A 45213-nucleotide genomic window follows, 5' to 3' on the forward strand; every position below is an offset into this window, starting at 1 on the left:
ATCTCAGTCGGGATCGTCCTTCTGTATATAACTACAACAATCCACTGTGCAAGGCGTGCCTACTTTATCTCCGCCCAAACTGACTACGCACAAGCAGTTGAGGCCATCATACGCAGTCAACCCTCGATGAAATTGCAGCTCATCAACGCGCGTGTTCACGTGACTAGCCAGCGTCCCTTACCAGATAGTTTGATTACCGACTACATCGGCGACCTCCTGCGCAAGGTCAGCGGCACACGACGGTCTAGTGATGCGGAAGCATTCAAATCTGAACTGACAGAACTTTATGCAGGCAAGCTCAAAGGGCCCCATGAAATTGGCTGGTTTATAGCTGACATTACTTTGAAATTGGGCCTGCTTGGCACAATCATCGGGTTCATCCTCATGCTTGGCTCTGTTGCAGGAACCTCAGACTTTGACGTCAGTACAATGCAAAAGATTCTCACGGACATGAGTAGTGGCATGGGAACAGCTTTGTACACGACGCTCGCCGGCTTGGTGGCTAGCATGTTACTGGCGGCTCAATACCATATGATGGATCGTGGTGCTGACGAGTTAATCGATAGGACTACCCGCCTTACTGAAGTCTTCATATTGCCCACTCTGATACGAGCTCGGTAGGCACTCCGTTATACTACGGAAAATTCTGATCACATGAACGCACGAAGTCGTTATTCATCGGATCCCTTCACCGATCTCTTGTTCAATGCATTGTTGGGTTTTACCTTCCTCTTTTTGATTGCCATCATGTTCATGAACCCGAAGGCCAAGTCGGGCATCATTGATCCGAAGGCAGAATATATGATCACTGTGAGCTGGCCCGACAACAATCCAGATGATATAGATACTTGGGTTGAGGATCCCAGCGGAGACATCATCTGGTTCCGTAACCCTGAAGCTGGCCTGTTGCACCTGGATCGCGATGATCGTGGCACAATTAATGACACACTTATGATCAATGGCATAGAGATACAAAATCCACTAAACCAAGAAGTGGTTACAATACGCGGGGTGGTTACCGGGGAGTACATCGTAAATCTACACTACTACGCGTCTGAGACGCTTCAACCTGTCACGGCCACCATTAAGGTCGCTAAAGTAAATCCCACGCTGGAAATTGTATACTACGGCACTGTCATACTTGATAAAAAGGGTGACGAAAAGACAGCCGTCCGATTTACGATTGGCCCGGATCACCAGGTTAAGGACATCAACTTCGTGCCAAAAAAGCTCGTGATACTCGGGTAGTTACAGGAGTACGCAAATGGTAACGCTCGGAATAGGCGGACTAATTGCAGCATACGTGCTCATCGCGCTTTTGTTACTCAGCTTGCTGCTCTACTCAAGCTGGTCATGGAAGATGAAGGCCGGCACAATTGTGGCAACGTCACTCTTTTATATTATTACTTACCTTTCATTTCCGCCCCTTTTAGGTTGGCCGACCGCTGCCCAATTGCCAAAGCGGTTTCAGCTAATCTCTGCATACGCCGAACAACCTAGCAAGGTAACCGGCGCACCGGGTAAGATTTTCCTCTGGTTAACCGATATGGAGAACCTGGTTAATCCCATGCCTCCCCGCGCCTACCGGCTGCAATACTCTTTGGAATTACATGAAAAGATTGTTTCAGCGCAGACGAAGATCAGTAAAGGTATGCCGCAGCTTGGCGAAGTTGAGAACCCCGGGGATGGGCCACTAGTAACCCCTCTAGATGCGCAACGGGCTGGACAAAAAAGTATAAACGTACAGTTTTACGATCTACCAGATCCGCTCTTTCCCGAGAAATGACGTAATGGGATGATACGTTCCGTTACCTCGCTCATACTTACGCTAAACCTACTGTTGTTAGCATACGCTCCAACTGTTTCACCAGGGACGATGCTGAGCACTGATGTCACGGTGCCGGCCTTGCCATTGGCTGAGTTTCGTCTTCCCGGCTACGACAGTGTGGCCAATGCTAAGCAAGTTCCAACAATTGTAACGGTGTCCAAAGATCCGTCAGCACCTGGCCACCAAACAATTCAGGTGGCGAATCAAACACCTTCAAGCAAGCGATGGCTCTGGTACAGCATCCCCATAGCGGTGATCATTCTGGTCCTTCTGACAATCGGGGCTCTGGGATTTCTTTGGCACCGCCGTGAGGTGGAACGCATTCACCAGGCGGCAAAGCCTTCTGCCCATCTCGTCCTGCAAGGTCATGATGAGACCCGATATCCTATTATGGCTTCAACCTGGCGCATCGGGCGCAGCAAGCATAACGAAGTGGTGCTTAAACATCACTCCATATCAAGCCGACACGCGGAGATCCACCAAACGCACCACGGAGGCTATAGAATTGTTGATCTCGATTCACTGAATGGCATTTATGTAAACGATAAAAAGGTAAAGAGCTGCAGTCTTGCCGAGGGAGATATCATTGATATGGGCGACGTGCGTCTTCGCTTTACGTTCGATGCAGGCGACTATCCAGTTGAAGAGGCTACATTGAGGCTACACACTAAGGGGCCATAACCGTATGCGATTTATGGTGTTTGGACTGAACACGCTAATGACATAGCTTTCTGACGCCACGCTTAACGAGCAATGTCCGTAGCCAGGGTCTCGATGAGGTTCTCCAGCTCGTTCTGTGTCATCGGGCCGTACCGGATATGAACCAGTCTTCCTTGAGGCGAAAATATGAACGTCGTAGGAATCCCTCTTAATGGCTTTCCACCAATCCGAGAGGCAATCTGCCTGTCTCCCAGTAGCACAGGAAAACTCACAAAATAGTCGTCAACAAAGACGGCCACGTCCTCAGCATTGGCATTGTCAAAACTGGGAAAATCGAGCGCTAGGCCAATTACGACTGCGTCAGTATCATGATGATCATCATGGAATGCGGTGAGCTCTGGCATCTCATCAATACACGGTGGACATTTAGGTCCCCAAACATTGAATATGACCCACTTGCCATGACCAATATACTCACCCAGTTGATGATCCAAACCATCCAGGTCTTTCAGTTTCGTGTCTAAGGGCGCCGCCCACAGAGCCATTTCCCACCACATGCCAAGTAAAAGACAGCTGACAAAAAACTTGCTGTTGTGCACCACCGACGACGTTACCCACATAGTCCGTTAGTATCTATTTTATGCTGCGGATCCCGCATACAGCACAAATGCGAATGCCGCCACTGAAAGTTGCCATTCAAAAATTCTATCCGCGCGTACGCTTTCCCGGTGCCCCAACTGGATCGAGTACGGCATCGATTGCACCCCAGTTAATTTTCCAGGCCTCTTCCTGGTCATCGGCTTTAAAAGTGTCACCGATCCAAAGCCCTGCGACAGCTGCCAAGTCATCCTCCAGATAAACGAGCGGGATCCGATCCCGTTGCCAGGGCGGAATCCCCGCTTCTTGAAATAACTTATTCAGGGGGCGTGTATGCAAACGTCCAGCGGGACGAATGCGTTCTCCGCCCCTGCGAAAACGAACACTGACCTTACCATCCCGGCAATAAGTCATCTTAATACCTGATCCCTTTACGCGCTTTGCTTCCAGGGTGCCGGTGGAAAGTTTCAGTGGCTTGACTAAATTCCATGACAGCGCAAGGGAAGGATCAATTTTCGGGAGTGGTCGCATCCCATAGATCGCATCCCTATATCTCCGTACCTCAGCCCCAGCCCAAGCGACGCAAGGCATACCATCCCACGAAGATTCCACGATATCTGTAAGGATATGCCGTACATGATCCGCGGACGGCGTCGGCAATCTGAGCAAACGCGTCCACGCTCGCACGACGAGCTCTCTGCGAACCTTATTCAGCTGACGAAGACCTTTTGCCGACAGCGTACGGCGCTCCGCGTCATACACCGAATCCAGGTCACGTTCCCCGAGCTGCTCTATGAGCACCGCTACATCTGACTGGTAGCGAGCCGCACGTGTAAGGGTATTCCCCATTCCTGGCCAGCGCTCCCGCAAAATGGGCATGACATTGCGCCGCAGGTAATTGCGCCCAAATCGCATATCGACGTTGCTCTCATCCTCGATCCACTGAAGCTGTTCCGCATGAGCATAAAGCGTGAGCTGCTCTCGCGAGAACGCGAGCAGAGGACGGATCAGCCACCCTTTCCCAAACTCGATGCAGGCTGGCATTGCTGAAAGCCCGCGCGGGCCGGCACCACGCAACAGTTGCAATAAAACGGTCTCCGCCTGGTCATCCTGATGATGGGCCGTTAAAAGCACGTGGCCTTGGTCCATTACGGATGCAAGCGCTCGATAACGCAGTTCTCTGGCCTTGGCCTCGATGTTTTGACCAACAGGCCGTTCACCGCCTAGGGTGATAATCTCACACGGTATCGCTAGCCCTCGACATACTTGCTCGCAGTGCCGGCTCCAGCTACCAGCTTTGTCGCTCAGGCCATGATTAATATGGACTGCTTTTACCTCCGATGCACCGAGGTGCGGTGACAGTACATGCATCGCATGAAGCAGGACATGGGAGTCCATCCCGCCGCTGTAGGCAATCCAGTAACAGGCCGTTGGCGGCAGACCCTTTAGGATCTTAAGGAGCGACAGAGGGGAAAAAGACGATTGAGCCACCCTGAACTACCATTCTATAGACGCGATTAGCCACCTTATCAGCCTTATTCAGTGTAGTGCCCATACTGCATCAATCGTGCTCGACGCGCCGCAAGCAGATGTTCAGGATCTGGATTGTCCAGTTCTGCTAGCCTTTCCAGAGCCTGAATGAGAGACGCTTTAACCGTTTCAACCATACTATCAACATCACGATGGGCGCCCCCTAAGGGTTCGCTGATTATCTGATCAATAAGCCCTAACTTTAGCAGCCGTTTCGCAGTAATTCCCATCACCTCGGCGGCCTCAGCAGCCTTTTCCGCGCTCTTCCATAGGATCGAGGCACAGCCCTCTGGAGAGATAACCGAATACGTACTGTATTCCAACATCATTAACCAATCCGCGACACCTATTGCTAACGCTCCGCCCGATCCGCCTTCGCCGATAACCGTTGCAATGATAGGGGTATTTAAACCGGGTATGACGAATAGATTCCTAGCAATAGCTTCGCTCTGTCCTCGCTCTTCTGCACCGATTCCCGGATAGGCTCCAGGCGTATCAATAAAAGTTAAAATCGGAAGGTGGAAGCGCTCGGCTAACTGCATTACCCTTAGCGCCTTCCGATAACCTTCCGGACGCGGCATTCCAAAGTTACGGTGGATTTTCTCCTTAGTATCCCTTCCTTTTTGATGCCCCACGATGGCGACGGATCGGTTTTCGAGACGCGCAAGGCCACAGACAATGGCCGGATCATCCGCGTAACTCCGATCGCCGTGTAACTCATTAAAGTCCGAGAAGATCCGCTCAATATAATCAAGTGTATTCGGGCGTTGCGGGTGGCGAGCAATTTGCGAGATCTGCCAGGCAGTTAACGATGAAAAAATGGCTTCCGTGAGCTCTCTGCTGCGCTTCTGTAACCGAGCAATCTCCTCATTGATATTGATCCCCTTGTCGTTACCAACATAGCGGAGCTCTTCAATCTTCGCCTCTAGCTCAGCAATCGGCTGCTCGAAGTCGAGAAAATTCAATTTCAGGTTCATGGTATAATATGAGTTCTAACAGCGTGATTTTAATAAACTTACAGCCAAATTACCCGCCTGACAAGCAGAAAACGCACGCCTATGAGTTTAGTACTCAATCTGAACACTCCGTTCACCAAAGGTGGCCTTAAGTGTATCCAGCAAGCTATCAGTAAGAGTAACCCGCCACTGCTCGCCCAACCGCAGATGGGCTTCAGCGCGGGCATTTAGATAATGGACTGCGACTGGACATCGACCCTCCCTAAACGGATTTAGAATCTCCTTCAGTTCCCTGACGAATCCATTACCGGTAGAGTTGGTTTCGATATGTATTAGCAAGCATTTCGCAAAGGTCGCCCGAGCTTGGTCAATATCGTAGATTTTGGCAGCTGTAATAGTGTTCCGCCCACTATCATCATTTACGCCCACGCTACCCTCCACCACGATGAGTCGATCCTTGACCACTAAACTACCGTAGCGCCGAAAGACATCGGAATACAGCGTAAGTTCCGCCTGCGCTGTTCGATCATCCAATGAAACAAATGCAATTCGACCTCGACGACTGTTCCTTGTTCGTATGGTCATTACCAGGCCAGCAATAATAACGCTTTGCTTGGGCGCTCCCTTCAGATCGATTAAACAACCGGTGGTCATTGCAGAAAGCTCAGTCTCATAACGATCGATGGGATGTCCGGTTAGATACAAACCTAGGGTTTCCTTTTCACCTGCAAGCCGCTGTGTGTCGGACCACTCTGGAACCATCACAAACGGTGGAGACAGGGGTTTTTTAGCCCTTCCCGTTTGTGTGACGCCGCCATCCGCATTTAGCCCAAATAGATCATTCTGGCCACTAACATGATCCTTTAAGTGCTGTTCGGCGATCTGAAAGGCATTATCTAGAGATGCCATCATGACGCTACGGCCAGGTCCCAAGCCGTCAACAGCACCTGCTCTGATCATGGCCTCGACCGCGCGTCGATTGGCCTTTTTAGGATCAATGCGGCGGCAAATGTCAAAGAGATCTCTATACGGGCCATTGCTTTTTCGCTCTTGTACAACAGCGTCAATCGCCGCCTCACCCACACCTTTAATGGCTCCAAGTCCATATGCGATACTTGACGCATCATTAACCATAAAAGCATATCCGCAGAGATTGACATCCGGGGGGAAAACCTTTATCTGCATACGCCTACATTCGTCAATCAGTGTTACTACTTTGTCTGTATGATCCATATCTGCGGACAGTACAGCGGCCATAAACGCAGCCGGATAATGTGCCTTAAGCCACGCCGTCTGATAAGCGATTAGCGCATAGGCGACGGAATGGGATTTATTGAAACCGTAGCCTGCAAATTTTTCCATCAGATCAAATATCCAGCTCGCCTTGTGTTGATCTATCCCGCGAGCCATTGAACCTTCGATAAATACTTCACGTTGTTTTGCCATCTCCTCCGGCTTCTTCTTCCCCATGGCACGACGCAACAGGTCAGCAGCACCTAACGTATAGCCAGCCAGCACTTGGGCAATCTGCATTACCTGTTCCTGATACAGTATGACGCCATACGTCGGTTTCAATATGGATGCGATTCGGGGATGAAGATATTCCACCTGTGCGCGTCCGTGCTTGCGATCAACAAAGTCATCAACCATGCCAGATTGCAAAGGTCCCGGCCGAAACAGCGCTACAAGGGCAATGAGATCTTCGAACACATCAGGCTGAAGACGTTTGATAAGCTCCTTCATTCCGCGGGATTCTAGTTGAAAGACGGCTGTCGTCTCGCCCCGCATGATCAGTTCGAAAGTTTTCGGATCATCCAACGGAACACGTGCGATATCTAACCTAGCTTCACCTACTTCATTCCGCCTGCGATTTATGTCACGCACGGCCCAATCGATGATCGTGAGCGTCCTCAATCCAAGGAAATCAAACTTGACCAGTCCTATAGCTTCTACATCCCCCATATCAAATTGGGTAACTGCACTGCTAGATCCTTGTTCGCAATAAAGTGGCATGTAGTCAGTCAGTGTGGAAGGAGCAATAACCACTCCACCTGCATGTTTACCTGCGTTTCTCGTCAGCCCTTCAAGATTGCGCGCGAGATCAATAAGAACCCGTACTTCCTCATCTTCCACGTAACGGCGCTGGAGCGCTTCCTCCTCATCCAAAGCCCGATCCAAAGTCATATTGAGGTCAAAAGGAATAAGCTTTGCGATTTGATCGACAAAACCATAGGGATAGCCAAGCACACGTCCGACGTCACGTACAACGGCCTTTGCCGCCATAGTCCCGAATGTAATGATTTGAGACACTCGTTCACGCCCGTAACGTTGTCCCACGTACTCGATGACTTCGTCGCGCCGATCCATACAAAAATCAACATCAAAATCAGGCAGTGACACGCGCTCTGGATTAAGGAACCGCTCAAACAGGAGGTCATACTGAATAGGATCCAACTCTGTAATTCCAAGCGCATAAGCGGCAAGTGATCCGGCTCCTGAACCACGTCCAGGACCTACGGGAATGCCGTGATCCTTAGCCCACTGAACGAAGTCCTCGACGATCAGAAAGTATCCCGAAAAACCCATACTCGTAACGACATCAAGTTCTGATTCAAGGCGCGAAAAGTAAGTTTCTCGGGTCTGTGCAGATTCAGGCGCACCTATTTGAATCTGTGCGGCCAAGCGCTGTTCCATGCCCTTAAGTGCTTCATGCCGCAACCACTCTTCCTGGCTGTAACCCTCCGGCACTGGAAAATCTGGAAGGTGGTAATCACCAAGACTCAAGTCGACATTACAGCGTTGTGCAACGGCGAGTGTGTTCTGAATTGCCTCAGGGATATCAGCAAAGAGCTCTACCATCTCCTCTGGGCTACGGAGATATTGCTGCCGCGTGTAAAGGCGAGGCCGACGAGGATCCGCCAACGTACGCCCTTCCTGGATACATACGCGCGCCTCATGGGCCTCGAAATCCTCGGCATTTAAGAAGCGGACATTATTAGTCGCCAATACTGGTACATCCTCGGCTAGGGCAAGTTCAATGGCAGCATGGATATAGTCTTCTTCTCCTGGCTGACCGATTCGCTCCAACTCGATATAATACCGATCCGGAAATAATTCCTTCCATTCAGATAGTAATTGCCTCGCTCTCTTTACGTTGCCGCTTGCTAGTGCGTGAGCAATATCGCCTTCACTCCCACCCGACAACACAATCAGTCCGTCACCATGCTTTCTTAACCAGTGCTGACACACTAAGGGCCTGCCACTGACCTGACTTTCCGTATAGCTTCGAGTCAGAAGCTTCGTTAGGTTGCGATAACCGGTGAGCTCCTGGCAAAGGACAACGATGCAGCTTGGGTGCTCGGCATTTTTCTCATTGAAAACTCTCAGCTCCGCACCGATGATGGGTTTCACGCCGAGCTCTTGGGCTGCCCGATAGACCTTTACCGTTGAAAACAGATTACTTTGTTCAGTAACGGCTATGGCCGGCATCCCCGCTTCAACGACAGCCCCGACTAAGGGCCTGATCGGCGCCAGTCCATCGACAATGGAAAATTCTGTGTGCACACGCAGGTGAACGAAGCTCGCATCCATATTGCTAGTCTCAGCAGTCAGCCACGCATTTGCAAGTAGCGCTTGACGGGTGCATACGAGCGTCGATGTATCGGGGATATACCCAGTTCAGCCAAGGCTGCAAGATGCGCACGGGTGGGATATCCCTTGTGTCGTGCAAAGCCATAGCCGGGATAAAGTTCATCCATTGCGGCCATTTCCCGGTCACGGGCCACCTTGGCAATGATGGAGGCGGCACTGATGGCAGGTATCCGGAGATCACCCTTAATGATGGCCTCTGCCTTACATGGTAGCTGTGGGCAGTAACCTCCATCCACCAAAACGCGGTGGGGCTTGATAGCCAATGCTTGCACCGCACGACTCATGGCTAAAAGACTTGCCTGAAGAACGTTTAGCGCATCAACTTCTTCCACCTCGGCACGGCCCAGTGCCCAAGCAAGTGAGGTCTCTGAGATTTCTTGCGCGAGCGCTGCCCGGCGTTTGGCACTGAGTAACTTCGAGTCGGCGAGCCCATCGACCGGTGCCAAAGGATCCAGTATGACGGCTGCCGCGACGACGGGCCCGGCAAGCGGGCCACGCCCGGCCTCATCTACACCTGCGGTAAGCAACTGATCCGCATTATTTTGGAGTCTGCGGTGCCCTGTCATCACCTCAGACGCTTTGAAACGGTATTCGTGCCAGCTCGAGTGGCCAGCCTTCGCAGAGCCCTATGATGGTACATGGGTTTAGGAATCCACTCAGCCACTAACACATGCCCTGCCCGATACAAGAATTCGAACCCCCGGGAAAACTCAGGGTAAACCCGCCTAACCAGGACAAGAGATGCCTGACAATGCGTGGTTCACTGACGGCATATCAGAGCGGGTAAAAATGCCACATTACTGGTTAGTAGGCGCTTGCGTCGCGCAGGCGGCTCCTAACGTACTATCCCACGCTTGGACTGTCTCACGAATTGAACCAGCTGATCGACCTCTGGACATGCTTCACTGAGATCTTCCAACTCCCCAAGCGCCTTTGCAAGGGTCAACTTCTGTCGATAAAGCACTTGGTAGGCCCTTCGCAAATTATTGATTGTTTCCGTACTGAAACCGTTGCGTCTAAGTCCTTCTCGATTGAGTCCACGTGCTTTTGCGGTGTTGCCGGATACCATCATAAAGGGGGGTAAATCCTTGACTACGACCGATGTAATTGCAGAAAAACTATGGGCGCCAATTCGACAAAATTGGTGTACGCCGGTAAACCCTCCGAGGATCGCATAATCTTCTACTATTACGTGGCCAGCCAACGTTGCATTATTAGCAAATACAGCATGATTGCCAACGTGACAGTCGTGCGCGATATGGACATATGCCATTATCCAATTGTCGTTGCCCACCTTCGTTTGACCGCCACCCTGAACCGTTCCCCGGTTCAGGGTGCAATACTCACGAATTAGGTTGCGGTCGCCGATTTCAAGTGTTGTCCAAGGTTCGCCCCCGTACTTCTTATCCTGGGGATCACCGCCGATCGAGCAAAATTGGAAGATCTTATTATCGGCCCCGATACGGGTTGGCCCTTGGATTATTACGTGAGGTCCAATCCAAGTGCCCTTTCCGACATCAACATCTGCACCAATGATCGTGTAGGGGCCGATCTGCACGCCTTCGGCGATCCTAGCGCTCGGATCAACGATAGCGCGCGGATCGATCAAGAACTATTATCCGTCTTTGCTGTCATCAATTCGCAACTTGCAACAAGCTGATCATCCACTCGTGCGGTGCCCGTAAATCTCCAAATTCCTCTGAGCTCTCGCATGAGTCTGACGTCAATGACAAGCTGGTCGCCAGGTTCTACAGGGCGCTTAAACCGCGCCTTGTCAATACCAACTAGATAGTACATGGAGTCTTCGTCAGGCGGTTCCTCCAACGTGATGTAGGCGAGGAGCCCGGTCGCTTGCGCCATGGATTCAAGGATCAATACACCCGGCATTACCGGTCGAGGGGGGAAATGGCCCTGGAAAAATGCTTCATTAATCGTAACGTTTTTGACTGCGACGAGGGACATGCCCGGCTCGCAGTCCAATACCTTGTCAATCAACAAAAATGGATAGCGATGGGGGAGGCGCTCCAGGATCTGGTGAATATCCATCGTGCGCATGCGACTCAGTTTGTTTTTCCGAATCACCATTGCAATCTACAGCTCACAAACAATAAACCAACATCGCTTTCAGTCCTTTACGTCTTTCTCCAACGCTATAAGCCGTCGCGCCATATCATCTAAGTGGAGAAAACGGGCAATGTTTTTCCGCCAAATGCGATGCTCCGCCACTGGAATGCTTGAGGCGTAACCGCCCGGTTTCTTGATTGAGTTCCCTACGGCGGACATCCCGGTGATAACAACATCATCGGCAATATCAATGTGCCCCCCGATACCCGCACCCCCGCCAATCGTGCATCGCTTCCCAACCGTGGTGCTACCGGCAATGCCGACACACCCTGCGATGGCGCTATGGGCGCCAATACGCACATTGTGGCCGATCTGAATCTGATTATCGAGTTTTACGCCATCTTCAATGATTGTGTCTCCCAAAGCGCCTCTGTCAATCGTTGTATTAGCACCGATCTCGACATCATTGCCGATCATCACATTGCCAATCTGAGGAATCTTTACCCATATACCGTCATCATTTGCCATCCCAAATCCATCAGCACCGATTACCACCCCCGGATGAATAATGTTTCGTCTTCCAATGACAGTCCCATCCAACACCGTCACATTTGCAACCAACCGAGTATCTTCGCCGATGCGCACGTTCTCACCGATGACACAGCCGGGACCAACGAACACACGAGCAGAGATCTGCGCCCCTTCGCCAATCACCGCCTGTGGGCCGATCGATACGCTCGTATCCAATTCAGCGTCTGGGCTCACCGAGGCGCTTGGATGAATACCCGGCTGGACCGCCTTTGTTGGGTTTAATAGTTCTATCGCGCGGGCGTAGGCCAAATACGGATTGCTCGTGACCAACGCATTTGTTGGACAAGCGGCCTGATTTTCACTTGACAAAATTACTGCAGAGGCACCGGTCCCATTGAGGTATTTCTGGTAGCGGCGGTTACATAAGAAAGTCACATCACCCTCGCGGGCGGCCTCGAGCGTTGCAATCCGCTTAATGCGGCATTCGGGATCGCCGTGCAACTCCGCCTTGATAAAGTCCGCAAGCTCAGCCAGCGTGCAGGTAATCACCCGTCTTCCTCAATATTACTTACCGCCCATCTTCCCTTCGTTCCCAACCTTCGCCTGGTAGTCTTGCTTGAGTCGCTGGATGACCTGATCGGTAATATCAACTTTATTGCTCGCAAAGATGACACCCTCACCCAGTATCAGATCAAATTGCCCCTGTTGTGCTACCGCCTGAATCGCCTCGACGACAAGCTTTTGTATCTTGCTGAACTCCTCATTCCGGCGCAGATTCAGATCGTCACGAAATTCGTCCTGGCTTCGTTTCAGTTCCCTCTTCTTACTAAGGGCATCACGCTCAACCTTCGTGCGCTCCGCATCACCCATAATCGCCCCATCCTTGGCCAAGCGGTCTTCCAATTGCTTGAGCTGCTTTTGCGCTGCGACAAGTTCACGATCTCTTGAAGCAAACTCCTTTTCAAGCTTTGTCCTCGCATGTTCTGCTTGAGGCGCTGCCTCCAGGACCCTTACGGCATTAACAACACCTAATTTATAGTTCTCCGCATAACCACCGGGGGAAAAGACCAAAAGACAAACCACGAATATCAGCGATAATGTAGAGATGGTATTTTTCAAAGCTCTACTCCAATCAACTAGAATGTGGTCCCAAAAGTAAACTGAAATTGCTGAATCTCATCACCTGGTTGATCATTAATCGGCTGGGCAATACTCAGGGAAAGTACGCCAAAGGGAGAGATCCAGATCCCTCCAAGACCTGCAGCGTAGCGGAGCTCGCCCAGATCGATATTGTCTTGCGAATTGTAGACATTGCCCCCATCTACGAAACCAGACAGCCGAATGGACTTGATATCCCGCAAAAACGGCACCGGTATAATAACCTCGGCATTGCCGACCAGCTTTAGATTACCGCCAATAGGCAGGTCCCTGGAGTCTCGCGGGCCCAAAGTGTTCTCTTCGTAGCCCCGCACTGACCGTGGACCGCCTGCATAAAAGTTCTGAAAAAACGGAAATTCGCTAGTATCCCCATAGGCATCACCCCATCCGAAATCACCCTTCAGCAGCAAGGTATACTCCTCAATCAAGGGATAGAACCATTGGGTCTGATAGGCGAGCTTGTAGTACTCCAAGCTACCAAGGGACGTTGCGATCTCCCCAACAAGACTGTGTAGTGCGCCACGATCCGGCAATAGCGCCGAGTTGCGGGTATCATAAGAAAAGGCCCCAGTGGCAAGTAACGTATCATATTGGCTGCCATTCTGTTCGACAAACTCGATGATCTCATCCGCAGCAGTGAAGGGATCTAAGTCAATCGTGGTGTTCTCATAGTCAAGTCCTAATCTCACGCGATTAAACTCTGTGACAGGGATCCCAAATGTAACACCGCCACCCCAGACTGTTGAATTAAACGCCGTGACGTTTGCCTGCTCGGCATCAGTCTTCCGGAAGAAACCTTGAAATCCCCGCCTTACACCGTCGATCGTCCAGTAGGGATTCCAGAGTCCAAATTGAAACCGCCGGTTCACTTCGCTGTTATCAAATCCAAAGCTAATCCGTTTCCCGCTACCTAGAAAATTATCCTGCGTGATACTCGTGCTGAAGATAATACCCGAGGTCTGCGAGAACCCCACGCCAAGGCCAAGATTGCCCGTAGAGTGTTCTACCACCGAGAAATTCACGTCCACTTGGTCCGTTGAACCGGGTACGGCCGGCGTCTCCACGTTAACCTCCTTGAAGTAACCGAGCTTGTTCAAGCGAACTTTTGATCGTTCTACTTTGCTCGTTGACATCCAAGCGCCTTCTTGCTGTCGCATCTCCCGCCGCAATACTTCGTCCCGCGTCGTTGTATTCCCTGTGAAGCTTATTCGACGCACGTAAACTCGTTTCCCCGGATCAACGAAGAACGTAATCGCAACAGTTTTGTTTTCATTATCTATCGCTGGAATCGCATTGACATTCGCAAATGCATAGCCATCAGTTCCGAGACGTTCTGTAATCTTAGAACTGCTTTTTGTAAGCGTCTTGCGTGAGAAAAGATCCCCTTGTCTGATAACCACGAGCCCATATAAATCTTCGGGTGGAACGATCAGATCGCCTGCAAGTTTGACTTCTGAAATATAATAAGCATCGCCCTCGGTGATATTGACCGTTAAATACACATCCTTCTTGTCCGGTGTAATCGATACCTGCGTAGAGTCAATATTAAAATTAATATAACCATGATCGAGATAGAATGAGCGTAGAGATTCAAGATCTGCAGTAAGTTTCTGCCTTGAATATTGGTCAGATTTTGTAAAGAACGATACAAGCGTCGGAGTAGTCAACTTAAACGTTTTCAATAGTCGCTTTTCGCTAAAGACCGTGTTACCAACGATGTTAATTTGAACGATCTTCGCAACCTGACCTTCAGATATATCAATGCTCACATCGACGCGATTCTCATCTACTGTGGTGACCGACGTTTTAATCCTCACACCGTACTTGCCAAGGGAAAAATATTGCCGTGTCAGCTCCAGTTCAACTTTATCAAGCAACGCCGCATCATAAACTCGACCTGCCGCAAAACCGATCTGTTTAAGCCCCTCCAGCAGATCTTCAGTTTTAAGGTCCTTGTTTCCGGTCACTGTGATATCGCCGATGGCTGGGCGCTCCACAAGAATGACGACTAAAATGTTCCCATCACGCTCCAAGCGAACATCTTTAAACAAGCCAGTCTTGAACAATGCCCGTACGATTTCACTTGAGCGGGACTCATCAAAGGTGTCGCCCGCTTTCACTGGCAGATAATTAAAGACGGTGCCGGGTGTTATACGCTCTAGACCTTCTAGGCGTATGTCCTCAATCTCAAAACTCTCCATGGCGAGTACGCTGGACTGGCATAGATAAAAGACGACAAACAGATAAACTACATTCTTAACAAATCCATGCATCTATCTGTCTTTTAAGTTTTTTGTTATCCATCTGCCCATCAGCCCATGAGACGTGCAATGTCATTATAAAAAGCAAGGACCATCACTCCCAAAAGCACGGCTAGCCCGATTTGCTGGCCAACCAGCTGTGCCGCTTCGGACACTGGGCTCCCTTTGACGAATTCTATAAGGTAATACATTAAATGGCCGCCATCTAGTAAAGGGATGGGCAGGAGGTTCAAGACACCGAGACTGATGCTGACTATCCCTAGGAATCCAAGGAACGCCACGAGACCGATACTGGCGGTTATACCTGCATATTGGGCAATACTGATAGGGCCGCTTAAATTCTCCACGGATGCTTGGCCAAACAATATCTTGGCAAGAATCCGTAATGTGAGCGCTGACATCTCCCACGTCTTCTCCAATGACTTGCCAAGGGCAATCAATGGAGGGTAACGCTCCACGGCCGAGAACGAGCGCTCGAAATCTTCTGGCTGGTGAACGCTGGCACCGATACGGCCAATTTGGCCATGTTCCGTTTCAATCGCATCCGGCCTAAGGTTAAGCATTAGCTGCTCTCCACCACGCAAGACTTCCACGCGCATGGTCTCTCCCGGCCGCGCCTGGACATACTTCACCCAGCCATCCCAAAACTCTATGCTCTGACCGTCCGCTGATAGGATTCGATCACCCGTCTTAAGGCCGGCTGTCTCGGCGGCGCCACCTGAGAGAACTTGCTCGATAACCGCTGGCAACCTGGGTCGAAGAGGCCGTAGACCGATCAGCTCAAACACCCCTCCTCTTGCGAAATCATCAAGGGATAATCCCTCAAGATCGATCACCAATTCGCGCTCCAACCCAGCCTCTTGGCGCACCGCAACGACGATCGTCTCTGCATCGATCAGTTTGCCGACCGTGGCTGACAGTACCGCCCCCCATGTCGGTGTCGGGCGCGAATCCACCGCAACGATTACTTGTCCCGGCTGAAAACCGGCCTGCTCAGCTCTGCTCGACGGGATCACCTCTCCGATAATGGGTTTTATGCCAGCTATGCCGATTGAAAACATCAACCAATAAACCACGATGGCAAATAAGAAGTTAAACAGAGGCCCAGCAAGTACGATGGCCGTGCGCAAGACCAGTGGCTTTCGGTTGAAGGCCCGGCCATACTCCTGCGGGGCGACTTCCCCTTCGCGTTCATCCAACATCTTCACATAGCCCCCTAAAGGCAACGCCGCAACGACGAACTCGGTATTATCGCTACCGAATCGACGTACCCACAGAGGCCTTCCAAAGCCGACAGAAAACCGCAGGATCTTAACTCCAAGCTTTCGCGCCACCCAGAAATGGCCGAACTCATGAATCGTGATCAATACAGCGAGAGCAAGAACAAAAGCGCCTGCTGAATACAAGAAATCAATCACAGTGCATGCTCCTGGACGACACTGGCCGCATAGTCCCTAGCCTTAGCATCATCCGCCAAGATCGCATCCAGGGATGATGCATCGCAGCCATTAACTACAGTGAGTGTCGACTCAATAATGAGTGGAATATCAATGAAGCTTAGCCGGCGGTCCAAGAACGCCTGAACGGCTACCTCGTTCGCCGCGTTAAGCACAGCAGTCGCTGTTCCGCCCGCTTGAGCAGCGTCCCGCGCCAACTTCAGACAGGGAAATCGCTCAAGATCTGGGCGTTCAAAGTCAAGGTGCGCCACATCGAATAGATCCAGGGGATCAACGCCGGAATGCATACGCTTGGGCCACGCCAAGGCATGGGCGATTGGCGTGCGCATGTCGGGGTTGCCGAGTTGGGCAAGTACAGACCCATCGACGTACTCCACCAACGAGTGGATGACGCTCTGGGGGTGCAGAACAACGTGCACGCGCTCGGGTGTGGTATCGAAAAGGCAACAGGCCTCGATCACTTCAAGTCCCTTATTCATCATGCTGGCGGAATCCACCGAGATCTTTCGGCCCATGACCCAATTTGGATGAGCACAGGCCTGCTCTGGAGTAACGTGCTGCAGCTCAGATAAAGGCACCGTTCGAAAGGGTCCGCCTGATGCGGTAAGCAAAATTCGACTCACACCGACTCGCTCAAGGCCATTATGATAGTTGCCGGGCATACACTGAAATACAGCATTATGTTCACTGTCGATCGGCAATAGCTCAGCACCGTTTTCCCGTATGACATCCATAAACAGCTTACCGGCCATTACCAGTGCTTCCTTATTGGCCAGCAACACACGCTTGCCTGCGCGCGCAGCAGCGAGCGTCGGCAACAGACCTGCCGCACCTACAATCCCCGCCATCACGTAATCCGTATCAGGGAGACTCGCTGCGCGCTCTAACCCGCTTATCCCTGAAAGTACTTGCACATCAGGGCACTGATTACGCAGCGTGCGATGCAATTGTTCGGCAGAGTCCGGATTCGCCATAACCGCATACTTAGGGAACCAGGCCAGACATTGCTCAGCGAGGCGTTCTACGTCCTTGTTCGCTGTAAGCGCGACGACCTCAAACTCCGCACGGTGGCGTGCCAATACGTCGAGCGTATTGACGCCTATCGTCCCGGTGGATCCCAGGATGGTAACGCCGATCACAATCTTCCACCGAAAAGCGAGAGACCCAGCGCGAAAACCGGAGCCGCTGCCATGAGGCTGTCTATGCGATCCAACATTCCGCCGTGTCCCGGTAAGAGATCACCACTATCTTTGACACCCGCCCAACGCTTAACGAGGCTCTCGAGCAGGTCGCCGCCGATGGAGAAGAAAACCGTCACAAGGAACAATCCTATCAGCAACAACACGTTACCAAGCTGCAGGTTATTGAACATAGCATACGCTAACGCCAGCAAAGTTGCCGCCAATGCCGCACCAGCTACCCCTTCCCAGGTTTTACCGGGGCTCACCCTGTCTGCTAGGTGCCTCTTTCCCCAGAGACTACCCGTTAAAAAGGCAGCTGAATCCGCACACCAGATCAATATGAGCAAGAGTACGACCCAGTACGGCCCATCAGGGCTGCTGTTATGGATCGTTGCGAGGCCAAGCCATGCAGGGATCATGACCAAGATACCTGCTAAGCCCAATACCACAGGTGAGCGTGGTAACGTGTCTTTGCCCCGCTGGTAGATAACCACCCACAGAAAGGCAGTTAGCCACCAGAATAGCGACAGAATCAGGAAGGAACGCCTAGCCCAGGGCACATTGACCAGCCAGTTCGCACCTAAAACTGCGCTTAAAACGAGCAACAGGTATCCCAGGCGTTGATATCGCTTAGACCAGCCCGAAAGGCCTGCCCACTCCCAAGCCCCCAGTAGAACAATGCCGGCCAGTAATGTGACAAACCCAGGATGAGGTAGCGCAATGACCCCCCATACAACAAGCGGGATAAGGACTGCAGCTGTTAGCAGGCGCGCTCTAAGCACCCTCTGCGTGCTCGGCTTGCTCGACTTGCTCGCTCGTTTGACCAAATCGGCGCTCACGCGTGGAAAACCACGCGAGGGCGGCGTCGAACTGCTGAGGTCCAAAATCAGGCCACAAGCAATCCGTGAAATACAGTTCGGTGTATGCAAGATGCCAAAGCAGGTAATTACTGATGCGCCTCTCACCGCCGGTGCGAATAAATAGATCAGGCTCCGGCAAGTCGTTCAAAGAAATGTATGCGCGAACAACCTCTGGCTTAATCTGCTCAGGCGAAACATCACCCGATACCACATCACGCGTGAGCTTCCTTATTGCCTCCGTGATGTCCCAACGGCCTCCATAATTTGCGGCAATAATCAAGTTCAGCCCGCGATTTGTTGATGTTAGACGTTCAGCTTCGTGAATAGACTGTTGCAACTGAGTGGAAAATGCGCCTCGATCTCCAATAAAACGAAGTCGGATATCGTTGTCACTTAGATCGCGTACCTCCTGCTGAAGGGAAGTCATAAACAATTCCATCAACAGCCCAATCTCTTGTTTAGGCCGCCCCCAATTCTCGCTACTAAATGCAAATAACGTTAGTGCTTCGATCCCCTTTCTAGCACAGGCCTGAACAGTCCGACGAACTACCTCGACACCCGCCCTGTGGCCCGCAATATGCGGCAAGCCCCGCTTTCTTGCCCAACGGCCATTGCCGTCCATGATCATAGCGACATGGCGGGGCAGCGCTACATTGGAACTTTGATGTTTTTCTTTTGCGGTCATAATCCGATCAAATACGTGACATAACTAGCGTACCTAATTGGTGGTGAGGATCACAGCGAAGAAATGATAACTGAGCTTTGGCCCTACACCTCCATCAGATCCTTTTCTTTCGCTGAGAGCAGCATATCTATCTCCTTGATATGAGTGTCGGTTAGCTTTTGGATCTTTTCCTCGCCTCGTCGTTCATTATCCTCCGCGAGTGCCTTATCCTTAATGAGTTTCTTTAGCGAATGATTAGCATCGCGCCGGATATTACGTATGGCGACGCGTGCATGCTCCGCCTCAGCCCTTACTACCCGGGTCATATCCCGTCGCCGCTCTTCGGTTAGCGGTGGTAGTGGTACACGGATTACGTCACCCGAGGTGCTCGGATTAAGTCCAAGGTCGGAGTTTAATATCGCTTTCTCTACCTCGGGGATCATACTCTTATCCCAAGGCGCAACCGCTAATGTGCGGGCGTCCAAGACACTAATAGTGGCAGCCTGATTTAGCGGAGCCTGCGAACCATAATATGAGGTCATGACATGGTCCAACAAGCCCGGGTGGGCCCGACCTGTTCGCAGTTTTGCAAGCTCCTGCTTAAGTGACTCGATACTCTTCTTCATCCGCTCATCAGCGTCACGGATGATCTTATCTATCATTAGTCTTCTCAACCATTGGTTTGCTGCTCACCAAGGTACCCTCGTCCTCACCCATCACCGCGCGCATTAGCGCTCCGGGATTGGTCATGTTGAGTACACGTAGCGGCATGTTGTTATCACGGCATAACACGACGGCTGTGGCATCCATGACTCCAAGCTTGCTTTGCAAGACCTCATCATAGTTAAGATAATCATAACGCGTCGCGTTCTCGACGCGTCTAGGATCAGCGGAATAGATACCATCCACTTTTGTGGCCTTAATCATTAAGTCCGCATTGATTTCAACGGCTCGTAGACTCGCAGCTGAATCGGTCGTAAAGAAAGGATTGCCTGTTCCTGCAGCAAAGATTACAACCCGGCCTTTCTCCAGGTGGCGGACGGCTCGCCGACGGATGTAGTCTTCGCAGATTTCATTAATTGTAATCGCCGACATAACGCGTGCATACATACCTTGGCGCTCCAACGCATCTTGCAAAGCTAATGCGTTGATGAGCGTAGCCAGCATTCCCATCTGATCGGCTGTCACTCGATCCACACCCGCTGCCGCTAGACTCGAACCGCGAAAGAAGTTGCCCCCGCCAATCACCATTGCCACCTCCACACGAGCCTGGGTTAGCTCGCGAACCTCTTTAGCAATGCGCTGTATGACCCCGGGGTCTATGCCGTAGGGTGCTTCCCCCATCAATGCCTCCCCGCTGAGCTTGAGTAATACCCGTTGGTATCGCAGCTGGCCTGACGGGCTAGACAACGTATCAGCCCCCTCGCACTTGCGCCATCACGTCTTCGGCAAAATTTTGTGCCTTTTTCTCTATGCCTTCACCCACTTCGAAGCGCCAAAATGCACGAACTCGGGCACCCGATGCTGCCAATAACTCACCAACCGTAAGTTCCGTGTCCTTCACAAAGGGTTGCCCCAAAAGCGTCACGTCGCCGATAAACTTCTTCAGGCGACCATCCACCATCCTTTCAATGATCTCTCGAGGTTTACCGCTTTCCGCGGCCTGGGCCTTTAAGATGTCTCTCTCCTTATCGAGCAACTCCTGTGGGATATCCTTCTCAGAAACACAGACGGGGCGGCTCGCGGCAATGTGCATTGCGAGGTCCTTCGCAAGCTGCCTATCACCGCCTTCGACATCAACCAACACGCCTATTCGGCCCCCATGCAGATAAACGCCAAGGTGGTCAGCAATGCTAGCTATCGTAGTAAATCGGCGCACATTGATATTTTCGCCAAGCTTGGCCACCAGCTGCTGCCTTTGCATTTCCACCGTCTCACGGGCGCCTTCAGCGAGCCGCATTTCCCCCAAAGCAGCGATGTCTTTGGGTCCGTTTGACAACACGCACGCGGCAACTGCCTCGGCAAACGCAATGAAGTCGTCACTCTTGGCCACAAAATCGGTTTCAGAATTAACCTCCACCATCGCAGCCGCGCTTGAATCAGGCGCCTGACGAATGGCAATGATCCCCTCAGCGGCTATACGTCCGGCCTTCGCCGCGGCTTTCGCAAGCCCTGCTTTGCGCATCGCCTCAATCGCAGCCTCAATATCGCCATTGGCCTCCACTAGGGCTCTCTTACAGTCCATCATTCCGACCCCCGTGCGTTCACGTAACTCCTTAACCATTGCGGCTGTGATCTGCATACCCTCGCTTCCTTTAAAAATTGCTCTCTATTGGCTTGTCTCGCCTCTCTCCTTTATATATATAAAGGTAGCCTATTACGCTACCCCTTAATCCTTGTTAGCAGCCTTCACTTTGGTTTGTGTCTTAGACTTAGCTGCCGTCTTTTTCTTAGCAATGGTCTTTTTCTTTGTCGTGGTTTTTTTCTTTGCCGACGCCGTTATCTTTATAGCTGCGGTCTCATCCTTAGCTTTAGCCTTCTTATCGGATATTGTCTCCTTTACACCAGCCTTTTCCTTGGTCATCGCTTTTTTCTTGATAATTACCTTCTTCGCTGGTGTGGGTTCCTTACGTTGAGGCGCATCAACCACTTTAACTGCTTGCTCGCTCGGCAATTCTGCCACCTCCTTAACGTCCTCTAAAGGTGAAGTGGGTTCGTCTGACGCAATGTGTTTCGGTTCTACTTCCACCTTAAGATCTAAGGTGGCCTGTATTCCCGGCGTCGCATCACCCCCGCCTGTTTCAGCGGTATCCTCCGTTACCTTCTGTTCTTCTGCCTTCTTAGCAACTGATTTCACCGGCTTTGCTGCGTCCGCGGTGATCAATGGTGCGCCAGATTCATCGAGCTCTATAAATTCGTCACCTTCAACGGTCCCCAGCTGAACTGCCGATTGACGGCCGTCAAGGACGGCATCAGCTGCACCTTTTACATAGAGCTGAATCGCACGTATCGCATCATCATTGCCAGGGATGACATAATCAACACCATTCGTGCTGTTATTCGTATCGACAATTCCAACAACGGGAATTCCCAACTTAACGGCCTCACTTACAGCGATCTTCTCGTGGCCAACGTCGATCACAAAAAGTACATCGGGCAACCCTTCCATATCTTTAATCCCGGAGAGGCTCTTTTCGAGCTTTCCCAGCGCACGTGCATACCTGAGCGCCTCCTTCTTACTCATTCGCTCAAAACTACCATCCTCCCTCATCGTCTCAATATCTTTCAGCCGTTGGATAGATTGCTTCACTGTCTTAAAATTGGTAAGCAGCCCCCCTAACCAACGCCGGTTAACGTAGGGCATTCCACAACGTGATGCCTCCTCCCTAATGATTGTCTGTGCGGCTCTTTTTGTACCGACGAAAAGAATCCTGCCTCTTCTGGCAGCCATCTTGGCGATAAAGCTCATCGCTTCAATATATAGCGGGAGCGTCGCTTCAAGATTGATGATGTGTATTTTGTTTCGCTGCCCAAAGATATAAGGGGCCAGCTTTGGGTTCCAATAGCGGGTCTGGTGGCCAAAATGCACGCCGGCCTCCAGCATCTCACGCATGCTAACGTCTGACATATGTAGACTCCAAGTTAGGGTTGATCCTCCACACACCCCAAGTACCGACCCTCTAACACGCTAATTCAAAGCGACCGTGCTAAGCGACTCAGGAACGCAATGTTCCACAGCGGAGTTCGCCGTATCACACCAGCTTCAAGAATGACACTGATTAGGGCCATTCCAGCTGGATCGCCGCACATGCGCTTTACCCAGAACCTGCGCGAGGGCACCCCATACCTGGTTGCAGTGTGTGTGCGTCGTTCAGTTTGCTAATCAAGCCGGCGCTTTATACCATAGATGCCCCACCACAACAATCCGCGCGCTCTGCGTCCCCATGCTCCTTCCCCCATGGCCGTATCGATCAAGACCCCCGACGGGGTAGGCCGCATGCGGGTTGCTGGCCAGCTGGCAGCATCCGTATTGCACATGATTCGGCCCTACGTAAAGCCAGGCGTCACAACGGGTGAACTGGATCGCATCTGCCACCAATACATTACCAACGAGCTTGACGCTATCCCTGCCCCGCTTAACTATCGTGGTTTTCCAAAGTCCATCTGCACCTCAGTTAACCATGTGGTTTGCCACGGCATCCCAGGTGACAAGGTTTTGAAAGATGGCGACATCCTTAACATCGATGTGACGGTCATCAAGGATGGCTTCCACGGTGATACGAGCAAAATGTTTCCCATTGGTGAGTCGTCCATTCGAGCGAAACGGCTCGTTCAAATAAGCTATGAATGCATGCGTATCGGCATTGATATTGTTAAACCAGGCATTCAGCTTGGTGATATCGGTCACGCGATACAGCACCATGCGGAGTCAAACAGTTGTTCAATTGTGCGAGAATACTGTGGGCACGGTATTGGGCGTGAATTTCACGAGGAGCCGCAGGTACTTCACTACGGTACGCCTGGAACAGGTATGGTACTCGAACCAGGGATGACCTTTACCATCGAACCAATGATCAATGCTGGAAAACGGCACGTGAGGTTATTACCGGATAATTGGACGGTTGTAACCAAAGACCACAGTCTCTCTGCGCAATGGGAACATACAGTTCTCGTGACCAAGAATGGTTTTGAGGTCCTGACACAGTTGCCAGAAGACGATATTTAAACTCGATGTTAACCCAAACATTAGAAAATCCGTTGCTCTTTGATCCAGAAACCTTTAACGCGGCACTTAAGGAGCAAGCCTCGCCGATCACAGTATTCAAAGACGCCCTTAATCAAGGAAATGAATACTTAACAAAACGCTTTTGGGGAAATGCCCCTGTCAGGGAGCTCGTCGCTCAGCGAGCCTGGCTAATGGACCAGCTCTTGGGCTGCGTTTGGCGGCGCACGGGGGCTACTGGAAACGGTCTGGCACTGTGCGCTGTCGGCGGCTATGGACGTCGTGAACTCCATCCCGCCTCCGACATCGACATTATGATTCTCCGTAAACCCCGGATTAACGATGGCCTGATGCGAGATATCGAAGATTTCCTCGTTTTCCTTTGGGACATCGGTCTTGAAGTCGCTCACAGCGTACGCACAGTCAAAGAGTGTGTAAAAGAGGCCAAAGCCGACGTCACCGTAGCTACGAACCTCATGGAAGCCCGGCTCATGGATGGCGACGAAAAACTGTTTGCCAGCATGTTGACAGCCACTGGCCCCAATCATCTTTGGCCTACCCGGGCATTCTTCAAAGCCAAATTGCAAGAACAGGCAAAGAGACACCAGAAATTTCATGATGCAGCACACAATCTTGAACCAAATATCAAGGAGGGACCCGGGGGCTTGCGCGATATCCAAACGATCGGATGGGTTGCGAGCCGACACTTTGGTGCAGAAACATTGCGCGATCTTGTCGAGATTGGCTTTCTCACCGAAGAGGAATTTCAGACCCTTGACGAGGGTCAGGCTCTTTTGTGGCGGCTACGGTTTGCACTGCATACGCTAACCAAGCGGCGCGAAGACCGTTTGCTATTCGATCACCAACGCCGTATTGCTGATGCCTTTGGCTATCAAGATGATTCAAATCAACTCGGCGTTGAACGCCTCATGAAAAGCTACTACCGGACAGTGACTGAACTCAGCCGACTTAATGAGATGCTTCTACAGCTTTTTCAGGAAGTCATTCTTTACAATAAGCACGAAAAAAAGGGAAAAGCGCAGATCCTAAACCGCCGTTTCCAAGTACAAAACGACGTTATCGCGGCACGTCATGATAATATTTTCCAGCGTTTCCCATTTGCACTGCTCGAAGTTTTTCTACTAATCCAACAGCACCCTGAGATCAAAGGTGTACGTGCCAGCACCATACGTCTGATCCGCAATCATCGTCACTTGATCGATGATTCTTTCAGAAATGACTTAACAAACCGCAGCCTGTTTCTTGAGATAATTCGTACTCCACACGCTGTTGGCCGAGAACTTCGCCGCATGCACCGTTATGGCATTCTCGGGGCTTATATACCTATTTTTGAAGCGGTCGTCGGGTTGATGCAGTTTGATCTGTTTCACGTCTACACCGTAGATGAACATATCCTCTTCGTCATTCGCAACATGCAACGGTTTCAGGACCCAGAAATCGAACGCACCCTGCCTTTATGTTTTCACGTGATGGAGCAGTTGCCCAAACCGGAGCTCTTATATCTTGCAGGGCTGTTTCACGATATTGCTAAAGGCCGTGGCGAGGATCACTCTAAGCTCGGTGCGAGGGCCGCGCTTGAATTCTCCTTGCGTCACGGTCTAAGCCAATACGATGCGAGACTCGTTACATGGTTGGTTAGCCATCATTTAATTATGTCACTGACGGCACAACGGCAAGATATTTCTGATCCTGAAGTCGTCAACAAATTTGCGCTGCTCGTTGGTGACCGAATCCACCTCGACTACCTCTATCTCCTTACTGTCGCGGATATCCAAGGGACTAACCCAGAAATATGGAACAGGTGGAAGGACGCCCTTCTCGCCGAACTCTATCACAGCACACTCCGCGCGCTTAGAAGGGGCTTAGAAAGCCCCATCGATAAGACAGAGCGTATTAACGAAGTAAAAGGTGAAGCACTTACGATGCTAAATGAGCCCGCATGCTCAAAAAAGGAGATCGCAGACTTGTGGGAACAGTTTGACGAAGATTACTTTCTGCGGCATTCGCCTGATGAGATCGCTTGGCACACGCAGCATATCCTTGCGATCAGTGAAGCCGACCTGCCGCTCGTCCTTGTTCGGCACGAAACTCATCGTGGTGGCACGGAGGTGTTTGTTTACATGCCTGATCAGGATCTGATCTTCGCAGCAACCACCACCGCGTTTGATCAATTGGATCTTACAGTGCATGATGCACGAATCATTACCACCGCAAGTGGCTACACGTTGGACACCTATATTGTCCTAGAGGCAAGCGGTGAAGCAATCCGCGACGTTGGCCGCGAGCAGGAGATCGTAGTCACATTGCGAAAGGCGCTGTCGACCCTAGAGTCCTTTCCGAAACGAATCAACCGACGGGCAGCTCGTGAACTCAAACACTTCCCGATTCCGACAGAAGTCTTATTTAGTTCGGATACAAAGAATGCGAGAAGTGCGATCGAGGTGATCGCTACAGACCGACCTGGGTTCCTATCGTGCGTGGGTATTGCCATGCAGCGCTGCGGGGTGCGCCTGCAAAATGCAAAAATTGCAACGTTTGGGGAGCGGGTTGAAGACGTCTTCTTTATTACGGATCGCAATAATAAACCGATTACCCAGCCAGCCCAACTGGAGCGCCTACGCCAGTCGATTATCGACTCGCTATCCACGCCGTAGGTGGGACACCTTAGTTAACGCATTGGCCATCGGATTATAGTTAAGACGAGTTAGACGTGTCTTGCTGCGCTGCGTCGTGCCACATGCCCGTTGATCCGTAGCGCTCTCCTGTATCATTAAGTAGCGTGACAATTGTACGGTACTTCCCGGTTGCGGCGATTTGCAAGGCGCCGTAAACATAAGCGCCGGAAGACGGTCCAACAAAGAGTCCACGCTGCGTGAGGCGTCTGCATACAGCGATCGCCTGCTCAATGGTGATGGGAATGCGCTGATCAATCAGCGCTTCATCCAAGATTGCAGGGACAATATCATCTGGTTCACCGAGCGGTTTGAGTCCCTCTATCCCTGGGAAGCGCTCGGGGATCACGACGGCAATGTGAACCTCGGGATTCGCTTCGCGCAGGCGTCTCCCAACACCCGTGATCGAGCCACCCGTTCCGACACCCGCGACGAAGGCATCTGGCAGCGAACCGGTTTCTGTTTTCAGCTGTGCGAGGATCTCCCGGCCCGTGCCCTCATAATGGGCCCGCCAATTATCGTCATTGCTGTATTGGTCACAGTACCAGTAGCGATCCGGGAATTCATTCGCAAGTCGATGAGCCTCCAAAAGGGCAAAGTCGTAGCCCTTGATGGGGTCCGTCAGGATCAACTCCGCACCATGGGCTGCAATCCGATCGAGCCGCTCCCTACTCGCATTACCGGGCACCACGATGCTGACTGGGATCCCGAGCGCGGCGCCAAGCATCGCGTAAGAGATCCCGGCGTTTCCCGAAGACGAATCGAGTAGCCTACGACCTCTTTCAAATTTTCCCTCTTGAAGCGCCCGTGTCAGCATCCGCGCCACTGGGCGATCCTTAATGGAACCCCCGGGATTCAACGCCTCAAGCTTCGCGAAGAGACGCACCCCAGGCGCCAGTTCGGCGATGAGATCCAGTTCCAGCAGGGGGGTATTGCCGATGCTCTGGACGAGACCCTCAGCGCCAGTGGTCGTCTCAGAGCGCACCTGAAGCACGGGATGTTCTTTTAGTGCGGGTCCTTTCACGGTCCTGTCAATTCAGGCGGTCGAAGCGGTGCAGAACGCTTCATAGTCCACGTAGCCGGGAAACTCCGCGTGATCGCCGCAGTAGGCGCAGCTTGGATTGCGGATCAGTTTAAGCTCCGAAAAGCGGGCCTGAAGCGCATCGTAATACAGCAACTTACCGATCAGCGGCTCGCCGACTTCCAACAGCAGCTTGATGGTCTCCACCGCCTGCAGCACACCGATCACACCCGGCAGCACCCCCAAGACACCGGCCTCGGCGCAGGAAGGCCCCAATTCCGGCGGAGGTGGCTCAGGATAAACACAGCGATAACATGGCCCACGGTGCTTTGGATAGGCTGGCCAGAAAACAGAGACTTGGCCCTCAAATCGGAATACTGCCCCGTGGACATTGGGGATACCGAGCCGAACACTGGCATCGTTGACCAGATAGCGGGTTGCAAAATTGTCCGACCCGTCCACCACGACGTCGTAGCCGCGAAAGACCGCCTCCACGTTAGTGGAGTCCAGCCGAACGTCATGCTCGTTGATCTTGACGTGGGGGTTCAACGCCTGCAGGGTTGCCCGTGCCGAGGTAACCTTAGGGGTACCGACTCTGTCGTCGGTATGCAGGATCTGCCGCTGTAGATTACTGAGCTCGACCAGATCGTGATCAATGATGCCCAACGTGCCGACCCCTGCCGCTGCCAGATAGAATGCAGCGGGCGAGCCAAGTCCGCCGACCCCAACCAATAAAACCTTAGAGTTCAATAGCCTGAGTTGGCCCGCTTCACCCACTTCGGGCATTAAGAGGTGTCTGCTATAGCGCTCACGGGCATCACTGTCGAGTATCTGCGGGACCTCGAAAGGCAGCCCGTCATTCTTCCAACGGTTGAACCCACCGGTAATGGAACGTACATCAGTGTAGCCCAGGCGCTTCAGATCCTCGGCCGCGAAAAGCGAACGTGTGCCCCCGTTACACATCACCACGACGGTCTGGCCTAGATCGGGCGCCACTTCTTCGATCCTCAACTCAAGATAGCTTCGCCCAAGGGAATGCGCGCCGGCTGGACGACCTTCCGTAATCTCATCGGGCTCGCGCACATCAATTAGCACCGCACCATTTTGCTTCAGTTTCAGCGCCTCACGAGGCGTTACTTGGGGAATGGTGGCCCTGAGCTCCATGAGTTTGCGATCCTTGGCCCGCACGCCGGCCCCACCGGCCACGGCCGGCACAATAGACAAAACGTCACCATCGGACACCGCAGTATCTAATCCGTCAACCGAATTGATATCATCGGTGCCAAGATACACATTGACGAAGCTCCGCAATTGGCCTTCCGGTGTCATCACTCGCTCGGTAATGCCGCTATGGACGGCACCCAAGGCCTTAAGCGCCTCACCGACTGTCGCTCCCTTTACCACGACTTCATCCAGATCGTTTGCAAAGGTCCGTAACGGCATTGGAATGCGAATGGTTACGTCTGGCATATCGCTATTTTCTCCTCAACAAATTGTCTTGCGCCATTTAGCCTCCAAGAACGCGTATCGACCACCTTCTCGCGGGTCACTGACAAGATCACGTAAGACCAACCCTCCCAGGCGGCCATGCGGTCGGTTTCCGAAGGCTGCGCGGGATGGTCCGGGTGGGAATGCCAGATCCCGACAATATCAAGGCCCAGGCGCGCCGCCTCACGATCAGCCGCCAGCATATCGTCGGGCGCCAGTTCATAACGGTCATTGGCCCGCTCCGTGTTCAAGTTACGAGCTGCCATGACGTCGCAGACGTCGACCGCGCTGTTGCGTGCTTTCCCGGCAATGACGCCACAGGTTTCATTCGGATAGTCAGCCATCACCATCGATTCGAGGCGCTCCAGTAGGTCCTTAGATATCCGTAGGCTGACCATAGCTCAATACTATACTAAACTACTAGGTTATTGAATCCCCACGGATACCAATGGATGACAGGCCGGGCCCAGGGCTTGGCATTGTCGCACAAGCATGGAACAACACAAACTGACCTAGTACCTTTACAGGGCTGTGCCGGATCTGACGCTTAGAACCCCACGCACTGAGGGCGAATTGCTTGCCAGAGCGCGATCGATTGCCGGACTGACGCTCGCAGAGGTGGCAAAGCCTTTAGGTCGGCCTGTGCCAAAGACGCTTCGTCGGGCAAAGGGTTGGGTCGGCGAGCTCATTGAAATGTACCTCGGCGCCAGTGCGTCGTCTTTGCCGGAGCCCGATTTTCAAGCGATTGGCGTCGAGTTAAAGACGATCCCGGTAGGTCGGAAGGGTCGCCCTCGGGAATCGACCTACGTGTGTACCGTGCCGCTTACGGGCAATCGAGGGCTTAGGTGGGAAGCCTCGTTAGTGCGGCGCAAGCTTGCACGGGTGCTCTGGGTTCCCATCGAGGCCAACCCAGCCGTCCCGTTGCCTATAAGACGCATCGGCTCGCCAATCTTATGGAGTCCAGACGCAGCAGAAGAATTAGCGCTTCGGACTGACTGGGAAGAACTGATGGATATGGTCCGCATGGGCGAGCTTGAGCAACTGACGCCGCAGCATGGGACCTATCTTCAGATTCGGCCGAAGGCACCCAACGCCCGCGCATTGCGCGCCAGCATCGGAGAGACAGGAATAAGGACGCCGACCCTGCCGCGTGGGTTTTATCTGAGGGCATGCTTTACCAGCAGACTCCTGTCTCGACACTATACACACGCAGGATAGACAATATCAGGCACCAGCTTAGGATTGCAGAGCATACAACACCGATCATACTGACGCCGCTAAAGGATAGACGACGTGCGCCAATTCAAACCGTTTCAGGTTGAGACACACAGCAATTCCCTCCCAACTCGACTCGATCGCCGGTTGTCGGTCGCTCCGATGATGGAGCGGACCGATCGTCACTTCCGCTACTTTCTTCGACTCATGACGCGGCACGTGCTGTTATACACGGAAATGATCACAACCGGGGCGCTGCTGCACGGCAAGTCGGTGCGACTTCTTGCCCACGACGCAAGCGAACACCCGGTAGGCTTGCAGCTTGGCGGTAGCGATCCGGCGGAACTCGCCGAGTGCGCTCGCATGGGCTATGAATCCAAATACGATGAAATCAACCTGAACATTGGCTGTCCCAGCAATCGGGTACAGTCAGGCCGTTTTGGGGCCTGCCTTATGGCCGACCCCGAGTTGGTTGCCAACTGTGTCACGGCGATGACCGAAGCCGTACCCATCCCTATTACGGTGAAAACCCGGCTTGGGATCGACGATCGGGATTCCTATGTGGACTTAAGCCAATTTATTGACTGCATCGCCGCAGTCGGGTGCGAGACGTTCATCCTCCATGCCCGTAAAGCCTGGCTGCATGGCCTTTCCCCAAAGGAAAACCGGAATATTCCACCGCTTCGTTACGACGTAGTCCACAAGATCAAACGGGACTACCCGAATCTGGAGATTATCCTTAATGGCAGCGTCAAGTCCTTGGAACAGGTGACAGATCAGTTAACGGAAGTTGACGGCGTGATGATAGGACGTGCTGCCTACGATAACCCATACCTGCTGGCGAGTGCTGACCAGCGGATCTATAACAATCCTACGGCACCATTAAGTCGATTTGAGGTGCTTGAGCGATTCAGGCCTTATGTAGAGCGCCAACTGGCTGAAGGCGTGGGCTTCAGCGTCGTTACCCGCCCTATTCTGGGGCTGTTTCAGGGCCAACCGGGGGCAAAATTATGGCGGCGCACGCTCAGTGAGCATGGCCATCGGGGCGGGGCAAATATTAAGGTCTTGGAGCTAGCAGCCGCGCAGATCACGGCGCCATCGAACCATGATGTTGCGCGCCATGCAGGACCTAACAAGGCTAGACAACAAACCCTATCATCGGGCGCCTCACGCCTGCCCTACCAGACCAACGGACTATGAGCACCAAGCGTGCAGACTTAACTCCAATCTAAGAGGGAACCCACGGCCAGCAAAAAAATATCGGAGCCTACCTCAACTCCCGTAATTTCTGATAAAAAAGCCCGAGCTCGTTCGTCAAACTCGGGCTGTGGCATATCAAACGCGTTCTTGGTAATCGACGTTAAATCTTGCGGTATATTTCCTTGCCATGGCGCTTGAATTCATCCGCCTTCTCCATCATACCAGCCTCAATCGCCACGTTGACGTCACCAATCCCTTTTTCCCTGGCATAGTCACGCACATCTTGCGTAATCTTCATTGAGCAAAAATGCGGTCCACACATAGAACAAAAATGCGCAACCTTATGTGATTCCTTGGGTAACGTTTCATCGTGGAATTCACACGCACGCTGAGGATCCAGTCCGAGATTGAACTGATCTTCCCAGCGGAATTCGAATCGTGCTTTCGAAAGCGCATTATCGCGCACCTGCGCCACAGGATGACCCTTCGCTAGGTCGGCAACATGCGCTGCGATTTTGTAAGCAATGATGCCTTCCTTCACATCATCCTTGTTGGGCAGGCCCAGATGTTCCTTAGGTGTGACATAACATAGCATGGCAGTCCCATACCAGCCGATCAGGGCAGCACCAATCGCAGAGGTAATATGGTCATAACCGGGTGCAATGTCCGTTGCCAGTGGTCCGAGGGTGTAGAATGGGGCCTCATTACACTCTTCAAGTTCCCTCTCCACATTCTCCTTGATGAGTTGCATTGGAATGTGACCGGGGCCTTCGATTATAACCTGCACGTCGTGTTTCCATGCGACTTTGGTCAATTCCCCTAAAGTTCTCAACTCGGCAAATTGTGCTTCGTCATTGGCGTCGGCAATAGAGCCCGGACGTAATCCATCGCCTAATGAGAAAGAGACGTCGTAGACCTTCATGATCTCGCAAATCTCTTCGAAGTTTGTGTACAGAAAATTTTCCTGATGGTGCGCCAAGCACCATTTAGCCAGGATGGCACCACCACGGGAGACTATGCCGGTGACACGATTCGCCGTGAGTGGAATGTATGGCAAGCGCACGCCTGCGTGAATAGTAAAGTAATCAACGCCCTGTTCTGCCTGCTCAATAAGCGTATCTCGGAAGATCTCCCAAGTGAGTTCTTCAGCTTTGCCACCCGCTTTTTCCAACGCCTGATAGATTGGTACCGTACCAATCGGGACAGGTGAATTACGGATAATCCATTCGCGTGTCTCGTAAATGTCCCGTCCCGTCGAAAGATCCATCACTGTATCCGCACCCCAGTGAGTAGCCCAGACCATTTTTTCAACCTCCTCTGCAATGGAGGACGTTACGGCAGAATTCCCAATGTTGGCATTGACCTTTACTAAGAAGTTGCGTCCAATGATCATTGGTTCAAGTTCAGGGTGGTTAATGTTAGCTGGAATGATGGCACGACCCCTGGCCACTTCAGAACGAATAAATTCAGGCGTGATTTTTTTACCGATATCTGCCCCAAAACTGTTCCCCCGATGATGCATTCGTAATCGCGCATCTTTGATCTCCTCGGTCTGCACGTTTTCACGGATCGCGATATACTCCATCTCCGGCGTAACTATTCCCTTCTTCGCATAATGCATTTGCGTCACATTCATTCCAGCCTTCGCGCGTCGTGGTCTATAGATGTGTTCGAAATGCAGATGAGTAGGTTCGGGATCGGACGCACATCTGCGACCATACTCTGACGTGAAATCACGAAGCACGTCTGTATCACCACGCTCGTCGATCACGGTGACACGTATCCTTGGCAGACCCTTTCGCACATCGATAGTTGCTTCGGGATCGGTGTACGGGCCGGATGTGTCATACACGGTTAACGGTGGGTTCTTCTCCACTCCATAACTTGCTGGTGTATCCGACAGTGTGATTTCCCGCATGGGTACACGAATATCTGAACGGCTACCTTGGACATAGATTTTCCGTGAGCTTGGGAATGGTCGCACAGCTTGGTCGTTGACCTTGGCAGTCTTACTATGAAAAGATTTTGGAATTGCGCTCATCGGTTATCTCCTGTATCGGTGGAGACGAGCGCCAGCATGGGGAGAAAAGTGCTCACTTCCCTACGCCGGTACTAACCGGATCAGGTTCAAAGGGTCGGTCTCAGCCCGTACGCGGGCACCCCTAGCTACACTCGTATGTTATATAATACCAGCCTGCCACGTGAACGCTAGTATTTCTTCCGGAGTCCGAGTTTCAAATGAATTTTGAACAAGCACGTTTCAACATGATCGAGCAGCAAATTAGGCCATGGAACGTGCTCGATCAGGGAGTTTTAGATCTTATTGGAGAGATGCACAGGGAAGACTTCGTTCCGGAGAACTATCGTACACTCGCATTCGCGGATCTCAGAATACCCCTTGGGAACGGAGAGGTCACAATGACTCCAAAGGTGGAAGCGAGATTATTGCAGGCATTAACAATCGATCCTGGCGAAAAAATCCTCGAGATTGGAACAGGCAGCGCTTATCTGACATCACTGCTGACAAGATTAGGTGGGCATGTTTACAGCGTTGACATTTACGCAGATTTCACGGCGGCGGCTGCACCCAAACTCAAGCGATGTGGAATAAGTAACGTTACGTTGGAAACTGGCGACGCCCTCCATGGCTGGCAGAAAGCAGCACCTTATGATGTCATTGTTGTCACCGGATCCGTTCCAGTATTGAACACTGATTTTCAGGAACAACTGAATATTGGCGGCCGCGTGTTTGTCATCGTAGGTCATTCGCCTGTTATGGAAGCGATACTCATCACCCGCGTTGGGGAACGCGAATGGTCTAAAGAGAGTCTTTTTGAGACCGATCTACCGCCTCTGGTCGGAGCGGTGAAGCCACAGCAATTCAAGCTCTAAGGTAGACAACCATGCAATCGATCACCCCGATTGAACTCCAAACGTATCTCGACGATCACGACCGCGAATTTCTGATGATAGACGTACGTGAACCTTGGGAATACGAGCTGTGTCGCATAGAAGGATCCCATCACATACCTATGGCCCAAATTCCTGCCAGCAAAGACAAGCTGGAGTTGAATGTTGAAACGATCGTGATCTGCCACCATGGCGTGCGGAGTTTCCAGGTGGCCAATGATTTAGAACAATCCGGGTTTAGCCGGGTCTGCAATCTAGAAGGCGGTATTGATGCCTGGGCGCGCGAACTCGATCCAGACATGCCGCAGTACTAAAATCAAGCTGGGGAGCGGCGGCACCCAGCGCTGCCAAAAAAAGAGAGGCCCCAAAGAGATAGCATGCACCGAATTATTGCTGCAATTTTGCTCCTAGGCCTTGCCATGTCTCCGGAACCCGAGCTGTTCGCTGCAAATCTGCTCGAAGTCTACAATCTTGCTTACGAGAGCGATCCTGAGTTGAAACGCATTCAGGCCGACCGACGGGCCACGCTCGAGGCCGTGCCGCAAGCACGTGCCCAGCTTTTGCCTGCACTCAACTTCAACGCGAATGTTAGCCAACACAATCAAGATATCAAAACCGAGCAGCTTGCAGGCACCTCCGGTGAGGTTGATTTTAACCGACACGGCTACTCACTCGATCTCACCCAGCCGATTTTCCGCTTCGATCGCTTTATCCAACTGAAACAGGCTAATAGCCAGGTCAAACAGGCTGACGCAGAAGTAGCCGCCGCACTACAAGACCTGATCGTGCGAAGCGCCGAGCGCTACTACAATGTGCTGGCCGCTCAAGATAACATCGAATTTGTCCGCGCGGAGAAACGATCGCTTCAGCGCCAGCTTGAGCAGGCCAGCCAACGTTTCGAGGTAGGGCTCATCGCGATCACTGATGTGAAGGAGGCCGAGGCGGGCTACAATCGGGCTGTCGCAAGAGAGATTGAAGCGGAAAATCTCCTCAATAATGCGCGCGAGCAGTTGCGGGAGATAACCGGTGAATACCTCACCGAGCTCACGCCGCTGAGCGCAGACTTGCCTCTGCTGGAGCCGGCCCCCCCCAATATCGATGAATGGACGCAGACGGCCCTTGAGCAGAACCTAAAAGTCACCGCTGCCCGCTATGCAGTTGACATAGCTCGAGAAGAGATCAGTCGCCAATCCGCGGGACATCTGCCGACGCTCGATCTGGTCGCAAACCAAAGTTTCCTATCAGCCGGCGGACGGTTTGCGTCGGACACCACCAATGCATCTGTGGGAGTAGAACTCAATGTGCCGATATTTCAAGGAGGCGAAGTCAACTCACTTACGCGCGAGGCGCGCGCGCAGTATCAAGCGAGTTTGGATCGATTGGAACGTGAACGTCGCGCGGCGCAGCGGGCGACCCGGGAAGCGTACCTTGGTGTGATCGCGAATATCAGCAGCGTGAAGGCGCTGAAACTCACGGTCGAATCACAGGAGATCGCCCTGCAGGCCACGAACGCGGGATTCGAGGTGGGTACGCGCACAGGGGTAGACGTCGTTGCGTCGGAACGAGCACTGCTTGAATCGCGGCGCGATCATGCACGGGCCCGATATGATTACATCCTCCAAGCGCTGCGGATGAAACAGGCGGCCGGCACACTCTCACCTGACGACGTTGAACAGTTCAATCACTACCTGCATTGATACAGCATCTTAGGCGATGACGATTCGGAAAAGCCACGTTGGCATGAAGGCTACCAACACCACCCCAAACTCAAGACCTTCGCTGCTGTGCCAGGCTGATGCCAGTCAGCTGGTCGCCATTGACATACAAACTCGTCTTTCTGCGGCCATGCCGAATAAGGTGCTCACTCGCTTGAAGCGCAATATCGGCATCCTGACGCAAGCTGCCGACCTCCTGTCGATCCCGGTGCTGGTAACGGAGCAATATCCTAAAGGATTAGGGCCAGTAGAACCCGACATTGCAAAGCACTTACCCAAGGGAACTTCTCGGTTCGAAAAGACCCGCTTCTCATGCTACGGTGTCGAAGGGTTCAAGCAATCGGTGGTAGAGAGCCAGCGAAATCAAGCCATCCTAACGGGGATGGAAGCGCACGTCTGTGTATTGCAAACCGCGATGGAGTTGCAAACATCCTATATACAAGTCTTTGTCGCTGCAGACGCCGTCTGTTCCCGCAAACGTGAGGACTACGAAAATGCCTTGGCGCGCATGCAACAGGCCGGCGTTATCATCACTAACACCGAGTCGGTGGTCTTTGAATGGCTGAGGGATGCACACCATGAGCATTTCAAAGCGATTAGTACACTGGTGCGTTGAACCTTCCTGTCAGCGGTGGGATTGAAAAGCGTCGTATTCAAACTATAAAACAAGCGTTCTGGGCTACCGGAAACTGGCGCCCTTTTTTTATATGGCTATTCCACTGTCACCGACTTGGCGAGGTTGCGTGGCTGGTCAATGTCCGCCCCCTTCAGCACTGCCACATGATATGCAAATAGCTGAAGGGGCACGGTGTAGATCACAGGCGCGATCGGATCCTCTATGGGGGCCACGTTAAGGACCTGGACCCCGGCTGAGTTCTTTACTCCGGCCGCAGGATCCGCAAATACGTAGAGCTTGCCGCCACGGGCCCGCACCTCCTGGTGGTTGGTTTTCTGTTTCTCCAGCAATCCATCGTTTGGCGCAATAGCAACGACCGGCATGTCATCGTCAACCAGCGCCAACGGCCCATGTTTGAGTTCACCAGCTGGATAGGCCTCGGCGTGGATGTAAGAGATTTCCTTCAGTTTAAGCGCACCTTCCATTGCCACGGGATACAGGCTTCCCCGTCCTAGATATAAGGCATGATGCTTATTTGCGAACTGTTCGGCTAAGGTCTCAATCTGGTCGTTCAGCTCAAGGACAGCATTGAGCTTGCCCGGCAGACTCTCCAGTTGCGCAACCAGCGCGTGCTCATCTTCCACTGTCAGACCGCTACGTCTGGCAAGCACGATTACGAGCAGCATGAGTGCCACAAGTTGAGTTGTAAAGGATTTGGTGGAAGCCACACCGATCTCAGGTCCCGCACGAGTCATTAAAACGAGTTCGGATTCGCGCGTAAGCGAGCTTTCTGGCACATTGCAGATCGCAAGCGAATGGGCATAACCGCGCTGCTTGGCCTCATGCTGGGCCGCCAATGTATCGGCCGTCTCCCCGGACTGGGAGATGCTAACAAACAGCGTGTCCGGAAGGACCACCGGTCGACGATAGCGAAATTCGCTTGCGACCTCCACAGTACAAGGCAGACCCGCGATCGCCTCCATCCAGTATCGGGCGATGAGCCCAGCATGGTAACTCGTCCCGCACGCAACAATATGGACCGAGTGGATCTTATCCAACACGCTGGCCGCATTTGCGCCGAAAGCCTCCTCGAGTACGCGCCCCTCGGCAATTCGACCGTCTAATGTTTCGGCTACGGCGCGCGGCTGTGCGAAGATTTCCTTAAGCATGTAATGTCGGTAACCAGACTTGTCCGCGGCTTCTGCCGTCAATTCAGACACCTTGATCGGCCGGTGAACTTGTTTTCGACACGCATCGTAAATAGTGATCGTCTTTCGTCCAATGTCGGCGACATCGCCATCCTCAAGAAAGATGAATCGTTGCGTCACAGGCAACAGCGCGAAGACATCTGAGGCGATGAAGTGCTCGCCAATACCGACCCCGATGACTAAGGGGCTTCCGCGACGGGCAGCAATCAGTCGGTTGGGCTCTGACGTTGCAATGACGCCGAGCGCATACGCGCCGTCCAGCTCTTGCACTGTATCCATAACAGCCCCAAGCAAGTCTTGTCCGCGCTTCATATGATGGTGGACTTGGTTGACGACCACTTCTGTATCGGTCTCGGAGGTAAACTCATAGCCAGCATCCCCCTGGCGCGTCCGCAATTCTTCATGGTTTTCAATGATTCCGTTGTGGACGAGGGCTACCTCGCCCCGGCATACGTGAGGGTGCGCGTTGCTGGGACTGGGTTTCCCATGCGTTGCCCAGCGAGTATGGGCGATACCTGTGAGGCCGTAGAGTGCCTCACGTGCGAGGGCATCCTCCAGTTTCTTGACCTTACCCGTAACACGGATACGCTGAAGGCGATTCTTATTCCCAAGCACGGCGACCCCGGCTGAATCATAGCCCCGGTACTCAAGACGCTTCAGTCCCTCAAGCAATATCGGGGTAACATCGCGTTGTGCCACTGCACCAACAATTCCGCACATGCTTTAGTAAGCCTCCTCCTAAGCGCCAATGTCATTCATATGAAAAGCAGTCAAGGCAAGAGAATTTGACAATTGCTTTGCCGTTAAACGGGGACAGCGGAAGCTGCCGATAGAGGCAGTCCAGGGACCGACTGCATCAACCCCGACCACCAAGGTGGTCGGAGAACTGTACCCAAGGCGATCGGCTAATGGTCTCTGCACGGCATCAGAATGGTCGGGGCGAGAGGATTTGAACCTCCGACCACCGCAACCCCATTGCGGTGCGCTACCAGGCTGCGCTACGCCCCGGTTCGATAATAGACCTAAATAGGCCCTTCGGGAGAAAGGGTACTGCATGATGAAGCGCCGTTGGGCTTCATTTAAGATTCATAAAGGGGCACATCGACAACATCACTGTTGATCGAAGGACGTATGCTAGCGTCTTAGGATATCGAGAACCCCTTCCAGTTCGACGCGCAATTGACGAATGATTTGTTGGCTCTGATTGGAATCTTCCTTGGCCTCGGATCCGGAGAGGCGCTGGCGAGCACCCCCGATGGTAAATCCCTGTTCGTATAGCAGGCTGCGAATCTGCCGGATTAATATGACGTCATGTCGCTGGTAGTAGCGGCGGTTCCCGCGCCGCTTAAGAGGCTTTAGCTGTGGAAACTCCTGTTCCCAATAACGCAACACATGCGGTTTGACTGCACATAACTCGCCAACCTCACCGATGGTAAAATACCGCTTTCCAGGAATTACTGGTAAATAACTATCGTTCGATGCTTCCAGCATAGGCCTCTACCCTTGCTTTTAGTTTCTGCCCTGGACGAAATGTCACTACCCGTCGCGCACTGATTGGGATTTCTTCTCCGGTCTTCGGGTTGCGCCCAGGTCGTTCGTTCTTATCGCGCAAGTCGAAATTGCCAAAACCCGAAAGCTTTACCTGTCGCCCTGCCTCAAGAGCAGCCCGGATCGCCTCGAAAAACATTTCGACGATTTCCTTAGCTTCCCGCTTATTCAGGCCTAATTCTTCGTATAGCTTTTCGGCCATGTTTTCCTTGGTCAACGCCATATCACTCCCTCAGCGTGATACCAAACTTTTTCTTGAGCCCCCTCACGATGCCTTCCACGATGGCATCCACCTCCCCATCTATAAGAGTGCTAGAAGATCCCTGAAAGGTCAAGCCCAAAGCGAGACTTTTCTTCCCTGGATCAATGCCTTCCCCCTCATATACGTCAAATAACTGTAGGTGTTTTAGCACATCAGTGGCGCTTTTGGCAACAAAGTCGAGCACATCGGTGGCCGGGACGGCCTTATCGACCACCAGAGCAATGTCCCGGCGTATCGACGGGTACTTGGAGGGCTGGATGAAGCGAGGGAGGCGTTCTTGCATAACCTCACAGAGCTGCAGCTCGTAAACCAACACCGTCTGGCTAATCTCGAGATCGCGGGCAATCGCGGGGTGCAGGCTGCCCATCAACCCGACCCGCCGCCCTTGGCGGAAGATGCCGGCAGCCTGGCCCGGATGCAGCGCAGGGTGGTCAAGCGGGCGAAAATCGACCTCACCCGGGTCACTTGCCAGCCGCAAGAGCGCCTCCACATCGCCCTTCAAATCATAAAAGTCAGCGGGGCGAGCTGGGATCCCCCATTGCTCTGCATAGGCTGCCCCAGTAATTACGCCTGCCAGCATGTTCTCTTGTTCGAGTTCTACACCTTGTCTAAACACCAGTCCGCACTCGAATAGCCGCACACGGACCTGCTGGCGTTTTTGATTGTACATCAACGCTTGAACAAGGCCCGGCCAGAGGCTAGTACGCATAACCGACATGTCTGACGCGATCGGATTGGCGAGCGGGATGGCATGATCATTTAGCGCGAGTAAGGCTTGTAATTTTGGGTCAACAAAACTATAGGTAATCGCTTCGTGATACCCGCGATCGACCAACGTTTGACGAATATTGGACAGCGGTACCTGCGACTCGCGGGATCCTTGGATTTTAAGGCCACCCTGGGGGATGCGGCTGGGGATCATGTCGTAACCCTGGACACGAACCACTTCTTCAATCAGATCTGCTTCGATGGCGACATCGAAACGGAATGACGGGGGTGTAACCTTCCAGGCGCCTTTGCTGTGTTTGAACTCCATGCCCAGTTTTGCCAAGACGTCATTAACTGTTTTATCCGGAATCGATAGGCCAACCAGCCGCTCGAGGCGGGCACTCCGCAAGGTAATGGGCACTCGCTTTGGCAGGTTGTCCTTAAAGCAGCGGTCTACAACGGGGCCGGGTTCTCCACCGCAAATTCCGACGAGCAGGGCCGTCATCCTTTCCACCGCACGTCGCTGCAGTTCGAAATCAACACCGCGCTCAAAGCGGTATGATGAGTCGGTATGTAGCCCAAAACGCCGTGCACGGCCCGCAATCGCCCTTGGTGAGAAGAACGCACTCTCCAGGAAAATGTGCTGAGTAGCCTCTGACACCCCTGAGTCCACCCCACCGATGATCCCGGCCAACGCCAGCACGCGCTGTTCGTCTGCGATCACCAACGTATCGCTCTCCAGGGCAATATCCTGCCCGTCCAGGGATTGGAGCCGCTCATTGCCATTCGAATACCTCACGTGTACCGCACCGTGAAGCTTTTCGAGATCGAAAGCGTGCATGGGTTGCCCCAGCTCTAGCATGACGTAGTTCGTCACGTCGACAACCGCGTTCACGCTACGCAGTCCGCTGCGGCGGAGTCGCTCGCACATCCAAATTGGCGTACAGACAGACAGGTTAACCCCCCGAATCACTCGGCCAACATAGCGGGGACACGCCTCGGGGGCATCGATCTCAATTGACTGGGTATCTTTGATAGCATCCTGCACTGGCTCATACGGCGGTCCATGCACCTCACACCCATTTAGCACGCCCACCTCGCGCGCAATGCCGGCAATGCTGAGACAGTCCCCCCGATTTGGCGTAATCGCCACTTCGATACTGCTGTCTTCAAGCGACAAAAACTCATGCAGGTCTTTCCCAAGAGGGGCGTCAGCCGGCAGTTCCATCAGCCCTTCTCCATCATCGCCCCCAAGCCCGATCTCCGCAGCTGAACACAGCATGCCCTGAGACTCGACGCCACGAATCTCGGCCGCGGTGATTCGCCTGCCCTCAGGTAGAGTGGCACCGACGTCTGCGAATGGCGCTCGCATGCCTACCCGCACGTTCGGCGCCGCGCAAACGACTGTGGAGGTTTTGCCATGACCGATGCTCACCTGACAAACCTTAAGCTCGTCTGCCTCGGCATGCGGGCGCACCTCTGTGACGTCGGCGATCACGATACCACTGAACTCGGCCGCCACGGGCCGAACAGACTCCACCTCCAGACCCGCCATCGTCAGCTGCTCCACCAATGTCTCGGTCGGAACCGGCGGATCAACCCACTCACGTAACCAATGCTCACTAAATTGCATCTACCAAGTACCCGAATCCCCTAACTCACAATTATTGAGAACACGCCCTACCATTCGATCCCGCTCAACCGAACTGCTCGAGAAACCTCAAATCGTTCTCAAAGAACAAACGTATGTCATCGATGCCGTAGCGCAGCATCGAAAGCCGCTCCACACCCATCCCGAAGGCGAATCCCGTAAACACTTCGTTATCGATTCCGACATTATCCAAAACAGTTGGGTGGATCATTCCGCAGCCTAGGACCTCCAACCAGCCGCTCTCCCCACAGACGCGACAACCACGCCCTTCACAAATAACACACTGAATATCGACCTCTGCCGAAGGTTCAGTAAATGGAAAATATGATGGGCGAAACCGCAACTTGAGATCCTCCTCAAAGTAATTTCGCATGAAATCTTCGAGCACTCCCTTCAAATCAGCAAAGCTGACACACCGATCCACCATATAGCCCTCAACCTGATGAAACATTGGAGAGTGAGTGACGTCTGAATCGCGCCGGTAAACTCGGCCTGGCGCAATCACCCGCAATGGAGGACGATGTTCTTTCATGACCCTGATCTGTACAGGTGAGGTGTGTGTACGCAACAGGGTGTGATCATCAAAATAAAAGGTGTCATGCATCGCGCGGGCCGGATGATGCGATGGAATATTGAGAGCCTCGAAGTTGTGATAATCGTCTTCAATTTCTGGACCTTCCACGATTTCAAACCCGATCTTGCTAAACAGGGCTTCGATCCGTTCTAGGGTGAGTGTGATTGGATGCAGGCCGCCCGAACGCTGACCACGTCCAGGCAAAGTGACATCGATACGCCCGCCAACCAGCTTGTCCTCTAGGCGCTCAGACTCAAGCACCAGACGGCGGGTCTCGACGGCCTGCTGTACGGTCCGCTTTGCCTGATTGATCTCTTCCCCCGCCCGTGGGCGTTTCTCTGCTGGGAGTTTATGAAGTTCCTTGAGCCGCAAGGTCAGCAGCCCTTTTTTGCCTAGAAACTTGACGCGTACCTGCTCAAGTGCGGCGAGGTCACGGACGCTGCCCACGGCTTGCTCAGCATCAGCTACAATTTTCTTTAATCCGTCCTGCACTTCATTGGAAAACCAACAAATAAAAACAGGGGATGGACCACAGTCCTTTCCCCTGCCGTAGAACAAGAGATCTATAGAGGAAAATCAACTCGCGAGGCAGGCCTTGACCTTATCTGCCAGCTCGGCAAACGCCCCTTTGTCGAACACGGCGAGGTCAGCCAAGACTTTCCTATCAATCTCTATGGAAGCCTTATGCAATCCATTCATAAACCGGCTGTAGGAAATTCCACATTCACGGGCGGCTGCATTGATACGTATGATCCACAATCCCCTGAATTGGCGCTTTCGCTGCCGGCGGTCCCGATAGGCGTACTGTCCTGCCTTGGTTACTGCCTGCTTGGCAACACGGTAGACGTTTTTCCGGCGCCCCCGATAACCCTTCGCCTGGCTAAGAACCTTTTTGTGCCTCGCATGGGCGGTAACGCTGCGCTTTCCTCTTGCCATCCCAATATTTCCTCACATTATGTGTACGGCAATAGACGGCGTACTGCCTTTTCGTCGTTATCACTCAATGCGATTAAGGGCCGCAATTGGCGTTTCCGCTTGACCTTTTTCTTGGTCAAAATATGATTTTTATGCGACTGGCGATGCCTAAATTTGCCCGATGCCGTGCGCTTAAACCGCTTGGCCGCACCGCGATTCGATTTCATCTTTGGCATCCCTACTACTCCATGTTTAACCGCAGCATTACTAACGGGCCCTGCAAACGCAACTGCAACGTGTCATCTCTTGTCCTGCTCATCTCTTCGGTCCAAGTATCATCACCATCTGCCGACGCTCCATCTTAGAATACTGTTCGACAGCGCCATACTCTGCGAGATCTGCCTCAATCCGTTGTAGCATTTTCGAGCCAAGTTCCTGGTGCGCTAACTCGCGGCCCCTGAAACGCAGTGTTACCTTTACTTTATCTCCATGCGTAAGAAAACGTATCAGATTGCGTAATTTGATCTGATAATCCGCTTCATCTGTCCCCGGCCGGAATTTTACTTCTTTAACCTGTATCTGCTTTTGTTTCTTTTTTGCTGACTGCCGCTTTTTGTTCTCATCAAACAAATACTTCCCATAATCCATGACTCGGCAGACTGGCGGGTCAACATTAGGCACGATCTCCACAAGATCTAGCTCAGCCTCATCGGCTATTTGCAGTGCCTGCTCCAAAGGCACAATGCCAACTTGCTCTCCATCACTGCCGATAACCCGCACTTCCGCGCTCGTTATCTGTTCATTAAGACGAGTCTTCTTTCCCGCAGCGATATTCTAATCCTCCAAAATGCGGCGGCCGCGGCACACGACTTCGGTTTGTAGACGCTCGGCGAAATCGTCCAGGGACATAGCGCCAAGGTCCTCCCCCCCACGCGTACGCACGGCCACGGAATTGGCTTCCATCTCGCGCCCGCCCACAATCAGCAGATACGGGACACGTTGCATTGCGTGCTCGCGGATTTTATGCCCGATGGTCTCATTTCTCAAGTCGGCCGTTACTCTGAACCCCTGTTTTTTCAAGGTGTCTGCCACGGCTTCTGCGTATCTTACTTGTTTCTCTGTAATACTGATCACGACCACCTGTACCGGCGCCAACCACGCCGGAAAGGCACCCGCATAGTGTTCAATCAAGATGCCAATAAAGCGCTCCAGTGAACCCAGTATCGCCCGATGCAGCATCACCGGGACTTGTTTAGAGCCTTCCTCGCCAATATAGTGTGCCCCGAGCCGATCCGGCATCGAAAAATCAACCTGGATAGTCCCTAACTGCCATATGCGACCGATGCAGTCCCTGAGCGAGAAATCGAT

42 protein-coding genes, 1 tRNA gene, 1 pseudogene and 1 riboswitch are annotated in these 45213 nt (G+C 52.6%); of the genes and pseudogenes, 12 read left to right on the forward strand and 32 right to left on the reverse strand.

The window, feature by feature from the left end; all coding sequences use genetic code 11:
- From O6944_02200 to O6944_02215, 4 genes are all read left to right on the forward strand, one after another.
- A partial coding sequence (locus O6944_02200) for a MotA/TolQ/ExbB proton channel family protein (protein ID MCZ6717951.1) occupies positions 1–621 on the forward strand: 621 nt, incomplete at its 5' end.
- Between the two features lie 33 nt (positions 622–654).
- The gene (locus O6944_02205; protein ID MCZ6717952.1) at positions 655–1248 is read left to right on the forward strand and encodes a hypothetical protein; all 594 of its coding nucleotides are present in this window, start codon (positions 655–657) and stop codon (positions 1246–1248) included.
- Between the two features lie 16 nt (positions 1249–1264).
- Positions 1265–1786, forward strand: coding sequence for a hypothetical protein (locus O6944_02210; protein MCZ6717953.1), 522 nt, complete (start codon positions 1265–1267; stop codon positions 1784–1786).
- A 90-nt stretch (positions 1787–1876) separates the two neighbouring features.
- Entirely contained in the window at positions 1877–2509 is a 633-nt protein-coding gene (locus tag O6944_02215; protein ID MCZ6717954.1) for an FHA domain-containing protein, read from the forward strand.
- Between the two features lie 62 nt (positions 2510–2571).
- Here the strand turns inward: O6944_02215 and O6944_02220 are convergent, their stop codons facing one another.
- The 18 genes and pseudogenes from O6944_02220 to rpsB all read right to left on the reverse strand — a co-directional run bounded on the left by O6944_02220 (position 2572) and on the right by rpsB (position 23026).
- Positions 2572–3108, reverse strand: coding sequence for a TlpA disulfide reductase family protein (locus O6944_02220; GenBank protein ID MCZ6717955.1), 537 nt, complete (start codon positions 3106–3108; stop codon positions 2572–2574).
- Positions 3109–3193: 85 nt separating this feature from the next.
- The gene (gene tilS / locus O6944_02225; GenBank protein ID MCZ6717956.1) at positions 3194–4576 is read right to left on the reverse strand and encodes a tRNA lysidine(34) synthetase TilS; all 1383 of its coding nucleotides are present in this window, start codon (positions 4574–4576) and stop codon (positions 3194–3196) included.
- Between the two features lie 44 nt (positions 4577–4620).
- Positions 4621–5586, reverse strand: a complete 966-nt coding sequence (locus O6944_02230; protein MCZ6717957.1) for an acetyl-CoA carboxylase carboxyltransferase subunit alpha — start codon at positions 5584–5586, stop codon at positions 4621–4623.
- A gap of 93 nt (positions 5587–5679) precedes the next feature.
- Positions 5680–9162: a DNA polymerase III subunit alpha gene (gene dnaE / locus O6944_02235; protein ID MCZ6717958.1), complete on the reverse strand. Its 3483-nt coding sequence runs from the start codon at positions 9160–9162 to the stop codon at positions 5680–5682.
- A gap of 17 nt (positions 9163–9179) precedes the next feature.
- On the reverse strand, positions 9180–9788 hold the full coding sequence (gene rnhB, locus O6944_02240) for a ribonuclease HII (GenBank protein MCZ6717959.1): 609 nt from the start codon (positions 9786–9788) through the stop codon (positions 9180–9182).
- A gap of 269 nt (positions 9789–10057) precedes the next feature.
- Positions 10058–10831, reverse strand: a complete 774-nt coding sequence (gene lpxA, locus O6944_02245) for an acyl-ACP--UDP-N-acetylglucosamine O-acyltransferase (GenBank protein MCZ6717960.1) — start codon at positions 10829–10831, stop codon at positions 10058–10060.
- Positions 10828–11307 (reverse strand): 3-hydroxyacyl-ACP dehydratase FabZ, encoded by a 480-nt coding sequence (fabZ, locus tag O6944_02250; protein ID MCZ6717961.1) that lies wholly within the window; start codon positions 11305–11307, stop codon positions 10828–10830. The genes lpxA and fabZ overlap by 4 nt, the downstream gene beginning before the upstream one ends.
- 39 nt (positions 11308–11346) lie before the next feature.
- Positions 11347–12363, reverse strand: a complete 1017-nt coding sequence (gene lpxD, locus O6944_02255; GenBank protein ID MCZ6717962.1) for a UDP-3-O-(3-hydroxymyristoyl)glucosamine N-acyltransferase — start codon at positions 12361–12363, stop codon at positions 11347–11349.
- Positions 12364–12381: 18 nt separating this feature from the next.
- Complete coding sequence (locus tag O6944_02260; protein ID MCZ6717963.1) at positions 12382–12936, reverse strand: OmpH family outer membrane protein; 555 nt, start codon at positions 12934–12936, stop codon at positions 12382–12384.
- Positions 12937–12953: 17 nt separating this feature from the next.
- The gene (gene bamA / locus O6944_02265; GenBank protein MCZ6717964.1) at positions 12954–15248 is read right to left on the reverse strand and encodes an outer membrane protein assembly factor BamA; all 2295 of its coding nucleotides are present in this window, start codon (positions 15246–15248) and stop codon (positions 12954–12956) included.
- 38 nt (positions 15249–15286) lie between these two features.
- Complete coding sequence (rseP, locus tag O6944_02270) at positions 15287–16651, reverse strand: RIP metalloprotease RseP (GenBank protein ID MCZ6717965.1); 1365 nt, start codon at positions 16649–16651, stop codon at positions 15287–15289.
- Positions 16651–17832: a 1-deoxy-D-xylulose-5-phosphate reductoisomerase gene (ispC, locus tag O6944_02275; protein ID MCZ6717966.1), complete on the reverse strand. Its 1182-nt coding sequence runs from the start codon at positions 17830–17832 to the stop codon at positions 16651–16653. The genes rseP and ispC overlap by 1 nt, the downstream gene beginning before the upstream one ends.
- Positions 17829–18713, reverse strand: coding sequence for a phosphatidate cytidylyltransferase (locus O6944_02280; protein ID MCZ6717967.1), 885 nt, complete (start codon positions 18711–18713; stop codon positions 17829–17831). The genes ispC and O6944_02280 overlap by 4 nt, the downstream gene beginning before the upstream one ends.
- Positions 18649–19419 carry a polyprenyl diphosphate synthase gene (uppS, locus tag O6944_02285; GenBank protein MCZ6717968.1) on the reverse strand — a complete coding sequence of 257 codons (771 nt, stop codon included), beginning with the start codon at positions 19417–19419 and terminating at the stop codon, positions 18649–18651. Before uppS ends, O6944_02280 begins: the two co-directional genes overlap by 65 nt.
- Before the next feature lie 83 nt (positions 19420–19502).
- Positions 19503–20060: a ribosome recycling factor gene (gene frr / locus O6944_02290; protein ID MCZ6717969.1), complete on the reverse strand. Its 558-nt coding sequence runs from the start codon at positions 20058–20060 to the stop codon at positions 19503–19505.
- Positions 20050–20808 (reverse strand): UMP kinase, encoded by a 759-nt coding sequence (gene pyrH / locus O6944_02295; protein MCZ6717970.1) that lies wholly within the window; start codon positions 20806–20808, stop codon positions 20050–20052. The genes frr and pyrH overlap by 11 nt, the downstream gene beginning before the upstream one ends.
- A 4-nt stretch (positions 20809–20812) precedes the next feature.
- On the reverse strand, positions 20813–21700 hold the full coding sequence (gene tsf, locus O6944_02300; GenBank protein MCZ6717971.1) for a translation elongation factor Ts: 888 nt from the start codon (positions 21698–21700) through the stop codon (positions 20813–20815).
- Positions 21701–22288: 588 nt separating this feature from the next.
- Positions 22289–23026, reverse strand: a pseudogene (rpsB, locus tag O6944_02305) (30S ribosomal protein S2).
- Between the two features lie 279 nt (positions 23027–23305).
- Here rpsB and map point away from each other — a divergent pair.
- Positions 23306–24124 carry a type I methionyl aminopeptidase gene (map, locus tag O6944_02310; GenBank protein MCZ6717972.1) on the forward strand — a complete coding sequence of 273 codons (819 nt, stop codon included), beginning with the start codon at positions 23306–23308 and terminating at the stop codon, positions 24122–24124.
- Positions 24125–24129: 5 nt separating this feature from the next.
- Positions 24130–26796: a [protein-PII] uridylyltransferase gene (gene glnD / locus O6944_02315; protein MCZ6717973.1), complete on the forward strand. Its 2667-nt coding sequence runs from the start codon at positions 24130–24132 to the stop codon at positions 26794–26796.
- A 40-nt stretch (positions 26797–26836) separates the two neighbouring features.
- Here glnD and O6944_02320 read toward each other — a convergent pair whose 3' ends face one another.
- The 3 genes from O6944_02320 to O6944_02330 are packed head-to-tail and all read right to left on the reverse strand — an operon-like array spanning position 26837 to position 29721.
- Positions 26837–27838 carry a PLP-dependent cysteine synthase family protein gene (locus O6944_02320; protein MCZ6717974.1) on the reverse strand — a complete coding sequence of 334 codons (1002 nt, stop codon included), beginning with the start codon at positions 27836–27838 and terminating at the stop codon, positions 26837–26839.
- 12 nt (positions 27839–27850) lie between these two features.
- A complete protein-coding gene (gene moeB / locus O6944_02325) occupies positions 27851–29305 on the reverse strand; it encodes a molybdopterin-synthase adenylyltransferase MoeB (protein ID MCZ6717975.1) in 1455 nt (484 codons plus the stop codon).
- Positions 29293–29721: a M67 family metallopeptidase gene (locus tag O6944_02330; GenBank protein ID MCZ6717976.1), complete on the reverse strand. Its 429-nt coding sequence runs from the start codon at positions 29719–29721 to the stop codon at positions 29293–29295. The genes moeB and O6944_02330 overlap by 13 nt, the downstream gene beginning before the upstream one ends.
- 133 nt (positions 29722–29854) lie before the next feature.
- Between O6944_02330 and mutH the strand changes: the two genes are divergently transcribed.
- Positions 29855–30541, forward strand: a complete 687-nt coding sequence (mutH, locus tag O6944_02335) for a DNA mismatch repair endonuclease MutH (protein MCZ6717977.1) — start codon at positions 29855–29857, stop codon at positions 30539–30541.
- A gap of 75 nt (positions 30542–30616) precedes the next feature.
- Positions 30617–31738, forward strand: a complete 1122-nt coding sequence (dusA, locus tag O6944_02340; GenBank protein ID MCZ6717978.1) for a tRNA dihydrouridine(20/20a) synthase DusA — start codon at positions 30617–30619, stop codon at positions 31736–31738.
- Positions 31739–31898: 160 nt separating this feature from the next.
- On the opposite strand, the gene thiC is transcribed toward dusA, so the two are convergent.
- On the reverse strand, positions 31899–33779 hold the full coding sequence (thiC, locus tag O6944_02345; protein MCZ6717979.1) for a phosphomethylpyrimidine synthase ThiC: 1881 nt from the start codon (positions 33777–33779) through the stop codon (positions 31899–31901).
- Positions 33780–33819: 40 nt separating this feature from the next.
- Positions 33820–33912: riboswitch (TPP riboswitch) on the reverse strand.
- 64 nt (positions 33913–33976) lie between these two features.
- On the opposite strand from thiC, the gene O6944_02350 reads away from it, so the two are divergent.
- From O6944_02350 to O6944_02365, 4 genes are all read left to right on the forward strand, one after another.
- Complete coding sequence (locus O6944_02350) at positions 33977–34630, forward strand: protein-L-isoaspartate O-methyltransferase (protein ID MCZ6717980.1); 654 nt, start codon at positions 33977–33979, stop codon at positions 34628–34630.
- Between the two features lie 11 nt (positions 34631–34641).
- A complete protein-coding gene (locus O6944_02355) occupies positions 34642–34962 on the forward strand; it encodes a rhodanese-like domain-containing protein (GenBank protein MCZ6717981.1) in 321 nt (106 codons plus the stop codon).
- Between the two features lie 63 nt (positions 34963–35025).
- Positions 35026–36345 carry a TolC family outer membrane protein gene (locus O6944_02360; GenBank protein MCZ6717982.1) on the forward strand — a complete coding sequence of 440 codons (1320 nt, stop codon included), beginning with the start codon at positions 35026–35028 and terminating at the stop codon, positions 36343–36345.
- Between the two features lie 16 nt (positions 36346–36361).
- Positions 36362–36979 carry an isochorismatase family protein gene (locus O6944_02365; protein MCZ6717983.1) on the forward strand — a complete coding sequence of 206 codons (618 nt, stop codon included), beginning with the start codon at positions 36362–36364 and terminating at the stop codon, positions 36977–36979.
- A gap of 95 nt (positions 36980–37074) precedes the next feature.
- On the opposite strand, the gene glmS is transcribed toward O6944_02365, so the two are convergent.
- The 10 genes from glmS to O6944_02415 all read right to left on the reverse strand — a co-directional run.
- Positions 37075–38907, reverse strand: coding sequence for a glutamine--fructose-6-phosphate transaminase (isomerizing) (glmS, locus tag O6944_02370; GenBank protein ID MCZ6717984.1), 1833 nt, complete (start codon positions 38905–38907; stop codon positions 37075–37077).
- 211 nt (positions 38908–39118) lie between these two features.
- Positions 39119–39195 (reverse strand) — tRNA-Pro (locus O6944_02375).
- Positions 39196–39321: 126 nt separating this feature from the next.
- The gene (locus O6944_02380) at positions 39322–39678 is read right to left on the reverse strand and encodes a MerR family transcriptional regulator (GenBank protein MCZ6717985.1); all 357 of its coding nucleotides are present in this window, start codon (positions 39676–39678) and stop codon (positions 39322–39324) included.
- On the reverse strand, positions 39656–39958 hold the full coding sequence (gene ihfA, locus O6944_02385) for an integration host factor subunit alpha (GenBank protein MCZ6717986.1): 303 nt from the start codon (positions 39956–39958) through the stop codon (positions 39656–39658). The genes O6944_02380 and ihfA overlap by 23 nt, the downstream gene beginning before the upstream one ends.
- Before the next feature lies 1 nt (position 39959).
- Complete coding sequence (gene pheT / locus O6944_02390; GenBank protein ID MCZ6717987.1) at positions 39960–42338, reverse strand: phenylalanine--tRNA ligase subunit beta; 2379 nt, start codon at positions 42336–42338, stop codon at positions 39960–39962.
- Positions 42339–42402: 64 nt separating this feature from the next.
- Positions 42403–43422, reverse strand: coding sequence for a phenylalanine--tRNA ligase subunit alpha (pheS, locus tag O6944_02395; protein MCZ6717988.1), 1020 nt, complete (start codon positions 43420–43422; stop codon positions 42403–42405).
- Between the two features lie 84 nt (positions 43423–43506).
- Complete coding sequence (gene rplT, locus O6944_02400; protein ID MCZ6717989.1) at positions 43507–43866, reverse strand: 50S ribosomal protein L20; 360 nt, start codon at positions 43864–43866, stop codon at positions 43507–43509.
- A 17-nt stretch (positions 43867–43883) separates the two neighbouring features.
- Positions 43884–44081, reverse strand: a complete 198-nt coding sequence (gene rpmI / locus O6944_02405) for a 50S ribosomal protein L35 (protein MCZ6717990.1) — start codon at positions 44079–44081, stop codon at positions 43884–43886.
- 79 nt (positions 44082–44160) lie between these two features.
- Positions 44161–44676, reverse strand: coding sequence for a translation initiation factor IF-3 (infC, locus tag O6944_02410; protein MCZ6717991.1), 516 nt, complete (start codon positions 44674–44676; stop codon positions 44161–44163).
- 3 nt (positions 44677–44679) lie between these two features.
- Positions 44680–45213 (reverse strand): threonine--tRNA ligase (locus O6944_02415; GenBank protein MCZ6717992.1); only part of this gene is annotated, 534 nt, incomplete at its 5' end.

The sequence above is a fragment of the Gammaproteobacteria bacterium genome, from assembly GCA_027296625.1.
Taxonomy (GTDB): Bacteria; Pseudomonadota; Gammaproteobacteria; order JAKEHO01; family JAKEHO01; genus JAKEHO01.

Bases quoted from the DNA above. Each gene is read 5' to 3' on its own strand.
- O6944_02205 (MCZ6717952.1), top strand. From the start codon at position 655: ATGAACGCACGAAGTCGTTATTCATCGGATCCCTTCACCGATCTCTTG.
- O6944_02210 (MCZ6717953.1), top strand. From the start codon at position 1,265: ATGGTAACGCTCGGAATAGGCGGACTAATTGCAGCATACGTGCTCATC.
- O6944_02215 (MCZ6717954.1), top strand. From the start codon at position 1,877: ATGCTGAGCACTGATGTCACGGTGCCGGCCTTGCCATTGGCTGAGTTT.
- O6944_02220 (MCZ6717955.1), bottom strand. From the start codon at position 3,108: ATGTGGGTAACGTCGTCGGTGGTGCACAACAGCAAGTTTTTTGTCAGC.
- dnaE (MCZ6717958.1), bottom strand. From the start codon at position 9,162: ATGGATGCGAGCTTCGTTCACCTGCGTGTGCACACAGAATTTTCCATT.
- rnhB (MCZ6717959.1), bottom strand. From the start codon at position 9,788: ATGACAGGGCACCGCAGACTCCAAAATAATGCGGATCAGTTGCTTACC.
- fabZ (MCZ6717961.1), bottom strand. From the start codon at position 11,307: ATGGTGATTCGGAAAAACAAACTGAGTCGCATGCGCACGATGGATATT.
- bamA (MCZ6717964.1), bottom strand. From the start codon at position 15,248: ATGCATGGATTTGTTAAGAATGTAGTTTATCTGTTTGTCGTCTTTTAT.
- uppS (MCZ6717968.1), bottom strand. From the start codon at position 19,419: ATGACCGCAAAAGAAAAACATCAAAGTTCCAATGTAGCGCTGCCCCGC.
- frr (MCZ6717969.1), bottom strand. From the start codon at position 20,060: ATGATAGATAAGATCATCCGTGACGCTGATGAGCGGATGAAGAAGAGT.
- tsf (MCZ6717971.1), bottom strand. From the start codon at position 21,700: ATGCAGATCACAGCCGCAATGGTTAAGGAGTTACGTGAACGCACGGGG.
- map (MCZ6717972.1), top strand. From the start codon at position 23,306: ATGCCCCACCACAACAATCCGCGCGCTCTGCGTCCCCATGCTCCTTCC.
- glnD (MCZ6717973.1), top strand. From the start codon at position 24,130: ATGTTAACCCAAACATTAGAAAATCCGTTGCTCTTTGATCCAGAAACC.
- moeB (MCZ6717975.1), bottom strand. From the start codon at position 29,305: ATGCCAGACGTAACCATTCGCATTCCAATGCCGTTACGGACCTTTGCA.
- O6944_02330 (MCZ6717976.1), bottom strand. From the start codon at position 29,721: ATGGTCAGCCTACGGATATCTAAGGACCTACTGGAGCGCCTCGAATCG.
- thiC (MCZ6717979.1), bottom strand. From the start codon at position 33,779: ATGAGCGCAATTCCAAAATCTTTTCATAGTAAGACTGCCAAGGTCAAC.
- O6944_02350 (MCZ6717980.1), top strand. From the start codon at position 33,977: ATGAATTTTGAACAAGCACGTTTCAACATGATCGAGCAGCAAATTAGG.
- O6944_02355 (MCZ6717981.1), top strand. From the start codon at position 34,642: ATGCAATCGATCACCCCGATTGAACTCCAAACGTATCTCGACGATCAC.
- O6944_02360 (MCZ6717982.1), top strand. From the start codon at position 35,026: ATGCACCGAATTATTGCTGCAATTTTGCTCCTAGGCCTTGCCATGTCT.
- O6944_02365 (MCZ6717983.1), top strand. From the start codon at position 36,362: ATGACGATTCGGAAAAGCCACGTTGGCATGAAGGCTACCAACACCACC.
- glmS (MCZ6717984.1), bottom strand. From the start codon at position 38,907: ATGTGCGGAATTGTTGGTGCAGTGGCACAACGCGATGTTACCCCGATA.
- O6944_02380 (MCZ6717985.1), bottom strand. From the start codon at position 39,678: ATGCTGGAAGCATCGAACGATAGTTATTTACCAGTAATTCCTGGAAAG.
- ihfA (MCZ6717986.1), bottom strand. From the start codon at position 39,958: ATGGCGTTGACCAAGGAAAACATGGCCGAAAAGCTATACGAAGAATTA.
- pheT (MCZ6717987.1), bottom strand. From the start codon at position 42,338: ATGCAATTTAGTGAGCATTGGTTACGTGAGTGGGTTGATCCGCCGGTT.
- rplT (MCZ6717989.1), bottom strand. From the start codon at position 43,866: ATGGCAAGAGGAAAGCGCAGCGTTACCGCCCATGCGAGGCACAAAAAG.
- rpmI (MCZ6717990.1), bottom strand. From the start codon at position 44,081: ATGCCAAAGATGAAATCGAATCGCGGTGCGGCCAAGCGGTTTAAGCGC.